The sequence below is a fragment of the Aquitalea sp. genome (assembly GCF_030150775.1).
Classification (GTDB): domain Bacteria; phylum Pseudomonadota; class Gammaproteobacteria; order Burkholderiales; family Chromobacteriaceae; genus Aquitalea; species Aquitalea denitrificans.
On sequence record NZ_JASLFG010000037.1, the window covers coordinates 55,870 to 111,545 of the forward strand.

Genomic DNA, 55,676 nt, shown 5'->3' on the forward strand with positions numbered 1-55,676 from the left:
CGTAGACGGTTTCGGTAGGTAGTGCCACCAGTTGACCATTGCCCAGCAGGCTGGCAGCGCGGTGGATGTCCGCGGCATGCGGATTGAGGTATTCCATATGTGCTTTCGGTGGTGCGGCTCAGGCGCCATGCGGTAATCCGGCTGCCAGCCAGTTGCCGTTGCGCCAGTATTTCATGCCGGTTTCGGCAAAACGGTACAGGTGTAGCCAGCGGCGCTTTACCAGCATGGCAACTTCCGGCTGCTGTTCCAGCGCCAGGCTGATCAGCCGGGCAGGGGCGTCGATGCAGGCAGCCAGCCGCAACGGTGCATGACGCCATTGGCTGCCGTCATGCACGGACTGTTTGGACAGGCCGATGCGCAAATCGCCGCTATTGCCTTCGAACACGCCAATGCGCCCGCCCACTACGTTGTGCAGCAGCTTGTTGCCACTGCCATAGCGTGTGGGGTCGGCAACGGCGGCGAAATACTGCATGTTGATCCAGTGGGCCACCACTAACGGGCCACCAAAAATGGCCGCCAGCTGGCTGGCTTGCGGGTCTTGCCGCCAGTCGTATTCCTGCAGGAAGGCCCGGCCATGCAAATTGAGCGCGGCGGTGCGGCTGCGCGGTGCGGCAATGAAACTGTGATTGCCGGCCAGTCCCCACTCGGGACGGGTTTCCGCCCAGTGATGGCCTTTTTGCCGGAGCAGGGACAATAGCTTGCCCGTATGGATATCTGCGGGAATGCCGTCCTGGCCGGCCCGCCGGCTGCGCGCCAGGCTGGCCGCCTCATCCAGCAGCGGCTGTACTTGCAGGCCGCGCTGTTGCAGGGCCGGGGATTGACCATCGGCTTGCAAGACCTGTAATTCGTCACTATGGGTCAGGTGCAGTACCGGTAAAAACAGGGTGGCTGTCGGTATGGCCCAGCCACGAGCAGCCAGCCCGGCGCGTACGGCCGGGCGCTGCAGCCAGTCACTGAGCAGCAGTACGTGCAGATGGCCGCCATGGCCGCCGCAGGCTCCGCATTGCAAGGCTGATGCCTGTGGATTGTTGCTGCTGTGGCTGGCATGGCCCACCAGCAATACCGTGCGGGGAAAGCGCTGTCCCAGCCCCATGGCAGGCAGCAGGTGCTCCAGGCTTGCCACGATGTCATCGGTATTGAGCTGGCGGCCAGCGGAGACCATGCTCTTGTCCTTGTCGTTCAGCCAGGGGTCCAGCTCGGCCAGTGTCGCCCTGCGCTTGCCGGGAAAGGCTTTGCGCAGCAGTTTGCCCGCTTTGCCCAGTCCGGCGCTTTCCACCAGGGTGAAGGACGATAGCGGGGCGCGCTGGAAGGATCCCCATTCCTGCAGGCCCTTTTCCAGCGACGGCATGATGGCTTCCCAGCTAGGGGCCAGCAGACCGGGCAGGCGTGGCTGGCTGCGGTCTTCGCCGGCAAAGCGGATAGCCAGCGGCAGGCCGAAAAAGCCGGCAAATCCGGCGGTCGTGGCCGCGGGCAAAACCTGCTCCAGGGCGCGGCGCATCGGTTCCGAGCGCACATCAATGCAGAAGACGGCATGGATGTCGGCTCCGGCAAGTTCTGTGGCGGCGGGCTGGACGCTCAGGCGGGACAGCAGTGGGGCGTGGCTGGCCAGCTCGGCGGCACGTTGCCAGATCAGGCCGCGCGCGTTGACAGGCGGTATTGTTGATTGGGCATCCCATGCTGCATGCCAGTGTTGCCAGTGGCTGTCCGGTGTGCGGTCGCCATCGTCCAGCAGGCACTCCCAAGCCAGCTGCATGGCCAGTAATTCTGCCGGCAGGCTGCTGGCGGTGCCGGCCAGTTCGGCTTGCCATTGCTGGTAACGGCACCATGCTGCCCAGCCGCTATTGCGTTGCAGCAGCACGTAAAACCAGTCGCTCAGCCAGCCTGGCTTGGCTTGCAAGCGCTCCTGCGCGTGGCGGAACAGGGCATGGTGATCCTGAGGCAGCGCGGCAATGGCACCGCGCAGGTGTTCGCGCGCGGCGGCATCCGGGCTGGGTGGCGGTTGCAGCGCCATTTCGGCCAGCCAGTTCTGATAGAGCCGGCCATGACGATCAGGCTGCCATTCTGCCTGGTCGTGATCGAACCATGCTGCGCAGCATTGACTGATTTGCTGGGTAATCACCTGTTGCCAGTTTTGCAGGCCGGCGTGGCCGGCAGCGTCCTGCCGCCAGTTGCTTTGCAGCAGTCTTGCTGGTGCAGTGTGGCGTTCGGCCTGTCCCTGTTGCAGCCACTGCACGGCAGATTGCTTGATACCGGCTTCTTGCAGCGCGGCACTCAGGTCGGCATTGCTGATCTGGCCCGCGGCGTACTGCTGCCGGTAGTCGGCTTCATCCAGGTGCAGGCGGCTGTCTGCCAGGCTTTGCAAGGTATGGTGGGCCTGTTCGAACGATTGGTTGCGCAAGCCCCAGTAAGGCGAGCTGGCCAGCAGGCTGTCCAGTGGCCAGCTGGGTGCAATGCGGCTGGCCGCGGCCTGGGCGGCACTTTGCCAGAGCGTGTCAGCGGATGTCATGGGCAGTGGCTCCGTTGCGGGTGAGGGGTGAGCGTCGCCCCAACCGGTGCAGGCGGGTGCGCATGGTGGTGCGCAGCCACCATTCGTCCAGATAGAGGCCGCCAAAGGCGCGCGCGTACAGGCGCTGGCTCAGGTGGTGGCCGGGGTGTCTATCTATCCAGCCTTGCAGCAGGAACAGCCCGCCAAAGAACAGCGCCAGCAGCAATTGGCAGGCAAGCGGGGCCGTGGCATGGTCAGCCTGCATCCTGGCAAACAGGGTGTGTAGCAGCAGGTAGGTCTGGCACAGCAGCAGCGCCAGTCCATAGCCGCGTATGCTGTGCTGGCACAGCGGTGCCAGGCCAAGGCCGATGATCACAATCAGCAGCGGCGGCGGTTGCAGGGTATGGCCCAGTGCCAGTTGCCAGCCTTGCAGGCTGGCCAGCAGCAAGGCAATGCCGGCCACGCCGCTGGCCAGATGCCAGCCCTTGCCGCTAGCCGGAGCGCTGCTTGACTGACGGATGGTGGCTCGCACCTGGTTGCCCGAGCTGAGAAAGGCATGTGCCTTGTAGATGGAATGGGTGATCAGATGCAGCAGGGCCAGCGAATATTGCCCCAGCCCGCACTCCATCAGCATGAAGCCCATCTGGGCGCAGGTAGACCAGGCCAGGCGCAACTTGATGCTGATGCGGGTCTGCATCACCCAGCAGGCCAGACCAGCGGTAACGCCACCCCATACCACTAACAGCCAGGCCGTCAGCGGCACCACTGCCCACAGTGCAGCCAGTTTGATCAACACCATGCCGCCCAGATTCACTACCCCGGCATGCAGCAGGGCCGAAATCGGGGTCGGGGCTTCCATGACCTGGGTCAGCCAGCCGTGAAACGGCAATTGTGCTGTTTTCAGCAGTACACAGCACACCAGCAGTAGCGCTCCGGTATTGCGTGCCAGTTGTGCGATGGGCGATGCCAACGGACGTGCGATATCGGCAAAGGCAGGCGAGGCCACCGCCCAGGCTATCAGCCCTGCACCCAGCAACAGGCATAGTTCGGCCAGACGGCTGGCCACGGCCTCGCGCCGGGCGGCAATGCGCGCTTGTGGCCGCTCGGGATAAAAGGTCAGCAGGCTTTGCAGCGCCGGGCTGGTCAGCAGCCAGCCGGCCAGCAGGGTGGGCCAATCCTGGCTGGCTACCACCAGGGTAGCGCCGGCCAGCAGCCAGCCCACCGCACGCAGAAAGCGGGCCTGCCCCGCTTCGCCGCTGAAATAGCGTGCCGAGAAGCGCAGGATCACCCAGGCCAGCAGCTGGATAAGCAACTGAAATAGCAAGGTCGGCTGCAGGCCTTGTAACAGCATCAGCAGCAAGGCTGCCACTGCGCCAGCGGCGGCGCTGGCCTGGGCCAGTTGCCAGTGACGGGGCTGGCTGGTGCGCACCAGTGCCGGCAGCACCCAGAGCAGGGCCAGCAAGGTATGAAGAGACAAATCCATAAGGTGGATGGCGTATGAGTGAAAACACCGGCACTATGCCCGCCATCACTTGTTCGGTAAAATACATTAATATTGACAAATCAATCTATTAAACAGAATGATAAATCGCCTCAACTATCACCACCTGTATTATTTCTGGCGCGTGGCGGCAGAAGGCCATCTGACGCGCACCGCCGAGCGGCTGCATATATCGCAATCGGCGCTGTCGGCGCAGATCCGCCAGCTGGAAGAACAACTAGGCATGCCGCTGTTTCTGCGTGAAGGCAAAAAACTGCTGCTGACTGAAATGGGCGCATCGGTGCTGCGCTATGCCGAGGCCATTTTTGCGCTGGGTAACGAGCTGCTGGCCACCACCACCAGCCAGGATGCCGGCCAGGGCGGCCAGCTACGCATTGGTAGCGTCTCCACCCTGTCACGCAATTTTCTGGAAGGCTTTCTGCACCCGGTGCTGGGGCGGCAGTCGGTAAAACTCAATCTGGAGGCCGGAGGGCTGGATGAGTTGCTTGGCCGGCTGGCAGCTTTTGAGCTGGATGTGGTGCTGAGCAATCGCCCGGTGATTGCCGATGACAAGCACCCGTGGCGTTGCCGCACGCTGGCGCGGCAGGAGGTGTGCCTGATCGGCCCGCCCGGCCTGGTGCAAGGGCCGTTCGATTTGCCGCAGATATTGCGCCAGCAACTACTGATGGTGCCCAGTGCCAAGAGCGAAATCCGCGTGCGCTTTGACCTCTTGTGCGAAAAACTGGGTATAGAACCGCGTATCCGTGCAGAAGTGGACGATATGGCCACCTTGCGTCTGCTGGCGCGCGATGCCGGTGCGGTGGCGCTGATTCCGGCCATTGTGGTCAAGGATGAACTGGGCAAGGGATTGCTGGAAAAGTACGGCTCGGTGCAGGGTGTGGAGGAAACCTTCTATGCCATCACCGTACGCCGCCGTTTTGAAGCACCACACTTGAAGGAGCTGTTCCAGCTGTTTGCCATGCCAAGCTGAATCAGCCATTGGCACCGCTCGGTGCCGTGCATTTCCATTCTCTTGGAAATGGCAGGCGGCTATATGGCGGATGCAATCGGCATCAATACCGTCAATGTGCTGCCTGAATTTTGCAGGACGGGGCTAAGCGGGGTGTGGTTATTGGTAATGTAAGATTGGGTAAATAAAGTTATTGATGTTTAAATTTGCCATTACATTATTAATGAATTTCCATGCAGGCAGTGCAGGTTAACTGCCTGTAAACATCTTGAGTCAAACCCGCTTTTCAGTTGCCCATCCTCATGCGTCATTTGAAGACCGCACGCCTGCTTATTTGTTGTATTGCCATGAATTATGGCCTGGCCGCCACAGTGCGGGCGCAGGCTGCGCCACTGTACTGGCAATGCAGCGACCAGTGCGAACAAAATGCCGAAATGGAAAACAAGCCGGTACACAAGGAAAAAAACGGCAATCTTTCCGTCTGGTGGAGTGTCAACTTTGCCCTTGGAGGTAGTGCGGTGCACAGTGCGGAAGTGATGACCGAACTGGATTGCCTGGCTGGCTTGGGACGGGACCGTGCGATTGTGTATTTTGAACAGCCCAGGCTGGCGGGCGGGGTCAAGGGCTTCAGCATTGACAATGGCTGGTACACCTTGAATACACAGCGTTTCAATGACTTCCTGCTCAAGGTTTGCAGTGCGCACACTGCGTTGGCTGATTGAACGCGCGACGCGTTGTTGCACTCAGTCCGGCCCGCGATAGCGCAAGGCGTTCAGCACCAGTGCAAAAGCAGGCGAGGGCTGATGCCGGTGCGGGTAGTACAGGTGGTAACCGGAGAACAGCGGCCAGTAATCCTGCAACACAGCACACAATGCACCGCTTGCCAGGTCAGCCTGAACCATGTCTTCAGGCAGGTAGGCCAGGCCGTGGCCATCCCGCGCCGCTGTCAGCATCTGGCCGGTGGTATTGAATACCAGCTGGCCTTCCACTCTGGTTTCCACTGTTCTGCCATCCTGCACGAACTCCCAGGCATACAGCCCGCCGTGCGTTGGCAGCCGCAGATTGATGCAGCGATGCGCGGCCAGATCCTGCGGTAGCTTTGGCAGACTGCGCCCGGCCAGATAAGCGGGGGATCCCACCACGGCCATGCGGTAGTCCGGGCCGATGCGGGCGGCAATCATGTCGCCATTCACCTGGCCGCCGCTACGCACACCGGCATCGAAGCGTTCGGTCACGATATCCACCAGCGCGTAGTCGATGCTGATTTCCAAGTGTATGTCCGGATAGTCATGCAACAACTGGCGCAGGCGCGGCCACAACACACTGTCGGCTGCATGGTCGTGGGTGGTAATGCGCACTGTGCCTGCCGGTTTTTCCTTCAGTTCACTCAGGGTGGCCAGTGCGGATTCGATATTGTCGTAGCTGTCGGCAATGCGCGCCAGCAGATGCTCGCCAGCCTCGCTGGGGCTGACACCGCGCGTGCTACGGGTGAGCAGACGCACACCCAGCCTCTCCTCCAGTACTCGTATGGAATGGCTGAGCGCGGACTGCGATACGCCAAGCTGCGATGCCGCCCGGGTAAAACTGCGCTCGCGCGCGACCAGCAGAAAGGTTTGCAGGCTGTTGTAATCGGTGCGGGCCATTAATGAAAACACCTCATGCAGATGGGCGGTTTTTGCAAAATATCACAAAGACTGATGAGCTGTATTCATAAGGGTATGCCATGCAAGAGACCTACCGCCAGCAGGCGGGCGGGCCTAGAGTGATACTGCCGCTGTCAATATCGTTGCCAGCCGGCATTGTTTGAACTTGCCAAGGAGCAGAACCATGGATTTGCATATCAGCCACGCGGGCAGTCAGCCCGCCATGCATGGGCCGGCGGAATGGTTTACCGGCCAGGTCAGGGTGGACATGTTGTTCCAGCCGCAGGAGCCGGCGCGGGCATCCGGTGCCAGCGTTACGTTCGAGCCGGGTGCTCGTACCGCCTGGCATACCCACCCGCGGGGGCAGACCTTGCTGGTCACTGCCGGCTGTGGCCTGATTTGCCGCTGGGGTGGAGAAACCCAGGTCATCCGTCCCGGCGATGTGGTATGGATACCCGCTGGCCTCAAGCACTGGCATGGTGCCACGACCAGTACGGCCATGACACATATTGCGATTCAGGAGCAGGAAAACGGCGTTGCCGCTCACTGGGCGGAACCGGTCAGTGACAGCCAGTATCAACAAGAGCAGCCAGCGGCGCTGCAGTAAATATCATTACGCTTTGCTGGGTGAGCGCAATGTCACGCTGGCCTGCTTACTCTGGCAACGCGTCTTTTGCCGTTTGCTGCCGGTAATGGTGCTGGTGCTGATGGCAAAAGCCCCACATCCGATACGGCCAGAAGGCTTCGTGGCTGATGATGTGGCTGCGCAGTGCCTCTGGGCTGTAGCCGGTTAGTGCCTTGACCTGACGGCACAGGTGGGACTGGTCGGCATAGCCGCTTTTGCTGGCGATGTCCGACCAGTTGGTGTTTTCTTCCAGGCTGGAAATGGCCAGTTCAAACAGAACCTGCTCGGCCCGGCCTATGCCGCGTAGTTCGCGCAGCGGGCGGCCGGTCCAGCTTTTTATGCGCCGCTCCACCTGACGCACGCTTTTGCCCAGGCTGGAGGTGGCGGCGTGGGTGGTCAGGTATTGCACCCAGTCTTTCAGAATCCAGTTTTCGTTCTTGTTGCGCTGTTTGTGGTGTTGCCAGCGCGGCTGCAAAAAGCGCAGCACCAGCTCGATGCGCGTCTTGTCATCAGGAGCCTGTTGCACTGCCTGGCACCAGCTCATCCACTCTGCGTCCAGCAAGCCTTCCAGCGGTACAACCCGGTTCAGGTAATCCAGTGGCGTAATGCCGGTGAGTGCAGCAAAGGCATCCGGCAACAACACCAGGGCAAATGAATGGCAGGCTGCCGGATTCCATGCGCTGTGCGGGCGGGTGGAGGGGGCCCACAGCGATAGGGCCGGGACGACGGTCCGTGTCCGGGAGCGGTCTTCCTGCTCACCGGGTGCCAGCAACTGGAACTCACCGCGGACAGTCCACAGCAAAATGCAGCCTGGGTTGACCGGGAAACGGTTGAACCGCTGCTCCTTACTGAGCGGCACACCGCTGGTGTCGCGCATCATGATGGCGCGAATGCAGGATGCCATGGCTGGCGGCGGCAGCCAGAGTTCGTTTCTGGCATTGCTGATCGGGGCGTGAACCACCATGTCGGGCCTTGTTGTCATTGGGGCATGTATTTTTGATTTCTCTGGCTGGTCGGCATCTTACCCGTAGTAAGCGTTGTTTTTACATTGAAATCCGCTTTTTCCTGCTGCAGTCCGGCGGTATGCGCTTGTTGGCCACGGCGTGGCAGGATGTCGTTTTCGTTCAATACCGATGACCGATAGCTGATTAGCATGCCCGGCAAGCCCTGATGGGCAGTCGGGTGGCAATGGTTGCTGCCTGGTGAGCGGGGATGTGGATGGTATTGAAAGCAGGAACGGGCGGCAGTCGGGCGCAATGGGACTTTCCGGCAGGGCTGATGGCGTGCCACGGGAATGGTGCAGACTGCTTGCCCGCAATGAGCCTGCCAGGCAGGACAGAAAAAAACATGGCCTATCCGGATTTCAAGGCCGGTCTGGCTGCCGAACTGGCCATGGCGCACCGTGGGCTGCTGGCGGTCAAATGCCTGTTTGATCGGCTGAGGGCGGATGCGGGCAGGAAATCATCGGTATCTCTGCATGATATCCGCGGTGTGGTGGGCTGCCTGTATGCGTCCTTGCTGCGCAATCAGGATGCTTTGCTGCTGCTGTTGTTCTGTCGTGAAGTGGAAAAAGACTACTACAGCCACTCTGCTGCGGTATCTGTGCTGCTGATGCTGTATCGCATGCAGGGTGGTGCCAGCGCCATGGCGGTGACTGATGCTGGCATCGGAGGTTTGATGCATGACGCCGGCAAGCTGTTTGTGCCGACAGCCATCCTCAACAAGCCAGGCACACAGCCCGCCGACGCGTATGCCGCGGCGCGGCATCATGTGGTGTGCGGCGTGGATTTTTTGCAAAACGTGCTGGGTTTGCAGGGGGATCAACTGCTACCGGCACAAGAACATCACGAGCGCTTTGATGGCTCTGCCTATCCGGTGGCCCGGTCTGGTCATGCCATTTCTGAGCTTGGCCAGATGACGGCAATTGTCGATGTCTACGATGCGCTGGCGGTAGAACGCTGCCACCACCAGCGCACGCCGGTGCGCCATGTGCTGTCTTATTTGCTGGCACGCAAGGGCAGCGACTTCAATCCACGGCTGGTGGATGTCTTCATCGGCATCGTCGGCCACTTTCCCATCGGCTCGCTGGTGCAGCTGGAAAACGGCCATTGCGGCGTGGTGGTGGGGCGCAGTCGACAGGCGCGGGCCTTGCCGTATGTCATCGGATACAACCCGTCCGCCTGCTTGTGCACCCCGCCAAGCTTCAGCCCGCACCAGATCCGCCATCCAAGCCGGGTGCGGCATCTGCTGAGCGAGCGCAGGGCAGGACTGGACACCCGTGCACTGGTGTCGCGCTGGCTGCAGGCGGATTTTTCCATGTTGTCACTAGCCGGTGATGGTGTCTGACAAAGATGCCCGCGACCATGCTGTCAGAGGCGAGCCGTCCAAGGCCGCCCATGTGGCTGTTCAAACAGGATGGCCGTAATCGGGCGCACTGTCTGGATGCAACCTGAGCGTCAGATTCAGGCCGGGCTATCAGGCAGCTTGTCGTCAGCCGGCGGCTGGGCCGGAATGATTTTCCAGCCATTGGCGCAGGCCTGTACGTGCGGGTAGAACATTTTGCTCTGCGCGCAGTAATACCAGAAGGCCGGCTTGGGTTTGGGAGACACCATTTGCTGCTCTTCCGCTGCCGGGCTGCATTGCTGTTGTGCTTGCATGCCGCGGCTACCGGGTTTGCCACCCTGGTCCGGGCCGGGCATGTCTCCCATGCCCTGGGCCTGACAGTAGCCGGCCAGCAAGGTGAGTGCCGGGATTAAACGTGAAATCTGCATCGTGTTCTCGCCTGGTTGAGTGCAGCACATCGTAATCAGATGCTGCAGGCGGCAACAGCGCAGGAAAGGTAATTTATTGTCAGGCGGTGCTAAGGATGCGGCGCATCGGGCTGAGGCTTTGTTGCACAAATCAGCCGCAGGTCGAACTACCCCAATCCCCAGACGGATTTATCCCATGCGGACCGTTTGCGGCGTGCCCAGTGCTGTGAAGCGATTCAGAATCGCTGCACAGATTTGAAGCTCCGCCACCTGCCGGTCAAAGTCCCGTGACTTAACCCGGTCTGCCAGCAATTTGAAACAGTACATCTTCGTTTCGACCAGACTGCGGCGATGGTAGCCGCTCCACTTTGTCCAGAGCGTGCGCCCCAGATACTTCACTGAGCGTAGCGACTCATTGCGAGCCTGATTGCCCTGTGAACTCCCTTTCCAGAATTGACCGTTTCGACGCGGGGGAATGATGGCCGCCGCCCCACGCTCTGCAATCGCTGCGTGACATAGGCGTGTGTCGTACGCCCCATCAGTGGTCACCGTCACCAGTCCCGCTGTCACCGGAATTTGCGATAGCAGCTCTGGCAGCATCGTGGCATCACCGGTGCGATTGTCGGTCACTTCCATTGCCCGGATTTCCAGCGTTTGCGCATCAATTCCCAGATGCAGTTTGCGCCATTGGCGGCGGTAGTCAGCGCCATGCTTTTTCACCCTCCACTCACCTTCACCCATCATCTTGATGCCGGTGCTATCCACCAAGAGATGCAGACAACCCTGCTTTTTCTGTACCGGAATGCGGACCTGCTGGTCTTTCTGGCGGCGGGAAAGCGTACTGAAGTCGGGAACGGCCCAGTCAAGTCCAGCCAGGCGCAACATGCTTTTTACCATACCTGTGGCTTGACGTAGCGCCAGACCAAAGAGGCATTTGATGGTGAGACAGAACTGGATGGCAGCATCGGAAAAAGTTGGCTGCCGTCCCCGCCTGCCGGTAGCCGGTGCCAATCAGTTCATGTCTTTGTCGAGCCAGAGAAGGAGCTGCCCTCGTTGCTTGAGGGACTGGTTGTAGGACTGCCAGTTGATGGTTTGGTACTTGGGAGGAAGGGGCTTGCTCATGCGGTCATTCTACCGGACAGGCGCAAGCCCTGATTTGTGCAACAAAGCCCTGACCATGCAAGCGAGCCGGCCCGTGATGACTGATGCAAAGCTGCTTACCCCCAGAGAAAAAGCCGTCATCGCACTGATGGCCGAATCCCGCTCCAACAAGCAAATCGCCCGGACGCTGGAGATTGGCGTCTCCACGGTAAAAAGCTATGTTTCGTCCATTTTGCTGAAACTGGCGCTGAAAAGCCGGCTGCAAGTAGGGCTGTATGCACTGCGGCACGGTCTGGTGACCGTGGATGCCGCGTTCTACCAGCGGGTGCTGGGCTGCGATCCCCTGCCAGAGGACGGCGTGCGGCTGACTGCGCGCCAGCGCGATATCATCCGGCTGGCGGCTGCCGGCCTGTGCCTGAAGGAGATGGCGATACAACTGCAGATCAGCCTGTATACGGTGAAGGTGCATCTGCACCATGTACTGCTGCGGCTGCAAGTGGGAGACCGCTACAGCGCCATCATCATGGCCATGCGGCTGGGGTGGCTGGAGCTGCCCGCCATGGCCGACTGAGACGGCAGGCACGAATATTGCACGGTTACTGGCAACCACTTCCAGATGCTGCCATGACTGCCTCCTCTCCATTACGACTGTTGCTGGTCAACGATACCGACCGCCCGATGGCCGAGCTGCATGCCGCGCTGACGGCGGCCGGTTATCTGGTGATTGCACAGGCCCAGGGCGCAGCCGAGCTGCTGCAGCTGGTGGACAGCCAGACGCCCGACATCATCATCATCGATACCGAATCCCCCTCACGTGACACGCTGGAACAACTGGCGCTGATGGGTCATGCCGCACCACGGCCAGTGGTGATGTTTGCCGAGCAGGGCGGGCTTTCCGCCATTCAGGCCGCTGTCAGCGCCGGGGTTACCGCTTATGTGGTGGACCAGGTGGCAGCCAGCAAGCTCGCCCCCATCATCGACATGGCACGGGTGAAGTTTGAAGAAGACGCGCGGCTGAAAAAACGCCTGGCCGAGGTGGAAGAACAGCTGGCCGACCGCAAGCTGATCGAACGCGCCAAGGGCATCCTGATGGAGCGCCGCCAGTTGAGCGAGGCCGAAGCCTATGCGCTGCTGCGCAGCCAGGCCATGCAAAGCGGCCTGCGCCTGGCCGAGCTGTCCCGACAACTGATCAATTCCAGCAAGCTGCTGGGCTGAAAGCCTTTCATGACTGCTCCTGCATCCCTACACCAACTCAAACTGGGTTTTGTTGCCCTGACTGACTGCGCTGCACTGGTGGCCGCCCACAAGCTGGGGCTGGACCGGGAGCTGGGTCTGCAGTTCTGCCTGCAGCGCCAGCCTTCCTGGTCTGCCGTGCGCGACAAGCTGATGAACGGGCAGCTGGATGCCGCCCATGCCTTGTACGGCCTGGTGTACGGCATGCAGCTGGGCATGGGCAGCCCGCAATGCGACATGGCCATTTTGATGACGCTGAACCAGAACGGGCAGGGCATCAGCCTGGCTCCGGCGCTGGCGGATCAATACCGGCAGGGCATCAGCCTGGCTGAGATCAGCCGGGATCTGGGGCGGCCACTGGTGCTGGCACATACCTTTCCCACCGGCACCCATGCCATGTGGCTGTATTACTGGCTGGCGGCCCAAGGCGTGCACCCGCTGCGCGATGCCCGCTGCGTGGTGATTCCACCGGCGCAAATGGGCGCTGCGATGCAGGACGGCATGCTGGACGGATTTTGTGCCGGTCAGCCCTGGCATGCGCAGGCACAGCAGCTTGGCGTGGCCAGCCGGGTGGCCGACAGCGCCGCCATCTGGCCGGAGCACCCGGAAAAGGTGCTGGCCTGCCGCCGCGAGCTGGTACAGCAGCAGCCCGAGCTGGCCGGCCGCCTGGTACAGACCCTGTTACTGGCCAGCCACTGGCTGGATCAGCCGGAAAACCATGCGCAGGCGGCCGCCTGGTTGGCTGAAGACGCCTATCTGGCGATGCCGGCGGAGCTGATTCTGCAGCATTGGGAAAGTGCCGATGCCGGCCAGCTGCGCTTTTGCACCGATGGTCGGGTCAATTACCCCTATCTGTCGGACGGGCTGTGGTTCCTGCAGCAATACCGGCGCTGGGGCATGTGGCAGGGCGAGGCCGGGCAAAGCGTGGTGGCCGCAGTCAACCAGACAGCGCTGTACGAGCAGGCTGCCAGATGCTGCGGTCTGCCGCTGCCGGCTCCGGCAGATCGCCATAGCGTGCTGATGGATGGCTGCCACTGGCCGGAGCGCGCCGATGCCGCGCCCAGTGTCGGTGCGATGCTGAATTTTACGCACTGATGCGGTGCAGCATGGGGCCGAAAACAGCGTAAACCGGCCTCCAGCAGGTATTTTGCAGCTGGCACGCTATTTGCAATGATTACCACGCAGCGGCGCAATGGCGTGCCGCCTGCACCAGACATCACGGCAGCGGCCAACGGCGGCCACTGCCGATACGGACAACGGCGTCCTCACCTGATTCCAACATCAGGGAGGACGCCGTTTTTGTTTTGGCCATTTGGCGGGAAGCACGCTTCCCCGACAGGAGCAACACATGGACCGCACTTTCTGGCAAGCCGGACACAAGCCGACCCTGTTTTCAGCCTTTCTGTATTTCGACCTCAGTTTCATGGTGTGGTATCTGCTGGGGCCCTTGCAGGTGCCCATTGCCACCGCACTGCATCTTTCCACCCAGCAACGCGGCCTGATGGTGGCCACGCCGATTCTGGCCGGAGCCATCCTGCGCCTGCTGATGGGCGTGCTGGTGGATCGCATCGGTGCCCGCGGTGCCGGCATCATCGGCCAACTGATCGTGATTGCCGCCTTGCTGGCAGCCTGGCAGATCGGCATTGCCAGCCTGGGTGGCGCGCTGCTGCTTGGCTTGTTCCTGGGCGTGGCCGGAGCCTCGTTTGCGGTATCGCTGCCGCTGGCTTCGCGCTGGTATCCGCCGCAGCACCAGGGCACGGCCATGGGTATTGCCGGGGCAGGTAATTCCGGCACCGTGCTGGCCGCGCTGTTTGCCCCGGCGCTGGCGCTGGTTTTTGGCTGGCAGAACGTATTTGGCCTGGCCTGCATTCCGCTGCTTGCTGCGCTCATCATCTTTGCTGTCTGTGCCAAGGATGCGCCCAATGCACCGCCGGCCAAGAAGCTGGCCGACTATCTGGCCGTGCTGAAGGAAAAGGACGCCTGGTGGTTCATGTTCTTCTACTCGATGACCTTTGGCGGCTTCTCCGGTTTTGCCAGCGCATTGCCGGGCTACTTCCACGACCAGTTTGCCTTTGATGCCAAAACAGCCGGCATGTACACCGCCGCCTGTGTGTTTGCCGGCTCGGTCATGCGTCCGCTGGGCGGCATGCTGGCCGACCGTCTGGGCGGCACCCGTTCGTTGCTGGCGGTGTATCTGTGCTGCGCGCTGCTGATTGGCGCTGCCGGCTTCAATGTCGGCGGCCCTTCGGTGGCACTGCTGCTGTTCATTCTGGCCATGCTGTGCCTGGGAGCCGGTAACGGCGCGGTGTTCCAGCTGGTGCCGCAGCGCTTTGGCAAGGAAATCGGCGTGATGACCGGCCTGGTGGGCATGGCGGGCGGGGTGGGTGGTTTTGCCCTGGCTGCCAGCCTGGGGGCCATCAAGCAGGCTACCGGTGGCTATGCAGCTGGCCTGTGGCTGTTTGCCTGCCTGTGCTGCCTGGCCTGGCTGAGCCTGGCCGGAGTGAAACAACGCTGGCGCAGTGGCTGGACCGTAGCCGCAGCCCGGGTATAAGAAGCGAAGGAGAGCAAGATGGATATGGCAGAACTGCAGGGCAAGACCCGGCAAAAGCTGGTGGTGGTGGGTAATGGCATGGCCGGCATCCGCACCGTGGAAGAGTTGCTGGGCCTGGCGCCTGAGATGTACGACATCACCGTATTCGGTGCCGAGCCACACCCCAACTACAACCGCATCCTGCTGTCGCCAGTACTGGCCGGGGAGCAGGCTTTCAAGGACATCATTCTCAACAGTGTGGAGTGGTATGCCGAACAGGGCATCACCCTGCATATGGGCAAGAATGTGGCCACCATCGACCGGGTACGCCGCAAGGTCATTGCCGAGGATGGCACCGAGGCCGCTTACGACCGCCTGCTGCTGGCTACCGGCTCCACGCCCTTCATCCTGCCGGTACCGGGCAAGGAGCTGGATGGCGTCATCAGCTACCGCGACATCCGCGATACCGAGCTGATGATGGAAGCCGCCAAGACCAAGCGTCAGGCAGTGGTGATTGGCGGTGGCCTGCTGGGGCTGGAGGCTGCCAATGGCCTGAAATTGCGCGGCATGGATGTCACCGTGGTGCATCTGGGCGACTGGCTGCTGGACCGCCAGCTGGACGACGTGGCCGGTGACTTGCTGCGCCGGGCGCTGGAAGAACGCGGCATCGGCTTTTTGCTGGGTAAGCAGACCGCCGCCATTCTGGATGACGGGCAGGGCGGCGTGGCCGGGGTGCGCTTTAGCGATGGCCAGCAGGTGGACGCGCAACTGGTGGTGATGGCGGTGGGTATCCGACCCAATACCGCGCTGGCCGAATCCTGCGGCCTGCATTGCGAGCGCGGCATTGTGGTGAGTGATGCGCTGCAAACCTACGACCCGCGTGTATACGCGGTGGGCGAGTGCGTCAGCCATCGCGGCGTGGCCTATGGCCTGGTCGCGCCCTTGTTCGAACAGGCCAAGGTGTGCGCCAACCATCTGGCCCAGTTGGGCATTGGCCGCTATCAGGGCTCGGTGCTGTCGACCAAGCTGAAAGTCACCGGGATTGATCTGTTCTCCGCTGGCGACTTCATGGGGGGCGAGGGCATGGAGGACATCGTGCTGTCCGACCCGGCTGGTGGCGTGTACAAAAAACTGGTGATCAAGGACGACAAGCTGGCCGGGGTCTGCCTGTACGGCGATACCGCCGACGGTGCCTGGTATTTCAAGCTGCTGCGCGAAGGGCGTTCGGTGGCGGATTTGCGCGATACGCTGATGTTTGGCGAATCCACCATCGGTGACGCCGGCGTGCAGGGCCAGAGCAAGGCCGCCTGCATGAAAGACAGCGACGAAGTGTGCGGCTGCAACGGCGTGTGCAAGGGAACCATCGTCAAGACCATCAAGGACAAGGGCCTGTTCACGCTGGACGAGGTGAAAAAGCACACCAAGGCGGCCAGCTCCTGCGGTTCCTGCTCCGGCCTGGTGGAGCAGATATTGATGAGCGTGGTGGGTACGGATTTCCAGGAAACGCCCAAGACCAAAGCAGTGTGTGGCTGTACCGAACGCAGCCATGGTGAAGTGCGCAAGGCCATCCGCGAACAGCATTTGCTGACCCATGCCGAGGTGTTTCACTTTCTGGAGTGGCGCACCCCCAATGGCTGTGCCACCTGCCGCCCGGCCATCAACTACTACCTGCTGTCCAGCTGGCCGCATGAGGCGGTGGACGATCCGCAAAGCCGCTTCGTCAACGAACGGGTGCACGCCAATATCCAGAAGGACGGCACTTTCTCGGTGATTCCGCAGATGAAGGGCGGCGTCACCACCGCCAGCGAGCTGCGCCGCATTGCCGACGTAGCCGACAAATACCAGGTGCCGATGGTGAAAGTCACCGGCGGTCAGCGTATCGACCTGCTGGGGGTGAAGAAGGAGGACCTGGTCAATGTCTGGCAGGACCTGGGCATGCAGTCCGGCCACGCCTACGGCAAATCCATCCGCACGGTGAAAACCTGCGTCGGCAGCGAATTCTGCCGCTTTGGCACCCAGAACAGCACCCAGATGGGCATTGATCTGGAAACCATGCTGGCCAATATGTGGTCGCCGCACAAGGTAAAGCTGGCGGTGTCCGGCTGCCCGCGCAACTGTGCCGAAGCCGGCATCAAGGACGTGGGGGTGATTGCGGTGGATTCCGGCTGGGAGTTGTATGTCGGCGGCAACGGCGGCATCAAGACCGAAGTGGCGCAGTTTCTGTGCAAGGTGAAAACCGTCGAGGAAGTAAAGGAATACAGCGGTGCGTTTTTGCAGCTGTACCGCGAGGAAGCCTATTACCTGGACCGCACCGTGCACTACATCGCCCGCGTCGGTCTGGATGTCATCAAGGCCAAGGTGGTGACCGATGCTGCCAGCCGTCAGGCCTTGTACCAGCGGCTGCTGTTCTCGCTGCAAGGCCTGCCCGACCCATGGGCGGCGCGCATTGCCGGTACGCAGAAAAACGAATTCATTCCGATCAAGCTGCACGCCTGAGGAGCATAGGTCATGACAGACAGCCAACACTGGGTACACATCTGCGCCCTTACCGACATTCCGCCGCAAGGCAGCCGGGTGGTGGAACGCGCCAGCGGCAATGTGGCGGTGTTTCGCACCCACGACGACCGGGTGTTTGCCCTGCTGGACCGTTGCCCGCACAAGGGCGGGCCGCTTAGTCAGGGCATTGTGCACGGCGAATCGGTGACTTGCCCGCTGCACAGCTGGAATATCGACCTGGCCACAGGTGAGGCTCGCGCGCCGGATGAAGGCTGTGCCCGCCATTTTCCGGTGAAGCTGGAACAGGGCATGGTGCTGCTGGGATTGTGAACAAGACCGATTGCAACGGGACCTTGTCATCAGAAAAGGATGGGCAAAATGGGCAAGACTGAAACCCGCTCCACCTGCTGCTATTGCGGCACCGGCTGTGGCGTGCTGATTGCCAGCGAAGATGGACGCATTACCGGTGTGCGCGGCGACCCCGAGCATCCGGCCAATTTTGGCCGGCTGTGCAGCAAGGGGCTGAACCTGGCGGCCAGCGCCGCCAGCGACAGTGGCCGCGCACTGTACCCGGAAATGCGGCTTACCCGCGATGCGCCGCGCCAGCGCGTTGACTGGGCAAGCGCGCTGGACAGCGTGGCGGAAAGCTTTGCCCGCATCATCCGCCAGCACGGGCCGGACGCGGTGGCTTTTTACGTGTCTGGCCAGTTGCTGACCGAGGACTACTATCTGTTCAACAAGCTGGCCAAGGGCGTGGTGGGAAGCAACAATATCGACACCAACTCCCGCCTGTGCATGTCCAGCGCCGTTACTGCCTATAAAAAAGCCTTTGGTGCCGATGGCCCGCCAACCTGTTATGCCGATCTGGAACAGGCCGACTGCGTGCTGTTTGCCGGCAGCAATCTGGCCTACGCCCACCCGGTGCTGCTGCGTCGGCTGGAAGAAGCCCGCGCGGCGAGGCCGGACACGCGCTGGATTGTCATCGACCCGCGCCGCACCGACACCGCCGCCATGGCCGACCTGCATTTGCAGATTCAGCCCGGCACCGATGTCGCCCTGTTCAACGGCATGCTGCACCACCTGATCTGGGAAGGGCTGGTGGCGGAGGATTACATCAGCGCCCATACCGCAGGCTTTGCCGAACTCAAGCAGATGGTGCGCAACACCACGCCGAAAATGGCGGCGGAAATCTGCGGCATCCGCGAGGAAGACCTGATCCAGGCCGCCGAGTGGTTTGGCCACAGCCCGGCCAGCCTGTCGCTGTACTGCATGGGCTTGAACCAGTCCAGCCACGGCACCGACAAGAACCTGGCGCTGATCAACCTGCATCTGGCCACCGGCCAGATCGGCAAGCCCGGAGCCGGCCCGTTCTCGCTTACCGGCCAGCCCAATGCCATGGGCGGGCGCGAAGTAGGCGGCATGGCCACCATGCTGGCGGCGCATCGTGATATCGACAATGCCGAACACCGTGCCGAAGTGGCCGCTCACTGGGGCGTGCCAACCGAGCGGCTGTCCGCCACGCCCGGCCTGCCCGCCATCGCCATGTTCGACGCGTTGCAGCAGGGCCGTATCAAGGCCATCTGGATTGCCTGCAGCAACCCGGCGCACTCGCTGCCCAATCTGCCACAGGTACGCGCCGCACTGGCGCAGGCCGAGCTGGTGGTGGTGCAGGACGCCTTTGCCCATACCGACACCACCGCGCTGGCCGACATCCTGCTGCCTGCCGCCACCTGGGGTGAGAAAGAAGGCACAGTCACCAATTCCGAGCGCCGCATCAGCCGGGTGCGTGCCGCCGTGCCGCCGCCGGGCGAGGCACAAAGCGATGGCTGGATTGTCAGCCAGATTGCCCGCCGTCTGGAGGCACTGCTTTATCCCGGCGCAGCCAGCCTGTTTGGCAATACTGATGTCGCCAGCGTATTCGACGAGCATCGCGCACTGACCACCGGGCGTGATCTGGACATCAGCGGGCTGAGCCATGCCGTGCTGGACAGCGCCGGGTCGCAGCAATGGCCGTTGCCCGCTGGCGCGGTACAGGGCCAGGCACGGCGCTATGTCGATGGCGTGTTTGCCACCGCCGATGGCCGCGCCCGTTTTCATGCTGTGCGCTACCAGCCACCGGCAGAGAATGTGTCGGCGCACTATCCCTTCCGCCTGCTGACTGGCAGGTTGCGTGACCAGTGGCATGGCATGAGCCGCACCGGCCGTCTGCCACAGCTGTTTGCCCATCGCCCGGAACCGGCACTGGAAATGCATCCGGACGATGCCGAACGCCGTGGCCTGCAGGCGGGCGATCTGCTGCGCATCAGCAGCAAGCGCGGCCAGCTGGTATTGCCGCTGGCCCTTAGCCGCGAGCTGCCCGGCGGCACGGTGTTTGCCGCCATGCACTGGAATGGCCAGTTCCTCAATAGTGGCGGTATCAATGAAGCCAGCCAACCACAGGTGGACGGTCAGTCTTTCCAGCCGGAACTCAAGCATGCGGCGGTGAAAGTGGAAAAAATCAGCCTGCCGTGGCGAGTCACGGCTGCGCTGCGCTGTGATGATTTGCCGGCCATGCAGGCGCGGCTGGCACCGCTTCTTTGCCAGTGCAGCTATGCCGCCATTGCGCTGCACTGCCCGGATGTCTTATTGTTGCGCGCCGCGCACCAGCAGGCGCTGGATGACTGGCTGCAACAGCTGCTGGATGTGCTGGGCCTGCAGCCGGGGCCGGAGGTGCTGGAATACCGTGATGACCGCCGCGGCGTGGTCAAGCGCGTGGCCTGGGCCGATGGAGCGCTGGCGGGCTTTGTGTTTGCCAGCAGCAGCGCGACAGATGGGCCGGCAGCGGACAGCCTGCTGCTGCAACTGCAGGCAGGCGAACCATGGCAGGGTTCGCGGCTGACGGTGTTTGCCCCGGCCGGACAGCGTGCCGTGGTGCGGGAAAAAGTCATCTGCCAGTGCAAGCAGGTGGGCGAAAACGTCATCCGCCAGTGTCTGGAGCGGGGCGATAGTGTGGAACACATCAAGGGCACACTGGGTTGCGGCAGCGTCTGCGGCTCCTGTGTGCCGGAAATCAAACGCATGGCCGCCAGCGTGGCGCAGCCTGCCTGACAACAGGAGTGGAATCATGAAACGCGCAACAGGCAAGGTAGTGCTGCTGGGGGCCGGGCCCGGCGATCTGGAACTGCTCACCCTCAAGGCGGTGCGCCAGTTGCAGGCGGCCGAAGTGTTGCTGCTGGACGAGCTGGTGAACCCGGACATCGTCAGCCTGGCCCCGCAGGCACAGGTGGTGCGGGTGGGCAAGCGCGGTGGCTGCAAGTCCACGCCGCAGGATTTCATCCAGCGCCTGATGCGCCGTTATGCCATACAGGGCCGGCAGGTGGTGCGGGTGAAGGGCGGCGAGGTACTGTTGTTTGGCCGTGCCGGTGAGGAAATCAGCTATCTGCAACAGCACGGCATTGCGGTGGAAGTGGTGAACGGCATCAGCGCGGCGCTGGCAGCAGCCGCCAGCCTGAGTGTGTCGCTCACCCATCGCCAGCATTGCCGTGGCGTGACACTGGTAACCGCCCATGCGCAGGACCACAGCGAGCCGGACTGGCAGGCATTGGCCGCTACCGGCACCACTTTGGCCATCTATATGGGCATGAGCCGCATCGCCAGCCTGAACCAGGCGCTGTTGCAGTACCTGCCCGCCAGCACCCCGGTGGCGGTGGTGCAGTGGGCCAGCACCCCGCAGGAGCAGCGCCTGCTGAGTACGCTGGCCACGCTGGAGGCCGACGCCCTGGCCGCAGGCATGGGCAGCCCGGCCATCATTCTGGTGGGCGAAGCCATGGCCGAAGCCAGCCTGCCCGCCATGCCCGTGGCCATGCCAGCGCAAAACCGGGCCTGATTCTCAGGCCTGCGTATCGTCTAGCCCCACCGGCTGGCACAGCACCGTTGATGTCACGGAATTGGCGATAAAGCAGTTGAGGTGGGCCTGATGGTGTAGCTGGGCATGCTGGGCCGCGCTGGGCGGGTTGGCACTACCAAATTGCACATCCGGTCGCAGCGTGACGCGGGTAATGGCCAGCTGGCCGGCGGCATTCTTGCCCATTTCGCCGCTGGCCCGGTCCAGATAACGCTCCACGGTGAAACCGGCACGGGCGGCCAGGTCCAGAAACCACAGCATGTGGCAGCTGGACAGTGCCGCCACAAAGGCTTCTTCCGGGTCTACTGCGCTGGCGTCCGACATCGGCAGTGGCACCACGGCGGGGGAGGACGAACCCGCCACCTCGGCTCCGCCATCAAAACGCAGCACATGCTTGCGGCTGTAACGTCGCTGCAGAAAATCCTGCCCATCGCTCTGCCATTCCACTTCCACCACGAATTGCGCCATTGTGTTCTCCCGTTCAGGCTGTCTGATGCAGAAAGATGGTAAGGCTGTCCTTGGGCGGGCGGATATCCGCCTCGGCCAGCATGCGTCCCACCATGCCGCGATGATAGCTGCCGTGGGTGATCAGGTGCAGCAGCATCTGGCTGCGTTGCATATTGCCTGGCTTGCCATCGACAAAGCGGAAGTCCACCGCCTGTGTCAGTGCGGTGCCATCCAGTGTTTCCAGATAGACGCGATACCAGTCATCGCTGGCCTGCTGACGTGCCTGTAGCTCGGCCAGCGTTGGCGTATCCGGCGTGTTCAGGGCGTCAAAGCCGTGCGGCAGCTGTTGCAGATTGGCCTGGAATATCTGCTCCACCAGCCACACATGGTTCAGCATGCGCAGCGCGGTGGTCCGGGTGTCTGCGGATAGTCTGTCGAGTTCTTGTTCCAGCAGGGCAAACAATTGCCGGTTAGCCCAGGCCTTGGCCTGAAACAGGGTGTGCAGTTGGGTATGCATCAGGTGTCCTCCGTGAAAAACCTAGCTTATTACGCATGACGGGTTTTAGAATCTGCCAGTCAGGAAATTCATTACTGAAGCAGATTCAGCAATATGATAGAAACGCAAACCACCGAATTGCTGGCCGTACTGTATCTGAGCGAAAGCGCCAGTTTTACCCGGGCGGCAGAACGGCTGGGGCTGACCGCGTCGGCCTTGTCCAAGGCGATAGACCGGCTGGAAAAGCGCCTGGGCTGTCGGCTGTTTGCCCGCAGTACCCGCCGGGTGGTGGCCACCGCGGAGGGCGAGCGTTTCATCGCCCATGCTCGGCGCATCGTGGACGACCTAGCCAGCGCCGAGGCCGAGCTGCGCCATGGCCGCAATATTGCGCAAGGCACGCTGCGCATTACCGTGGGTACCGCCTTTGGCAACCAGCAATTGCTACCGGCACTGCCACGCTTCATGGCCATGTATCCGCAGGTGCGGCTGGCGCTGTCGGTAAGCGACCATCTGGTGGATATTGCCGCCGACGGTTTCGACCTGGGCTTGCGGCTGGGGCCGCTGGGCCCGGTGGACAATCTGGTGGCGCGCCCCATTGCCAGCCTGCCGCGCAAGGTGTGTGCGGCACCGGCCTATCTGCGCCAGTTTGGCAGCCCGCAACACCCGGACCAGCTTGCACAGCACCAGTGCCTGGTGGTGGCCGATGTGGAGCAGGCTGACCAGTGGCCCTTCATGGTGGATGGCGCATTGCGCCGGGTGGATGTCAGCGCCCGGCTGAGCGTGGACAGTGCCGAATCCCTGCTCAGCCTGGCCTTGGCCGGGGCTGGCATCATCCGCCAGTCGGCCTTCTTGCTGGAGCCGGCATTGCAGGACGGGCGGCTGGTGGAAATCCTGCAGCCGTGGCGGGTGGATGACAGCATGCCGCTTACCGCACTGTATCCGCCTGGCCGTCAGCATCAGGCCAAGCTCACCGCCATGCTGGATTTCCTGCAGGCCACTTTTGGTCAGCCAGCCTAGTTGCAGCTGGCCAGCTGTAACAGGCCGTGTTCGCCCTGCAACTGCATGCTCAGCTGGGCAGGCCCGCCCACGGCCTCCAGCAGCAAGGTTTCACCGCCGGCCTTGCCCGGCGTCCAGCTGCTGCCGCGCCCCAGAATCACATCCTGGCCGCAGTAGCTGATCCATATCCGCCCCTGCAGTACCTGCAGTGATTGCGGCAGCTGGCCGTTCAGGCTCATCAGTTCGCCATTACCCAGTATCAGTGTGGTCATGTTGCGTGCTCCCGTGCTGTTGATGTCTCACAGCTTAGAGAGCCTGCTTGCCGCCCGGTAGCCACACAGTTGTCGATAATCAGCCATGACAGTTGCTGTTTTTTGGTAACTGTACTGCCTGTTTTTGTGCACAACTGTGCGTGGTGGTGGGTGGGCAATCCCTTATCATGGTGGCATGGATACCCAGCCTCTTTACCTGCAACTGGCGGATGACATTGCCGCCCAGATCAGCGCCCGCGTGCTGCGCGCCGGCGAACGTCTGCCTTCGCTGCGCGAAATGAAACTGCGGCGCGGGCTTAGCCTGAGTACGGTGCAACAGGCCTTCCGCCGTCTGGAAGACCTGGGCCTGGTGGAAGCCAGGCCACAGTCCGGCTACTTTGTGCGTTACCGCAGCGAGGCCGGGCATGCACTGCGGCTGGCCGCGCCCACCGAAGTGGCGGTGGACCCGCTGCTGTGGAGCTATGTGGAAGACCAGTCGGAACAACGCACCGAACGCATGCAGGGCTTTCGCAGTGCAGTGGCCCCGCATGCGCTGCTACCTACCGCCCAGTTGCAGCGCATGACACTGGACTGCATGCGCCGCCATCCGGATTTGCTGTCCGACTATGGCCGCCCCAGCGGCTATCTGGATTTCAAACGCCAGATTGCGCGGCTGGCCATGGAGTGGGGCGGCCAGCTGCACCCGGAACAACTGATCGTCACCCAGGGCACCATCGAGGCGCTTAACCTGGCCTTGCGCGCGCTTACCCGGCCCGGCGATGTGGTGGCGGTGGAGTCCCCGGCCTATTTTTCCCTGCTGTACACGCTGAAGGCGCTGGGGCTGCGGGTGGTGGAAATCCCCACTGATCCGGTCAGCGGCATTTCGGTGGACGCGCTGGAGCTGGCCACCCGTGATGCCGCCATCAAGGCGGTGATCCTGGTGCCCAATTTCTCCAACCCGCTGGGCGCGCTGATGCCGGATGCTGCCAAGGAAAAGGTGGCCGAACTGCTGGCCGCACGCGGTATTCCGCTGATCGAGGATGATGTCTACGGCGAGTTCTACTATGGCCGGCAGCGGCCACGCCCCATCAAGGCTTTCGATCGCAGCGGCAATGTACTGTACTGCGCCTCGCTCACCAAGGATGTGGCACCGGGCCTGCGCATAGGCTGGATAGACCCGGGCCGTTACCGCAGCCAGGTGGAAGTGCAGAAATACCTGAGCACGCATTCCACGCCCACGCTCAACCAGGCGGTACTGGCGCGCTTTCTGGAAAGCGGTGCCTACCCGCGCCACATGCGACGTCTGCGCCGGGCCATTGCCAGCCAGATGCAGGGCTTGCTGGACGGGCTGCAACAATATTTCCCGGCCGATGTGCGGTATACGCGCCCGCAAGGCGGCTTTGTCTTGTGGCTGGAATTCCCCCAGGAGTTCGACAGTCTGGTGCTGCACCGGCAAGCGCGGCAGGAAGGCATAGGGCTGGCCCCCGGCCCGCTGTTTTCCCCGCGCGGCGACTATCGCAACTGTGTGCGGCTGTCCTGCGCCGAGCCGTGGACCGAGGCCCAGCAGGCCAGGCTGGCGCGGCTGGGCCAACTGGTGCACCAGCAATATGCTGGCTGAGCCCGGCGGATTGCCGCTTTCGCACGGCAGATGACAAAACGCCCAGGCACCACCACGGTAAGCCTGGGCGTTTTGCTGCTGGCAGGCTGCCTGCACGCAAGGTGCAGCCAGCCCGTCATCAGGCCTTAGCGGGCCTTGGGTGCAGTACCTTCGGCGTGAGCCACCACGGCATCGATCTGGATCAGCGCATCCTGTGGCAGCGCGGCCACGCCAACGGTACGGCGTGCCGGGGTGCCGGTGGGGAAGAAGCTGCTGTACACGCGGTCAACGGCGGCGATGTCGTCGATGTTCTTCAGGAAGATGTTCACCTTCACCACATCGGCCAGCGAATGGTTGATGCTTTCCACGATGGTCTGGATGTGCTGCAGGCACAGCTTGGCCTGCTGGCTGATATCGCCGGCCACCAGTTTGCCGCTGCCTGCTTCCAGCGGCAGTTGGGCCGAAATGTGGTTGTAGTGCGAGAAGGCCACGGTCTGGGTGGCAATGCGGCTGCGCGGCGCATCACTGGTGTTGGCTGCCTGGATGACGATGCCGTGACGGTCTTCCACCGCTTGCGGCGGGGTACCGTCACCATGCGATACCACGGCTTCGATCTGTACCAGCGCATCCAGCGGCAGGCCGGCAGCGGCAATGGTGGTGCGTGCCGGGAAATAGGCAGCGGCGCGGGCAATGGCGGAATCCGGGAAGAAAGTGGTGTATACCGCGTCCACGGCAGCGGTATCGGCCAGGTCTTTCAGGAAGACATTGATTTTCACGATGTCGTCGAACGGGACATCAATGCTGGTCAGAATGGACTTGATGTTCTTCAGGCATTGCGCAGTCTGTTCTTTTACGCCGCCGGCCACCAACGCGCCGGTTTGCGGGTCGATCGGCAACTGGGCCGAAATATTGTTGTAGTGGGAAAAGGCCACGGTCTGGGTGGACAGCACGCTGCAGGGCGCTTGTTTGCTATTGCGTGACAGCTTGATCAGGTCACCGGCCTGCGGTGCATTCGGGATGGTGCCTTCGCCATTGGACAGCAGCGCTTCCACCTGTACCAGTGCCTGCAGGGGCAGGGCATCCACAGCAACGGTGGTCAGCGCCGGAACGTGGCCGGTGAAGAAGGAAGCATAAACCTGATTCACCACCTCGATGTCTCGGATATCTTTCAGGAAGATGGAGATGCGTACCACGTCGTTCAGATCATGGCCGATGCTGTCGATCACGGCCTTGATGTTGGCAAAGCACTGCTGAGCCTGTGCCTGAATGCCACCTGCCACCAGCTTGCCGGTAGCCGGGTCCAGCGGCAGTTGTGCCGACAGATTGTTGTAGTGGGAAAAGGCCACGGTTTGGGAGTAGGGGCCGATTGCCTGCGGGGCTTTGTCGGTATTGTGTGCCAGGACTGCGTTGAAGTTGCTCATAGTGATACTCACCTTGTGCTGAATGTGGATTGCGACGGTTCTGCCTGGCAGTTTTCCTTGCCGCATGGCAGGGGCTGACGGGCCGGGCGGTACGTCCTGATTGATCAGCCGTGAATATAAGCGTGTGCTTATTTTTTGTAAATTAGCAAACGTTGATATAAGTCAACAATGTCATCAGATGGCAAAAATCAGCCAGCAAGCAGCTGATTTCATTCAATGACAGCAAAATATCAAGCTTGCTCACAGCAAGTGATGTCAGCCGGGGCAAGGGTCTGCTTGATATTCAAATCAGATTTTCTTGGTTCGTCGTGGCAGCGTCATGCCATATCGTGGTGCTTCATCCGCACGCCAGACGTGCTGTTTACGGAGTCACCATGACTAGCCCCCAATCCTTGCCCGTCATCGATTTCAGCCTGCTCGATGGCAGCAACGAACAACGCCAGCAACTGCTGCAACAACTGCGCGGCGCGGCATGCGACCACGGTTTCTTTTATCTGGTCGGCCATGGCATTGCCGCTGACAAGGTGACGGCGCTGCGTCAGGCCGCACGGGCATTCTTTGCCCTGCCAGAGGCCGACAAGCTGGCCATCGACATGGAAAACTCGCCGCATTTTCGCGGCTATACCCGTGTCGGTGAAGAACGCACCCGTGGCGCTGCCGACTGGCGCGAACAACTGGATATCGGTGCCGAGCGCCCCCCGCGGCCCGACCTGGCAGCGCAGGGCCCGTGGTGGCGTCTGCAAGGCCCCAATCAATGGCCGACGGCCTTGCCGCAACTCAAGCCGGTGCTGCTGGACTGGCAGCAGGAAACCACCCGCCTTTCCATCCGCCTGTTGCGTGCCTTTGCCGAAGCCCTGCAGCAACCGGTCGACATTTTCGACGATGCCTTTGTCGAAGCTCCGGTTGAGCATCTGAAAATCATCCGTTATCCGGGCAGCCAGCAAGGCGCAGCCGGGCAGGGCGTGGGGCCGCACAAGGACGGTGGCTTCCTCACCCTGTTGCTGCAAGACGATAGCCAGGACGGCCTGCAAGTGGAAGCCGAGCAGGGCTGGCTTGATGCGCCCTCACTGCCGGGCAGTTTCATCGTCAATATCGGTGAATCGCTGGAAATGGCATCTGATGGCTATCTGCGGGCCAATGTGCATCGGGTGCTGAGCCCGCCAGAGGGCAAGGACCGCTTGTCGGTGGCCTTTTTCCTCGGACCACGGCTGGATGCCACCATTCCGCTGCTGCAATTGCCGGCACCGCTGGCCGCCGAAGCACGCGGCCCGGAGGCCGACCCGGACAACCCGCTGTTTTACCGTATTGGTGACAATTATCTCAAAGGACGGCTGCGCTCCCATCCCAAGGTAGCCGTCCGGCACCATGCCGACCTGCTTTCCCCGCAAGCATTGCAGGCAGCTTCCCTTCCCACCTCCGCAGGAGAATATGCATGAAACGCGCAACCCTCTGGCTGGCATTGTTCGGCCTGGCCACCAGCCTTACCGCCCACGCTGAAGTGCTGACCATCGGTGCCGAAGCCGTACCGCACGCCGAGATCCTGGAACACGTCAAACCGGCGCTGGCCAAGCAGGGCATCGAGTTGAAAGTGAAGGTGTTCAGCAATGGCCTGCAGGAAAACCTGGCGGTGGCCGGCAAGGAAATCGACGCCAACTACTTCCAGCACCAGCCTTTCCTGGATAGCTTCAACAAGTCCAAGGGCACCCGGCTGGTAAGCGTGGCGGCCATCCATGTGGAGCCTTTCGGTGCCTACTCGCACAAGTACCACAAGACCAGCGAGCTGCCGGACGGCGCCACCATCGCCATTCCCAACGATCCGTCCAATGCTGGCCGTGCACTGCTGTTACTGCAAAAACAGGGCCTGATCAGCCTGAAGGACCCGGCCAATATCCTGGCCGGCGCGCGTGACATCAGCAGCAACCCGCACCATTTCAAGATCAAGGAACTGGAAGCAGCCACCCTGCCACGCGTGCTGGACCAGGTGGACATTGCGCTGATCAATACCAACTACGCGCTGCAAGGCGGGCTGAAACCCAAGCGTGATGCGCTGTTCAGCGAGGGCAGCCAGTCGCCTTACGCCAACATCATCGTATCGCGCGAGGATAACCGCAGCAGCCCGGCGCTGAAAAAACTGGTGGCGGCGCTGTCCACCGACGATGTGCGCCAGTTCATCGACCAGCGTTATCAGGGCGCGGTGGTGCCGGTGTTTTGAGCCCGCTTCTTGCCGGTATCGCCTGTGTCTAGCGTTGCCAGTTTTGCGGCACACCTTGTTCTGATCGGCCAGATTGCGCTGCGGGACGATCTGGCCAGCAAAGGTGGGGGAAGTCAGCTACCATGACAACGCCATTGATGGCGGCGTGAGCCGGTGAAAGGAGTAAGCATGGGTGTGCCCCGCAAGATGCTGTGGATGTGCTGGCTGCTGGTCTCCCTGATGGTCACCAATACCCAGGCTGGCCAGCCTCGTAGCGAAGGCGACCTGCGCCGTTTCATGCATGGAGTGGCCGCGGTGCAGGCTGAAGAGCCCGGCAGCTTCAATGTATTTTTCAGCAGTTCCGGCCTGCCACCACGCGGGCCGGACCGGCAAGGCAACTGGACGCATGATGTCTATGTGTTGCAGTGGCGGGCAGATAGCGGTGTCACCCGTTTGCCTCGGGTATTCATTGCCAGACCGGAAGCGCAGGAACCGGTATCGGCTGCGCGCAACAGCAGCGGCCAGGTGATGCTGACTTTCGAGGATGGCTGGCGGGCGACTGAGGAAGTTACCCAGCGCTACGGAATTTACGACGCGGCGCTGCGCCCGGTAAAACCGTATCCGCAAACGGTAGAAGCCGGCACGCACTCCGGCCATGTGGCTGCTGTGGGGGCGCGCTTTGTGTTGTTTTATTCCGATGGCTGGGTGGATGGCGGCGGGGTGGATGATCTGGGCAGCGGTAATGGCGTCTATGCCAAAGTCTATGACGCTGGCGGCCGACGGCTGTTCAGCATGGATATTGCCGATGAGCAGCGCGAATGGTGGCCCATGCTGGCTGGTGGCGATCGGGTTGCCCTGCTGCTGTGGCAGCAGTTTGTGCCGGGGCGGCAGGATGCGCGGCTGAAAATGGCGGTGCTGGACCCGTGGGCGGGTACGGTCAGCAGCCCGCGTGTGTTGTGGGAGCATCTGCAGTATTACAGCTACAGCCTGGTCTGGCTGCCGGGACCGGCTCGTTTTCTGCTGGCGGGTAATGCCGATGGTCACGGCTTTGCCATGCTGCTGGATAGTAGCGGGATAAGTCAGGCCAGGATTGACTGCCTGCCTGCCGTGGTGCGTGAGGCTGGCATGGCCGTCAGTGGCAAGATGGTTTATTTGCCTGCTGCTGATGGCAGGCTGATGCAGTTGGAGGTGGGCTCTGCGTCGTTGCAGCTAGCTGGCCTGTTGCCAGCCAGCAATGGCCGCCGGGTAAGCTGGCGGCCACTGGGTAGTGTGGGGCTGCAACGCAGCAATGGCCTGCAGGACTGGTTGTCGCTGACGGAAAACGGCCCGCAGTGGCTGCAGTTTGATCCGGCAATGGCAACGCCGCCTGGCGCTGCCGATGACTGCCGCCGGTAAAGTGCCAGTCTGCCCGGGCTGGCTGGGCGCAAGTCGACTTAGCCTGCGTCTGGCAACCTGGCTGGCTTGTGCGGGGCTGGCGGCTGGTGATGTCGCTTGTGTTTGCCATGATGCATGGCATGGCGGTCGGCGGCACGCGCCTTGCCCTTGTCACGATCAAGTGCATTTGGCCCGTTGCTGTTAAGGTCGCTGCTTGCGCTGGCATGGCTGGCGGATTTGCCACCGCTGTTGCCGTGATTGCCGGACTGGCCGGCCGCCATGGCGCTGCTGCTGATGGCCAGCAACAGGGCGGACATCAGGATGGCTGGAGTGTGTCTGGTCATTGTTACTTCTCCTGGTACGGGCTTGTCAGTGTGACAAGGCCCGGCTGGCTATGCTGTTGTGGCAAGCGCCGCAACAGCCACTACCCCGATTCCTGGATTAACTGCCTGATTTTTTATGATTTTTTGTCTGCACTTCTGTTGTGGAAGCATAGGCCACGTGGACCCTGATGGCGACAGCCTAGCATTTCAAACCTGACGGTTTGTAAATAGTTGTGAATAATTATTACATAATACCCTGCTGTTTCATTGGGATTGAGTGCCGGTTGGTAACTGCTTGAGCGGAATCAATTTCCCGGCAGCGCCTGAGGGCTAAGGTCGTGAGCGTACGGCAGCCGCATCGCCAGGACTCCAGCTGGAGACCGGATGCTGCAATGCCTGGAGGTGTCATGGGGTCGTTCAGTCTGTTGCATTGGGTGATTGTGCTGCTTGTTGTCATTCTGATTTTTGGTACTCGCAAACTGAAGAATGTGGGCGAGGATCTGGGTGGTGCCGTGCGCGGTTTCCGTCAGGGTTTACATGGTAGTGCCGGTGAGCAGCTGCCTGCCCGACAACCGCATGGCGATGATGCGGCGTGAGCGGGCCAGAGTGCCTGTGTTCTGCCTGATGGTCTGATTTTCCTGTCTGCTGATGTCGGTAGCCTGCGCTGCCGACCATCTTCCCGTTTTGTTCTGCTTTTCCTGTCTTGTGGTCCCGGATATGGGTATGGGTTTGCATTGCTGTGTCGCAATGTACTTGGCCGGTGCTGGCATACAAGGTTTTACCTCGACATTTTATCCAGCAGTCATTGCAGCTCGGTTTGATTGATTCGTATCAATTCCAGCAAAAATGCCCAGGACGTAGGATGCACCCGCTGCGACAAATTGTCGCACCTTGCCGCTTGTACTGATAGGAAACCCCCACCCCCGACAGGCGGAAAGCGGCAAGACACATCGGACTTTCAACGCGAGAGAGCGCACCATGACTACTCCGAACAACAAGCAGGAAGCTGAAAGTACGCCGGATCTGTCCCGGCGCAAGTTCCTGGGTACCACAGCAGTCGCCGGCCTGGCCGGTGCCGGCCTGTCGATGGGTCTTAGCGCCTGCAACAAGGGGGCGGGCGGCAGCGATGCAGGTGCGGCAAGCGCCGGTGCTGCCGACAAGGCGGCAGTAGCCATCGATTATGAAAAGTACGAAGTGCATCCGGGCAAGCTGGATACCTACTACGCCTTTTCCAGCGGCGGTCATTCCGGCGAAGTGCGCGTGCTGGGCATTCCGTCTGGCCGCGAGATCAAACGCATTCCGGTGTTCAATTACGATTGCATGGTCGGCTGGGGCATTACCAACGAATCCAAGGCCATCATCGGCACCAAGCCGGACGGTTCGCTCAAGTACACCACCGGTGACACCCACCATGTGCACATGAGCTATACCAACGGCACCTATGACGGCAAGCACATCTTCGTCAACGACAAGATCAATGCCCGTCTGGCGCGTATCCGCCTGGATACCATGGAATGCGACAAGATTCTGGAATTGCCCAATGTGCAGGGCTTCCACGGCGTGTTCCCGGACAAGTGCGACCCGGTAGATCCCAAGATCAACCACACCACCCGCGTCTTCTGCGGTAACGAATTCCACATTCCGCAGCCCAATGATGGCCGCGATCTGGAGGCGCACGAGAAGTACTTCTGCCTGTTCACCTGCGTGGATTCGGAAACCATGGAGCCGCGCTGGCAGTGCAAGGTGGACGGCAATATGGACCTGGTTGCCACCTCCTACGACGGCAAGATTGCCTGCTCCAACCAGTACAACACCGAAAACGGCGTGCATTACGAAGACATGATGGCCGCCGAGCGCGATGCCTGCGTGTTCTTCCACATCGAACGCATCGAAGCGGCGGTGAAGGCCGGCAAGACCTTCACCATCGGCAAGTCCGGCGTACCCATTGTCGACGGCACCAAGGACGCCAACAAGGATCCGAAAACCGCGCTTACCTGCTATGTGCCGGTGCCGAAGAACCCGCATGGCGTCAACACCTCGCCGGATGGCAAGTACTACGTCTGCGCCGGCAAGCTGTCGCCGACTGCCACCGTGATCCAGCACGACCTCATCCTCAAGTGGTTCGAGGGTGGCCTGAAAGAGCCGCGCGACACCGTGGTGGCAGAGCCGGAAATCGGCCTGGGCCCCTTGCATACCGGTTTTGACGGCAAGGGCAGCGCCTATACCACGCTGTTCCTGGACAGCCAGATCGTGAAGTGGAGCCTGGATGCGGCCATCAAGGCTTTCAAGGGCGACAAGAGTGCCAAGGTGGTGCAGGACCGTATCGACGTGCACTACCAGCCGGGTCATGGCTTTACCTCCATGGGCGAAACCAAGGAACCGGATGGCAAGTTCTTCCTGTCCGACAACAAGTTCTCCAAGGACCGCTACCTGCCGGTAGGCCCGTACCATCCGGAAAATGCGCAGCTGATCGACATATCCGGTGACAAGATGCAGCTGATTCACGATGCTCCGGCCTATCCGGAGCCGCATGACTCCATCATGGTGCGTCGCGACATCATCAAGACCCGTCAGATTTACAACCTGGACGAATTCCCGCTGGCCGTCAAAAACATGAAAGACAGCCGCGTGGAGCGCAAGGGCAAGAAAGTTACGGTTTACCTGGCATCCCAGGCACCGACTTTCGGTCTGCGCGAATGGAAGGTGAAGAAGGGCGATGAGGTCACCATCATCGTGACCAACCTGGACAAGGTGGAAGACCTGACGCACGGGTTTGCCATTCCCAAGTACAACATCAACTTCGTCATCCATCCGCAGGACACCAAGTCGGTGACCTTCATCGCCGACAAACCGGGCGTGTTCTGGTGCTACTGCACCAACTTCTGCCATGCACTGCACCTGGAGATGCGTTCACGCATGCTGGTAGAAGCCTGATCATTACTTGCAACGAGACGAGCAATGAATTCCGGGGGAGTTCGCTCCCCCACTTTTTTTCCGAGGCTTGCGTGGTAAACATCCGCACCGTTTTCCCTTTGTGGCTGCTACTGCTGGTGCTGCAGCCGGCACTGGCTGCCACCCTGCAGGTTGCTGCAGGCCAGGGTGCCATTGCCGCGGCGCTGCATCAGGCACGTCCGGGCGATACCCTGCTCTTGGCACCGGGGCGTTACCGGGAAAACCTGCTGCTAGACAAGGCCATCATCCTGCAGGCGGCCAATCCGCAGCAGCGGCCAGTGGTGGACGGATCAGGGCAGGGCGATGTAATCCGCATTACCGCCCCTGGCGTGGTCTTGCGCCAACTTATCATTACCGACAGCGGCAGCGACCTCACCGCCCAGAATGCCGGCGTTTACGTACAACCCGGCGCACATAGGGCAAGGATAGAAGGCTGCGATATCGCCTACAGCCTGTTTGGTCTGTGGATTGAAAAATCCAACGACGTCACCGTCAGCCATAACCTCATCACCGGCAAGCGCGATCTGCAATCCTCGCAGCGCGGCAACGGTATCGAGCTGTACAACACCACGGGGGCGCACATAGAAGGCAATCACATCAGCTATGCCCGCGACGGCATCTATGTGGACGTTTCCCACCATGCCCGCTTTGTCGGCAACCGCATCCACAATGTGCGCTACGGCACGCATTACATGAATTCCTATTACAACGTCTGGGAAAACAACGAGGCCTACCACAACCGCAGCGGTCTTGCGCTGATGGAAACCCGCAACCAGATCGTGCGTGGCAACCGCGCCTGGGGCAATAGCGATCACGGCATCATGCTGCGCACCATCCAGGACTCGGTGATCGAAAACAATATCGTCGCCGGCAACCAGCGCGGCTTTTTCATCTACGACGCCGAATACAACGTGCTGCGCAACAACCTGGTGGTGGACAACGTCGTGGGCGCCCATTTGTGGGCCGGCTCCTACCGCAATCAGGTGTCGGGCAATGACTTCATCCATAACCGGGAGCAGATCCGCTACGTCGCCAGCCGCGACGTGCCGTGGTCCGGCAACTTCTGGAGCAACTACGCCGGCTGGGACCGCAAGGGCAAGGGCATAGGAGAAGTACCTTATGCCGCCAACGACGTGGTGGACCGGCTGATGTGGCGTTTGCCCGCCATCCGCATGCTGATGGGCAGTCCGGCCATCCAGACGCTGCGGCTTATCGCCCAACAGTTTCCGCTGCTGCGCGCCCCCAGCGTGGTGGATGACCAGCCGCACATGCACCCGCTGCATCAGGGCTGGGAACAGTGGTTAGGAAAAAGCAATGATTGAAATCGACAAGGTCAGCAAACGTTACGGCCCGCATCTGGCGGTGGATGGTGTCAGCCTGCAAGTGGCGGCTGGCGAGCTGTTCGGCCTGATCGGCCATAACGGAGCCGGCAAGAGCACGCTGTTTCGCATGATGCTGGGTTTGATTCCGGTCAGCCAGGGTGATATCCGCCTGTGCGGCCAATCCACCCGTAGCGGCGCATTTCGCGAAGTGCGCCGCCAGTTGGGCTATCTGCCGGAAAATGTGGTGCTGTACGACAACCTGACCGGATTGGAAACCCTGCATTACTTTGCCCGCCTCAAGGGCGCGCCGCGGCAGGAATGCAGCGTGCTGCTGGAACGCATGGGACTGACGGCGGCTGCCGGTGCCCGGGTGCGCTCTTACTCCAAGGGCATGCGCCAGCGGCTGGGCTTTGCCCAAGCCCTGCTGGGCAATCCGCAACTGCTGTTTCTGGATGAGCCCACCAACGGGCTGGACCCGGAAGGCGTGCGCGAGTTTTACCAGATCCTGCGCGAACAGCAGGACCGGGGCGTCACCATTGTCATCACCTCGCACCTGCTGTCGGAAATCCAGGAGCGGGTAAGCCGCCTGGCCATATTGCGCGCTGGCCGCCTGCAGGCGGTGGGCAGTCTGGAAAAACTGCGCGAAGGCTGCAGCCTGCCGCTGACCTTTGACATCCGGCTCAGTCATCCGGCCAGTGACGCTGTGCGCAGCACCCTGCAGGCCCTGCAGGTGGATAGGCTGGAAATCAGCGGCGATCGCGCGCGGCTGGCCTGCCAGCGCGGTGCCAAGATGACGGTGCTTGGTGCGCTGTCCTCGCTGGGGGCGCAAGTCAGCGATCTGCAGATTCGCGAACCCTCGCTGGAGGATGTGTTCCTGGGCTACAGCGGAGAAGGCCGGTGAGCACCGACAACAGCATGTGCATGACGCACTGGTGCAACTGCACAACAAGGATGATGAAATGAACAGCCCAGTCTTTACCATCGCCGGCAAGGAATTTCGCGACCGGCTGCGCAACCGCTGGGTGGTGGCGGTTACGCTGGTATTTGCCGCTTTTGCCTTCACCATCAGCTATTTTGGTGCGGCCACGCAGGGCAGTGTGGGGGTGCAGGGTACCGAAGCCACAATCCAGAGCCTGGTCAGCCTGGTGATCTACCTGGTGCCGCTGATTGCGCTGATCCTGGGTTTTGATGCCGTGGTGGGCGAGCGCGAACGCGGTTCGCTGGATCTGCTGCTGGCCTTGCCGGTCAGCCGCATGGAACTGCTGCTGGGCAAGTACCTGGGGCTGGCCACCACCCTGGCCGTGGCCACCATGCTGGGTTTTGGTGCCGCCGGGGTGATGATTCTCACCCAGCTGCCCGCCAGCGCCTGGTTTCACTACGCCGGCTTCATGCTCAGCACCTTGCTGCTGGGGCTGGTGTTTCTCAGCGTGGCAGTGGCTATTTCGGTCATGGCGCAAGACCGCGCCCAGGCCAGCGGCATGGCCATTTTCGTATGGTTCCTGTTTGTGCTGGTGTACGACCTCTTGCTGCTGGGTTTGCTGGTGATGAGTGGTGGTGACATCGCCGGCCCGGCTTTTCCCTATCTGATGCTGCTGAACCCGGCAGACGTTTTCCGCATTCTCAACATCTTTGGCCCGGACGATCTGCGGCTGATGTTCGGTCTTACCAGCCTGTTTCCGCCGGCACTGGCCAGTCCCTGGGTGCTGGGTACGGTGATGCTGGGCTGGATGACCGCGCCGCTTTTGCTGGCCATCTGGAGGTTCCGCCGATGAAACCCATCACCCGCCGCTGCTGCCTGGGCATGTTGCTGGCCACACCGCTGCTGGCTGCCTGCAGTCACGAAACGCCGCCAAGCGCCAAGGCCGCGCTGGAGCCGAAGCGCGACACCGCCTGCAGTCTGGATGGCATGAGCTTGGCCGATTACCCCGGCCCCAAGGGGCAGCTGCAATACGCGCAGGGTGCGCCGGATTTTTTCTGCGACACCATCGAACTGTTTGCCGTGTACCTGAAGCCTGAGCAGCAGCGCATGGTGGCGGCGGTGTATGTGCAGGACATGAGCAAGGCCGACTGGGAGCACCCGGTGGGTAACTGGATTGATGCCCGCAAGGCATTCTACGTGGTGGGTTCGCGGCTGAAAGGCTCGATGGGACCCACCTTTGCCAGCTACGGCAGCGAGGCCGCTGCCCGTGCCGTTTCCGCCCGCGAAGGCGGCAAGGTTTATCGTTTCAACGACATCACGCCGGCCATGGCCGAGCTGGATGGCGGTGTGCTCAAAGACAAATCCATGTAAGGGAGTCGCAAATGACCCAATTTTACGACCAGCTCCCGCTGGACACGGCGCAGCAGATCGAGCCGCTCAGCTGGCTGTCCTACCAACTGCGGGAAAACCGCAAGGCCCTGCTGGCCCATTACGGTGTGAACAACGCGCAGGAATTGCTGGCCCGCATCGAAAGCGGCGCGCTGGATGAGCACCCGGCTTACGAACACTATCTGTCGCTCTTCATCCTGGAGCAGCAAAGGGACGCCACGCGCGAGCAACTGCGGCTGGTACTGGCCGGTAACGAGGAGCAAACACATGCTGCATCTGCATCTTAAGGAAGTGATAGAGGATGATCTGTTCGACATCCTGCGCGAGGAAGTGACCATCCACCAGGATGCGCTGATCGTGGCGCTGAAGAACGGCGTGGATATCGAACTGCGTTTCCGTGACGATCATGCCTATTCCATCAACTGGCGCTGGGGCGATGCCAGCTGTCGCATCGATACCGCACCCCTGCACCGGGATCTGGCCACCTTTCCCAATCATTTGCACGACGATGAGGGACGCTTGCGTGCCGATCCCGTTACCCGCCCTGGCGACAGTGCCTGGAGCAATGTACAGCGCTTGCTGCAAAAACTGACGCAGGACCCCTTGCTGCAAGCTGTCTGACTTGCACCTGCGGGTTTGCACCCGGCATTTTCATCTGCACATCCGCGTGGCTGCCGCCTGGCTTGCCGCGCTTTTCATTTGTCATGAAAACGTGAAACAAGCCATTTCATGGCATCTTTTTTTGATTGATTGGTATCAATTTAGAGTGACAAGGCCGAGTGCTAAGCTGCAAATCATCAAATCCTGATGCACAGAGGTTCTCATGCTTAAACAATTCGTACTCCTTGGAAGTTGTGTATTGATGCTGGCCGCCTGCGGCAAGAGTGAAACCGCCGCTCCGGCCGAACAACCTGCTTCGGCACCGGCTGCAGCAGCTGCCGCGTCGGCACCGGTGGTGCAGGCCGCTAGCGAAGTCAGCAATCCGGTCGGTGAAAAAACCTTCAAGTCGGTATGTTCCATGTGCCACCAGAGCGGTGCCGCCGGTGCGCCCATCGTGGGCAACAAGGATGACTGGTCGCCACGCATTGCCCAAGGCAAGGACACGCTGTACAAGCATGCGCTGGAAGGCTTCTCCGGCCAGAAAGGTGCCATGCCGGCCAAGGGCGGCAACCCGTCGCTGTCTGATGCCGACGTGAAGGCAGCAGTCGATTTCATGGTGGCCAAGGCCAGCTAAAGGGAAAGCACATGGCCGCGCGCCTGATGCAGGCCCTGTTGCTGCCTGCCGTGCTGGGCCTGCTGTCCATGACAGCGCCCATGCAGCCTTTGCAAGCCCTGCCGGTGTTCTCTCCGGATACCGGCAGGGTGCTGCTGTCGATGCCGCCCGGGGCGCAGGCATTGGCGGCAGCGGAGCAGTCGTCTGACCAGGACGGGCTGCACCAGATCGTGATGGCGGCGCCGCCATTTGCTCACCTGCGTGATGGTTACTGGCAGGTGGCGCTTGAGCGGCCTGCCGCCACACTGAAATTGCAGTCCAATCAGCGCCTGCTGTATGCCTGGCGCTCACCCCGCATCATCATTCCCCGTCCGCCTGCTTCACAGGCGGTTGCCATCATCCTGGATAAGACCCTGCCGTCTGCCGGCCTGGGTCGGCTATTGCTGGACGCTGGCCACATGGGCGCATTCCAGGCCGGTGTCATGCATGGCATCAGCCGCATCCTGCTGCTGGACGGCGAGGGCGGCAGCTGGGTTACACCGCGCATGCTGCCTGCCGTGCACTGGCAGGGCGGTGCAGCATCTTTTCAGATCCTGCAACGGGTTTGCCAGATGGGGCAGACGAAGACTGGACTGTAACGCTAGCCGGCAAAAGCGCTGCCGGGACAACAAGACAAGGAAATCAAGGTGCTATCCGCATGTATTAGCAGACTGTCCGCCAGTCACGGTTTGTGGCGTCGTTGTGCCACATTGTTGCGCATTGTCTGGCTGGGCTTGCTGTGCTGTCTGGCGCACAGTCCGGCTGCGCAGGCTTCCAGCTATGAACGGGAGCTGCCCAAGGCGCTGTCTACCGACCCGGACATGTGCCGCTGGGTGGACTGTGCGGCGGTATTGCCCGGCGCAACTTCCTTTTCCTTGCGCAAGGGTGCACCACCTTATGTGGAAGGCTATGGCGCGGACAAAAAGCTGAAGGGCTATGTATTTTTGTCTACCGACATCGTGGATACCCAGGGTTATTCCGGCAAACCCATTGTCACCCTCATCGGTATGGATGGCAGCGGTCACATCAGTGGCGTACGGGTACTCAAGCACAGCGAGCCCATCCTGCTGGTGGGGATTCCGGAAAACAAGCTCACTGATTTTCTCAACCAGTATCTGGGCCGTTTTGCCGGTTCGCGCATGGAAATCGGCGGCAGCGGCAAGGAGAGGCTGGATGCCATCTCCGGTGCCACGGTCACCGTGATTGCGGAAAACCAGCTGATTTCGCGCTGTGCGCAGGCCGTAGCCTACCAGGCTGGCATCATGAAACAGGCGGTACGCCCGCCGGCACGCTTTATTGACAGCAAGCAGCCCGCCAGCTGGCAGGCATTGCTGACGGACGGTAGCGTGCAACATCTGACAGTAACGCCCGCCGATATCGGCACGAGTGGTAGCGAGGCGTATCTGGACCTGTACTACGGCTATCTGAATGCCCCCGGTATTGGCCGCAGCGTGTTGGGTGACGAGGACTATGCCAAGTTAATGAAAACGCTGAAACCGGGCGAGCATGCGCTGTTCATCGTCAACAATGGCAGCGGTTCGTTCAAGGGTTCCGGCTTTGTACGTGGTGGCTTGTACGACCGTATCCAGGTGCGGCAGGATCTGTCGGCCTACACTTTCCGTGATACCGATTACCTCAACCTGTATGCCTTGCGCGCAGCCGGTGCGCCGGAATTCCGCGAAAGCGGCATCTTCATCCTGCGTGATCCGCATTTTGCCGCTGCCTGGCCGTGGCGCTTTGCTTTTCTGGCCAATAAGGAAGACCAGCAAACCGGTGCCAAGCAATTCACCTCTTTCGAAAGCAATTACTGGCTGCCGGACAATCAGCTGCAAGGTGGCCGGCCTGCAGTAGAGCTGCCGCAGGCTGCCTGGAAAAAGGCCTGGCAGGACAAGCAGCTGGAAATCATGCTGTTTGGTGGCTGGATGGCGGCGGTGCTGGTTTTCTTCATCAGCCGCGACCGCTGGGTGCGCCGTTCGCGCCGTGGCAGCAAGCGCTGGGTGTCCTGGCCCAAGACCATCAGCTGGCTGATTGCCATCGCATTTGCCGGTGGCCTGGAAATGGCCCAGCCATCCATCACCCAGGTGCTGACGGTATTTCATGCGCTGTCTGATGGCTGGAACTGGTCACTGTTTTTGAGTGACCCCTTCATCTTCATGTTCTGGCTGCTGATTGTACCCACCACGCTGATCTGGGGCCGTGGCCTGTTCTGCGGCTGGATGTGCCCCTTTGGCTCGCTGTCGGAATTGCTGTACAAGATAGGCCGCTTGCTGCATCTGCCGGCGGGCAAGCTGCCCATGGCCTGGCATAACCGTCTCAAGTGGCTGAAGTACGCCATTTTCTTCCTGCTGCTGGCGGTGTCCTTCTTCTCCATGCCATTGGCGGAAAAACTGGCCGAGGTAGAACCCTTCAAGACCACCTTTCTGGTCGGTGTGCTCAATCGCAGCTGGCCGTTTGCGCTGTTCCTGGCGGTGCTGCTGGGGCTGTCGCTGTTTGTCGAGCGTCCCTTCTGCAAATACCTGTGCCCGCTGGGTGCATCGCTGGGGCTGCCATCGCGTTTTAATTGGCTGAAACTGCGCCGCAAGGACGGCTGCACCAGCTGCAAGGCCTGTGCGGTGGGTTGTGGTTCTCTGTCCATCGATGCCAAAGGCCGTATTGATTCACGCGAATGCCTGATGTGTCTGGACTGCATGGTGATGTATTACGACGGCCACAGCTGTCCGCCACTGGCGCAGGAGCGCAAGCGCCGGGAAAAGGCCGGTCAGCCGCTGACGCCGATAGGCCGTGACGGGCTGTATATCCCGATCAAGCCGGTAGCAACGCCGGCCAAGGATACGCTCCGTGCCAAAGGCTGAGGTGCTGGCGGCCACTGCAGTCGGCAGGCCGACGCTAAGGCGACGCCTGCTGCTGTGGCTGTTGCCGCCACTACTGCTGATTGCGGTGCTGGGCCTGGCCCTGCGCCAGCCGGAACTGCATTCGCAGGGCAGCTATGTGTTTGGCACCCGGGTGCAGCTGTCCATCTCCGGGGTGTCGGCGGAGGAGGCGCGTCAGGCTGAAAATGCCGTGTTCAGCCTGTTTGAAGACATGCACCGCAGCCTGCATGCCTGGCAGCCATCGGAGCTGATGCGCATGAATGCGGCGTTGGCCGAGGGCAAGCCATTCACGGCTTCGCCACGGCTGGTGGAAATTCTGCGTGCGGCCCAGGCGCTATCGCGGGAAAGTCAGGGCCTGTTTGATCCGGGCATTGGCCGGCTGATCCAGCTATGGGGTTTTCAGGACGATCAGTTCAATGACAGTCACTTTCCCACCGATGCCGCCGTGCAGGCGCTGATGGTGCAGCATCCCAGTATTGCCGATCTGCAGATTGCAGCCGACGGTACGGTCAGCAGCCGCAAGCGGGTGGTGGCGGTGGATCTGGGAGGCTATGCCAAGGGCTGGGCGCTGGATCTGGCGGCAGCACGGTTGCGCCAGCTGGGGGTGAGCAATGCGCTGATCGACGTGGGTGGCAATCTGCTGGCGCTGGGCAGCAAGGGCGGGGAGCCGTGGCAGGTGGGCATCCAGCATCCGCGTACATCCGGCCTGCTGGCCACGCTGCAATTACAGGATGGCGAGGCCATTGGCACCAGCGGTGACTACTACCGCTATTTCAGTCATGGCGGCATCCGTTACTGCCATATTCTCGATCCGCGCAGCGGTTACCCAGCCCGACAAAGCCAGACCGTGACCGTACTGGCCGATCCCGGCCCGCATGCGGGAGCCATGTCCGATGGTGCCAGCAAGGCACCGTTCATTGGCGGGCCAGGCCATGCACTCACCCTGTCGCGTGCTACCGGTGTCAACAAGGTACTGATGGTAGATGCAGCCGGGCAGGTATGGCTGACGCATGCCATGGCTGCCCGGCTGCACTGGCCCGGACCACGGCCAGTCATTCACTGGCTGGACGGAGGCTGATATGGACGCAGTAAGCATTACCGGTGTGTATCAGCGCCGTGGACGGCAGCAGGTGCTGGTGGATGCCAATCTGCAAATCGCCGCCGGTGGACTGTGCGCGCTGGTGGGGGCCAATGGTGCGGGCAAAAGTACTTTGCTGGCCTTGCTGGCCACCATGCTGCAGCCCGACCGGGGCAGCATCCACCTATTGGGGCTGGATGTGCGCCGTCAGGCGGCGCAGATTCGCCGCCAGTTGGGGGTGGTGTTTCAGGACAGTGCCTTGGAGCCGCGGCTGTCGGTATGGGACAACCTGTTGCTGATTGCCTGTTGCTACGGTTATTCCGGCGCGGCGGCCCGCAGCCGCTGCACAGCACAGCTGGCGGCAGCCGGCTGGGAAAGCCGGGCCGGGCAGGCGGTGGAAACCCTGTCCGGTGGTCAGCGCCGGCAACTGGAGCTGATGCGGGCCAGCCTGGCTGCGCCGCGTCTGCTGCTGCTGGATGAGCCGACACAGGGCCTGGATGAGGCCGCCAGCGCAGCGTTCTGGCGACAGATCGCCATACAGCGCCAGCAAGGGGTTACCGTACTGTTCAGTACCCACCGGCAGGAAGAAGCGGAGGCTGCTGAGCAGTGCGTACGGCTGCTGGAGGGCAGGTTGCTACCGGTGCAGGCTGCTGGGCGCGGGGTGGCGGCATGATGCTGCGGGTGCTGTTGCCGCTGGTTTGGCTGGAGTTAAAGCGTTACTGGCTGAATCCGCTACGCATTGTACTGAGCCTGGCGCAGCCGCTGATGTATCTGTTCATTCTGGGTGCTGGGCTGGCGGGTGGTACGTATGCGCTGGACAGCAGTTACCAGGCCTATATTTATCCCGGCATCGTGGCGATGGCGCTGATGTTTGCCGCCGCATCAGCCGCGGTGGGCGTGGTGCACGACCGTCAGGTAGGAGTGTTCAAGGCACTGCTGGTTTCGCCTTTGCCGCGTAGCACGCTGGCGCTGGCGCGGATTCTGTCCGGTGCCGTGCTGGCGCTGGTGCAATCGGTATTGCTGCTGCCATTTGCGCCGTTGCTGGGGCTGGCATTCACGCCGCTGTCCTTGCTGTGTTTTCTGCTGGCCATGAGCTTGTGCGCCCTGGTGTTTTCCGCACTAGGGCTGGTGATGGCGCTACCATTCCGTTCGGTGATGGTGTTCCCCGTGGTATCCAATACCCTGACCCTGCCCATGTTCCTGCTATCCGGTGCCTTGTATCCGCTGGAACTGGCCCCGCGCTGGTTGCAGTTGCTGGCCCGGATCAATCCGGCTGCCTATGCGGTGGATCTGCTGCGCGGTGTGCAGAGTGGTCATTTTCAGTATGGTCTGACAACGGCGGTGGGTGTGTTGCTACTGATCGGCCTGCTGGTTATCGGCTGGGTGGTGCGCTCGCTGCATGGCCGGGGCGGGCGCGTGTAATTCAGTCACTGGCAGTGCTCAGAATTTGCCGTGACAGACGCTGTCGCTTTGGCGTGGCAGAAGGCAACTCGCCAGGAGGAGGCCAGGCAATGGCCAGGCGTAGCAGGGGACGGAAAGCCGTGTTTTTTGATTGTGCTGAAACACGGCGTGCCGACGCAGCTGTTGAGTAGTGAAGATATTCATGATTTAAATCAAGCGGTTGAATTCAAATAGCCATTGGCATGGATATTGCGCTCTGGGTAAACAATATGCACTGATACCCATGAGAACATTATGAAAATCACTAACCGCATCATCCTGACCCTATCGGTCGGCTTGCTGGCCATGCTAAGTGTTGGTTGCTACGGGCTTTGGCAATTGCATCAGGCGCAGCAGCGCTTCCAGTCGGTGGCATTCGATACGGCAGCCAGCATTGCCGCCATCACCGAAGCACAACACAGCACTGCAGAAATGCGGCTGGCAACCTTGAAGTTTCTGGTGGCACCGGATGCAACGATACGCCAGTCAGCCCTGCAGGCCATGGCCGACAGTGACCGCCAGCTGGATGCCTTCCTCACCGATTACCGGGCACACCATGCCGGGGATGAGGCTGATCTGCACATGCTGGCAGCCGATCAGCAGGCATTGGAGCGCTACCGGGCCGTGCGCGACCAGGTTATCCGTCAGAGCGCCACTGACCGCGAAGGCGCGTTCCGTACGCTGGTGGTGAATGCACGGGCAATGAGCAGTGCGCTGGGGATGCGCTTCAAGGAGCATGTGGCCTATATCTTCCAGCAGGTACGCAGCCTGGATAAGCAGAACCAGGATAGCTATAAGGCCTCAATGCAAATGGCCATCGGCCTGATGGCCCTGTCATTCGTGGTTTCCGGACTGCTGGGGGCGCAATTGTTCCGCACCATACGCAGCGGGCTGGCAGGTATCCAGGGCAGCATGCTGGAGGTAAGCCGCAGCCTGGACTTTACCCAGCGGGCAAGCGTGTTGCAGCAGGATGAAATCGGCAGCACTGCGGCCGCGTTCAATCACTTGCTGAACGTACTGCAGGCAAATCTGAGCAGCATTCTGCAAGGAGCGCAGCAGGTAGCACAGGCTTCGTCGCTGATGTCCGACACCGCTGGTCAAGTATCGTGCGCATCGTCCGAGCAAAGCCAGGCAGCCGCCAGCATGGCCGCCACCATCGAGGAAATGACCGTTAGCATCAATCACATTGCCAGCCGTGCACGCGAGGCCAATGCGCTTTCCGGAGACGCCGGACAGCTGCTTGGACAGTGCTCGGACATCGTCGGGCAGACCATCACGGATATCCGCGAGATCGCCAGCATGGTGGAAACGGCATCGGGCAGCATACGGGCACTGGAAGACGATAGTGGCAAAGTCAGCATGGTGGTCATGGTGATACGGGACATCGCCGATCAGACCAATCTGCTGGCATTGAATGCAGCCATTGAAGCCGCCCGTGCCGGCGAGCAGGGACGCGGCTTTGCCGTGGTGGCCGATGAGGTTCGCAAGCTGGCCGAGCGTACCGCGCGTTCAACACAGGAAATTGCGGCAACCATCGCCACCATGATTGCCCGTGCGCAGCAAGCCTTTGAACAGATGCAGTCGGCAGAACAACTGGTAGGCAGCGGCGTTGCCCGGGCGGATCTGGCAGATCATGCCATCAAGCAAATCGGCACGGCCTCGGCCAATGCCGGCAATCTGGTGGATGAAATCAGTGCGGCAATCAGCCAGCAAGGCGTGGCCAGCGACAATATTGCCGGAGAAGTGGAGCGAACCGCACAGATGGCAGAACAAGCCAATGCTGCCGCGCAGACAACCGCAAGTACCGCAAGCCATCTGGCAGGGCTGGCAGAAAAGCAAATCACCACCCTGCAAGCCTACACGCTGTAAACCACGCAGGCTGCCGCAGTATCTGGCAGTCATGCGTGTAGCACCCACAGGTAACAATGCATGAAAAAAGCCATTGAGAACCAGTAAATACTGATCATCAATGGCTTTTAGAGGTTCTGGTGGAGGCGGCGGGAATCGAACCCGCGTCCGAAAGTCCTCTACAGTGAGTTCTACATACTTAGTCGTGTCATTTGGATTTAACCTCCACTACGCCGACGGACAGGCTGAGCTTTGGCGAGTTACCTAAAGTTTCGCACCAGACCAAGTAACCCGGGATGGCACTAGCAGATGTAGAGTGACACTACAGGGTTTTGACGCCCCCGGCCCATCTGCGAACCGTTGTAGTGTCTAGCCGGCCGTTAGGCTGCTAGAGCGTAAGTTTCGTCGTTTGCGACTAAAAAAATTCAGTGTTTTACGGGGTGACTGAAATCCCGGTATGCCCCCATCTGCTTCGCAACCCCCGTCGAAACCAGGTCGCCCCCAGATAAGACTACCAATTATATAGACAAACACCTGCCAGCGCCAGCGTGGTGGCACTGGCAGCACCCCTTATTTGCTGGCGATCTGTACGCCCTGGGCGTCCTTGTCGGTATTGATGCGCAGGCTGATGTGCTTGGCCGGTACGCCGGATGCCACCAGGAACTGCTTCACGGCCACGGCGCGGGCATGGGCCATGGCGCGCGCATTGCTGCTGCTGCCACGGTGGCAGTAACCGCGCACGATCAGCTTTTTGTCGGCCTGGTAGCTGGCCAGCTGGCGCTGGATCTGGCCTTTGCCAACTTCATCCAGCTCGTGGCTGGCGGCAGCAAAAGGAACAAAATCCGGGTTGGCGGCGATATTGGCGTCAATCTTCTTGTCGAGTGCAGCCTTGGCCAGTGCTGCGCTGTCTACCACCGGCTTGGCGGCAAGCGGGGCGGCAGCTACCGGCGCGCTGGCCGGGGCCTGCGGCACCTTGCTGCTGGAACAGGCAGACAAGGCAAGGGTAGCAAGACAGCAAAGCAGAATGCGTTTCATGGTAAAGGTATCCAGTAAGGGAAAAGTAAAGTGCGCCAGGGCTGGCCTTGGCGCACCAACGCTCGACCAGATGGCCGGGCTCCCTTTTTTTAACGCAGCAGTGGCCGATGGGATGACAAGGGCCGGCGTGGCGGCCCTTTAACGGCCCTGATCGTGACGGAATAGCGTCCACTCTTCCAGCAACTGGCCATCGGGCAGGCGGCACAGGCCATACTCATTGCCAGCCGGGTCCTGGCGCGTCTCAAGCTTGCCACTGCGCTGCAGGCAATGCTGTGATGCCGGATTGGCCAGGCCGACGGCCAAGGGGGATGTGGTGACAGGTGGCAGGGTGCAGGCTGACAGTCCACAGGCAGTGGCCAGGGCAAGTAGCAGGATGGAGGTGGAAAGTGGCACGAGTGGTGACAATGTCATGAAAGATGATGCAGTATAAATGCTTCCTTCCGGCAATGCCGGTCGCAAAAGGTGCAGGAACCGCCGCCTGCGCACAGCCGGCCAGGAACGCCGGATGTTAGTGTTGTTTAATCCTTCCTGGTACAGGTTTTGTCATGACCAACACCGTTACCCCACAGCCGCAAGCGGTTGGCCCGCAGTTTTCCCTAAGCAAGATGCTGCATGCCCGCGACCGCACCTTTGCCGCCATCGACCGCATTGCGGAACAGATACACCCCGGCATGACCGAACAGCAGGCCAAGGCCCTGGCCAAGACCACGCTGGACGCCATGGGCATGGATCGCATCTGGCACGGCATCATCATCCGCTTTGGCAGTAGCACCCTGAAAACCTTCCGCCAGAAAAACGACCCGGAAAACGTGCTGAGGGAAGACGACATTTTTTTCATCGACCTGGGCGTGGTGTGGGACGGCCACGAAGGCGATAGCGGTGCCAGCTTTGTGGTGGGGGATGATGCGCAAATGCAGGCTTGTGCCCATGCGGCACAGGCATTGTGGCAACAGGTAAGCGACTGGTGGCAGCAAACCGGCTGCGCTGGCACCGCCCTGTACGACTACGCCGCCGAACAGGCTGCCGCCATGGGCTGGCAGTTGAATCTGGATGTCAAAGGCCATCGCGTGTCCGATTTTCCGCATGCCATCTACCAGGCCGGGGATCTGGGAGATTTTGCCGCCTGCCCGGACACCGGGCTATGGATTCTGGAAATCCAGATCCGCCATCCCACCCTGCCATACGGAGCCTTCTACGAGGACCTGCTGGTGCGTCAAACCCAAGGCTAAACCATGAACAGCAAACAAGAAGTCGCCGACCAATATCTGTTTTCCTACGGCACCCTGCAGTTGCCACAGGTGCAATTGGCCACCTTTGGCCGTCTGCTGGACGGCGTGGCAGACCGCTTGCCCGGCTTCAGCCTGTCCATGCTGAAAATTACCGACCCGCAAGTGATTGCCACCAGTGGCAAAACCCATCATCCCATCATCGCCTACAGTGGTGTGGCTGCCGATGGCGTGGACGGCATGGCCTTGCTGTTGACGCCGCAAGAACTGGAGCAGGCCGACCGTTACGAAGTGGCGGACTATCAGCGCCAGACCGTGTCGCTGGCATCAGGCCGCCAGGCGTGGGTGTATGTTGCGGCAGGCCAGGCCGGGCAGTGCCAGGACAGGAAAGTCCAGTAGGACAGGATGGCATGTAAAACGCCGGCAGTTGCCGGCGTGTGGAAATTACTGCAAGCGGGATTGTGTTTTCCCGCGGGCGGGATCAGGGCTTGCCGGCGCAATGCCCGCTCTTGGCCATGTCCAGCTTCAGCACATCGGCCTTGCCTTCCTCTTCCGTCATCTGCTCCAGCCCGGCACCACCTACAAACACACCCACCTTGATGTACTGACGCACAAAGTAGTTTTTGCCGGCTTCGGTCATCAAATCAATGGAGTTGGCCGAAAATTCGGACTCGGTATCCAGCTTGTGCACCTTGCCACCAGCCACTTCGGTGCGGAAGAACACGTCCGGTCCGCTTTCGCCCACACATTGGCCATCCACGAAGATGTCTTTTTTCAAGGCCTTGCCTGCCAGGCTGTTGCGATAGATATACAAACCAGCATTGCCTGCAGTCGGTGTAGCAAAGGCTTTGGCCTTGGCGGAATCTTCTTTGGATGCCATGTCAACTTGAATCTGCAGCTGGTAAATACTAGAATTACTATTCATCTATCTATTCATTATTCAATTCAATCCATGTCACGTCACGCAGATTCCATCCGTCAGCAACTAGGTGGTGGGCCATGTACCGCCCGGCAACTTGTTGAAAAAACAGGCTTAAGCCAGCCAACGATATCGCGTGCGCTGTCTGGACTGGGGGATGAGGTGGTGCGGCTGGGTGCTGGCCCAGCTATTCACTACGTACTGCGTGATGCCAGCCGCAGCCAGTTGGACGTGCCGGTATACCGGGTGAGTGATGCCGGGCAGATTCGCGAACTGGGCCGCCTGCTGCCGGTGCGGCCAGAAGCTTATGTCATGCAGCAGGCCGATGGCGTCAGCCTGTTCAGCGCCGGGCTGCCGTGGTGGCTGTACGATATGCGGCCTCAGGGCTATCTGGGCCGCGCCTATGCCTCTGCTCATGCTGGCAGCCTGGGCCTGCCGGCCAACCCGGAGCACTGGGGCGATGCCGAAGTACTCCGGGCTTTGCAGGCGCATGGACATGATGTAATCGGCAATCTGCTGATTGGCGATGCCGCCCGCCAGCACTTTTTGTCCATGCCGCTGCCGCAGGCGGTAAACCGCACGCAGGACTACCCGCAACTGGCCAGCGCTGCCAGTGCCGGCCAACTGCCTGGTTCATCCGCAGGTGGCGAGCAGCCCAAGTTCTGTGCCTATGCTGACAACGGCCATGTGCTGGTGAAGTTTTCCGCCGTCGATGCCAACCCGGTCAGCCAGCGTTGGCGGGATCTGCTGCTGGCCGAGCATCTTGCCCTGGCGGTGCTGGGAGTGGCCACCACCGTGCTGGACTGTGGCCCGCAGCGCTTTCTGGAAGTGCCGCGCTTCGACCGCATAGGCGCACTGGGGCGGGTAGCGGTGTTTTCCTTGCGCGCGCTGGATGCCGAATTTGTCGGTGCTGCCCATGCGCCGTGGCCGGTGGTGGTGCAGCGGCTGGCGGCGGCGGGCCATGTCACGCCCCAGTCCCATGCCGGTGCCGCCTTGTTGTGGGCGTTTGGCACGCTGATAGGCAATACCGACATGCACAGCGGCAACCTGTCCTTCATCAGCCTGCATGGCCGCCCTTACCAACTGGCCCCGGCCTACGACATGCTGCCCATGGCCTTTGCCCCGCGCGGCGGCGGCGCGCTGGCGGACAGCCTGCCGCCCGCCCATCTTAGTGCCGAAGTGGACACGGACAGCTGGCAACAGGCGCTGCAGTTGGCGCAGGAGTTTTACACCCGGCTGCGCGGCCATGACGGTTTCTCTGCCAGCTTCACCCCCTGCATTACCGCGCTGGGACAGCATATCGACGACGCCGCCGGGCGCATTGCGCGGCTGGGCTGAGCGGCAGGTGCTTAGCAAAGCCATCAGCACGGGTGGCTGATAGCACGGGCAAGACGCGAAATGATTTGCCGGACGACTCGGCAGCTATTTGATCGTCAGCAAAACCGAACTGATGGTGACATCGATTTTTTTGTCCGGTCCAAGCCATTGGTTAAACACCTTACCCAGGCCCTGCTTGCGATACGTGAGGTCACAACTGGCACTGGTGCCTGTGGGGCCAAGACCATAGGTGCCGCCACCCTCTGCCTTGATCTGGCATTGATGCTGGCCGGTGAAGTCTTTAAATAGCCAACCTGGTTCGGCAGTGCCAAATGCTACGACAATACCTGGCTTGGCATTGCTCAAATACTTCGCCACATAGCTATACGAAGGCGCAATGCCACAAAAATGTTTATCCGACTGCGCACACGGAATATGCGTGAATGCAGTTTGATCGAACAAGATGTACTCCTTTGTGCTCATGGCCCGATACCAATACATGGCAGTCTGGGCATCGGCATCTACAGAAATATTTTTTCTGTTTGTCAGAATAATCTTATGTGGTGTTTTCACTGTCACCACCAACTGACCGCTTTTATACATGGACATGACTTTGCTGTTTTTCAGTCCATTTTTGGTAATCAGTTTTTCAATAGCAGTATCACTGGCCTGAGCCGTAGCCGCACTGACAGCGGCAGGCACCAGCATTAGATAATACAGAGCAGTATGTTTCATTGTTCTATCCATTTCACGGCAATAATAAAAGCCAGGCCCATATTCCGGCAACGCGTGACAGGGCCGGCGGATTTGGTATGTACGCTTTGATTCAGCAAGACAAAAAACAGCGGCTGATCATCAATTGGCTGATCCGGCAAGCCAACATGCTGCAATCAGCCGCTGTTGCAGGCTTATTCAGCCTGCTGCGCACCAGCTACTGGCCGGCTATTTCTTTGGCCTGCCTTGCTTATCCCAGCTGTTAATGCTGAGCGAGCCACCGTTTTGCTTGTACTTTTTCCACTCGCGTACACGCTCGTTGGTGGTTTGGTTTTCAACACCTTTCTGGTGTTTTTCACGCTTGGATGGGCTTTTCTCACTTTTATGAGCCATGATTCACCTCACTATCAGGGTATTTTTGATAAACAGAACAATGCTGTTAACGGCTATGCTGATCTACAGTGGCCAGTTAATATAATTTAGGGGTTTTCCCACTCCACGCCATAGCCAATCAGCGTGGTACCTTTTATCTTCACCTGCGCTTGGCCGCCCTTGAACTGGGCACCAGGGTTATCCCAGAACAAATCGCCGGTGACATTACGCGGTTTCCATACCAGGCCGGTATCGTGCTCCACGTGCAGGTGCAGCTGGGTGACGCCGTCATCCAGGGTGACGGTCCAGTTGGTGCCGGCAGTCATGGCTTCATGATCAATGGATTGCTGTTGAAAACCGGCATCCAGCCAGCTGGCTTTGCAGTGCGCAACAAAGCCGCCTTTATTGGTTACAGTCAAAACGGTAGGCATGATTAAGTGTCCTTTATCCAAAAATGTTTGTAGACAGAGATGATTGCCGTGGCAGCCATCAACCTTTCCAGTTGGTCAGCAAAGCCTTGTCATTAAATGACAGGGCACGGAAGGCAATATGTGCTTGCGGTGCCTGCTCATTACGCATGACGCATTTATTGGGAGAGGGGAAGATATACTTGACGATTGAATCGGTAGATTCCGTAAAGCTATAACCCGCCTTGACATCGCCGGCCAGGCCTTCAACCAGTGCAGAAGTGGCTTTGGCTTCACCGCCAATGCTGAACTTTTGATTGCTGCTTTCCGAGGCAACCATAAATCCGCCGGCGCTTTTCACTACGTCGGTCACCACCACAAAACCGGGCAAAATACCGCCGCTATTACTGCGCTTACCTGCGGTGCCAGCCGCTTGCAGCAAGGTTTTGAATACGTCAACCCGCAGCAGGTTCTGCACCGGCTTCAGGCTGTCCGAACGCACGGCGGTAAAGTTAACCAGCATGTCATTGCTTTGGGAGAAATTCCAGCTGAACTTGATACCGCCGCTGATGATGGTTTCAGTATCTGGTTCCAAAAACTCGCCAGATATTTTTTCTGTCACCGAATGCTTTTGCACGCCGCTGGTTTTGTAGAAAAAATCACCAGTGGATTTTGAGCCCGTGCTGAAAAAATCAGGATACAACTCGGCAATATTACCCAGCCGGGTAAATTCCGCAGTTTCCGGATTGATAACGCCGTAGTCGCCCAAATTAACCTGCGCCACCATCGACCAATTACCCCATAGCGTTCCGTCGTTTTGACGGATGAGGTTGGTCAGCTTTTTATTCCAATCAGTCATGGGATACCTTTCCTGAAAGATAATGTCGAATACGTAATTGTTTTCGACGGCCCCAATATGGCGGAATAAAAAAATACAGGCTGTTACCCGGGTAACAGCCTGTTGTGCACGTTTGTGCTAAACGCGGCCCTCATCATCAGCGGCTTAGTATTTGCCGCGTGCAATAGCCAGTAAGTGAGCCTTTTCAATCACCCGCACACAGCCATCAATCAGCAATATTGCCCCGCACAGGACAAAGCGTTGCAAATGCTGATTGACTTTGGAGCGGCTGCCATTCACCAGCAGCGCTAGCGTGCTCTGGTTAAAACGGTGCAAGCGCAGCTCTGCAATACGCGTTGACTGCGTATGCAGGCGCAGTAGAATCCGCGCCAGCCGGGCATCCAGCGAGTGCATGGCGAGATCTTCAATGCGCAGCAGCAGCGTAGCCGTGCATTCCTGCAGCAGATAATCAAAGCGCTTTACCAGATCCAGCGCCTCGACACCAAGCGCCAGCTTGGCCCAGGAAAACTTCATCACAATGGTAGGCCCGTGCGCGGTCAGCATGATGCTGGACGCCAGAAACGGGCAGGTGGCATCGCCTGCCAGAAACCCATTCAGCACCTCGCCGCGCGCAAGAATGGCCACGATGAACTCATTACCATCCGGTGAAATCATCGAAACCCTGATAGCCCCTTGCAGCACCACATAATGACTGCCGCTGGTACGCTCAGTCGTATGCCAGGGCTCTCCCTCCCCCAGTACGGCATAGCTGGCGGTATTGGCCAGCGCCTCCAGTTGGTGTGCGGCACAGCCGCCAAACAAGGGCAGGGCTTGAATCAGCCCCAGGTAATTGACATCAGCATTGGACATGGAAGAGCCGGCCATCTTGCTAGTGCCCTGTCTGGCGGTGGTGAAGGTACGTACAGCAAAACCGCCAAGACAGCCACGCTATAGGGAGGGCCGTGTGGGCTGGCAAAGCCGCATGTGTCAGCTGGCCAGCCCTTGCACTACGCTACCAAGCCAGGCACGCCAATGTCGCAGGCACTGTGCAGCGGCTGCATGATCTCCTTCACGGCGATCAGCCAGCAGGAGCCTTCCTCCGTGCCGGAACAAACCTGCTGGCGGAAGACGTGATTATGGAAAGGGTATGCAGTATCCCGGCCAGTTAATGCCAAACAAATAGTCCGATACGCTTACCTATAGTCCATTTGGATCAGCCTTGCCACGGGCTCAGCCGCCATCGCAGCCGCTCGGCTGTGCTGAGGCAACGCAGAACCGCCTCCGCCATGAGTGAGGCCAACGAGCGGTTTGCCGGCTGGTTGAACACCATCAAACGTCAATAAGCTGCTGGTTCTGGTTCCACGGCCAGCGGCGAGAAAATAGAAATCAAGCCCACCGTCGATGGCTGGGGCTGGGCTTGATGACCGCATGGTCGTTTTCTCTACGGATGCTGGTCATGGCCAGCAGCTATGCCTCAGTCAGCGGGTCTCCGCCTCTGCCTCCGCCCGCCACGCCTGTTTGTTCATCCGTCTGGCCAATAGCTGATGGCAAGCCTCTGCCAGCCGCAGTAATTCCGCATTGCTGCTGGGTAAACCATCCGGCGCGGCAATGTGTTGGGCCAATGCCTGCAAGGGCGTGGCCTGGCTGTTGAGCGCCACTAGTCGGCCATGTGCATGGCGGCTGGCGTGGTTGGGGGTGAAGCGCAGCGTCAGCAGCCAATGGCCATGCTGCCAGCCTTGTCCCTGTTCCAATACCGCACGTAATACCGCATGGCTGATCTGCTGCCCGGCCTCGGCGGCCATGGCCAGTGCCTGGTCGTGGCGTGGCGCGTCGCTTGGGCGTTGCTGCAGGGCGGGGAGGACTTGGCGGTTCAGCCAGTGGCGCAGCCGTTGTGCGGCGGGGCGATGGATTTGACGCAGCGCCTGTTGCAGGGTGTTTTCCGGCCAGTACGGTTGTAGGCTGTCGTGGTGTGGGTGCTGGCAGCCGGGGTGTTGTTGCAGGATGTGTTGCAGGCGATGGCGCAGGCGTGGGCCGAATAGTTGCAGGATGTCCTCGCCGTGCAGGCAGCAGGTGTGGGGGTGGAGGTGCAGGCGGATGGGTTTGCCGAGGTAGGACAGGGTAAGGGGAGGGGGATGCTTGCTTGTGTTTGATCCGGTATTCGCCATGACTAGGCCCTCTGGTGAGTAATGAAGGCTGCCATGCGCGTCGCCAAACGCGGGTGGCAGGCCGAAGCGGGGTTGGCGAACCGGCACCAGCACCGGCAGACCGATAAGGTCTCCCCACTCGGCCCGCCATTGAAGGATGCAGACGCAAGTGAGAAAAGCCGCTGAACGCGGCTTTTCTGTACTGGTGTAACTGGGTCGCCAAACCCGGATGCATGTTTGGAATGCAACCCGGAAAGGCTACGCAGTGAGACCAGCAGCGGCAAGGGTAGAGGGGTGCGGAAACACTGGCAAGAGGTGCAGGTAAGGGGCTTGTATCCGCTGCGCGGATGATGGATTTTCCTGCCGCTTCCGCGCGGCGGACGGGAAGGAGGGCTTGCGTGGCCAAGCCCTCCTTCACCTCCAAGGCCACCCCACAAGCATGGCCTGCGGCTACCCGCCAGGACCCGCCTGGAGCGAGGCGCGCCTGAACTCGCGATTTGCTAACGTCAAATCGCTCAGACATTGCAGGCGCTTAAAACCTCGCCCCGGCTACCCGTCGGCATGCTTGACGGGGCCAAGGGTGGCGTCGGTGCGGTGGTTTCCCGGCCACAAAATAGATTTATTCGGGAGCGTTGCGTGGTGGATCGCCCCTCTGGGGCATCCACCCTACGGGGGCGGCATGTAGGGCGGAAGCCCCTGCGTTACCGGGGCGTTCCGCCGTGAGATATGCCCGTTTCGCTATCTGCTAACGTCAAATTGCTCCAACATTGCAGGCGATTACTTACCTCGTCGGCCGCCTGTCGGCATGCTTGACGGGGCCAAGGGTGGCGACAGTGCGGTGGTGTTTGATAGTGATGGGCTAGCGACACTTTTGCTGATGACGTTATTTTCATCAATCAGTCAGTCATAAACTATTGCCAATATAGACTTTCTTTTCTTTATCCCAATGATAAGTTCTGTGCCATGTTCCATTTTTTTCGCGTAGCAGTATGTTTTTATAGCCATGTGTTTCTTTGTTTGAAATGATCAGATAGTTTTTGGCAGAGGTTTCTTCAATCATTTGTTTTGTATGCTTGCTGTTCCATTCGCCTTCAATCGATTTGAAATAACTCATCGGGGCCGAAAAGACGACTTTCAGTTTGTTATCAAACAGGGAAATCAAATACAGTGCAGATGAAGTGCTGCTACCACTGCCAGCAAAACTGTTTCGCCACTCGCCAGTAATGCCAAATGTTGGATTTTCTTTATTGATACGATAGGGCGTATTGTCAATATATGTCCACACTTGAGGAAATGAACTGCCTTTGTTGCATGCCTTGAAGTTACTCAGGCAGTCTGCATC

At 60.5% G+C, this 55,676-nt stretch carries 56 protein-coding genes, 1 other RNA gene and 2 pseudogenes (2 of these 59 only partly in view); 36 read left to right on the forward strand and 23 right to left on the reverse strand.

Features of this window, described 5'->3' with window-relative positions; all coding sequences use genetic code 11:
• The 3 genes in view from QVF59_RS13285 to QVF59_RS13295 are tightly spaced (at most 21 nt apart) and all read right to left on the reverse strand, a layout consistent with a single transcriptional unit that may run on beyond the window.
• Window positions 1-97, reverse strand: partial view of an L-threonylcarbamoyladenylate synthase gene (locus tag QVF59_RS13285; RefSeq protein ID WP_159876956.1) — the 5' portion only. The gene continues 878 nt to the left of window position 1, outside the view; 97 of the gene's 975 nt are visible here — the first part of the coding sequence; it begins with the start codon at window positions 95-97; its stop codon lies off the left edge, out of view.
• Between the two features lie 21 nt (window positions 98-118).
• Complete coding sequence (locus QVF59_RS13290; RefSeq protein WP_287880544.1) at window positions 119-2,506, reverse strand: YbcC family protein; 2,388 nt, start codon at window positions 2,504-2,506, stop codon at window positions 119-121.
• Entirely contained in the window at window positions 2,493-3,968 is a 1,476-nt protein-coding gene (locus tag QVF59_RS13295) for an NADH-quinone oxidoreductase subunit L (RefSeq protein ID WP_287880546.1), read from the reverse strand. Before QVF59_RS13295 ends, QVF59_RS13290 begins: the two co-directional genes overlap by 14 nt.
• Before the next feature lie 97 nt (window positions 3,969-4,065).
• Here QVF59_RS13295 and QVF59_RS13300 point away from each other — a divergent pair, with 97 nt between their 5' ends.
• Window positions 4,066-4,956 carry a LysR family transcriptional regulator gene (locus tag QVF59_RS13300; protein ID WP_159876950.1) on the forward strand — a complete coding sequence of 297 codons (891 nt, stop codon included), beginning with the start codon at window positions 4,066-4,068 and terminating at the stop codon, window positions 4,954-4,956.
• Window positions 4,957-5,282: 326 nt separating this feature from the next.
• On the forward strand, window positions 5,283-5,657 hold the full coding sequence (locus QVF59_RS13305; protein WP_159876948.1) for a hypothetical protein: 375 nt from the start codon (window positions 5,283-5,285) through the stop codon (window positions 5,655-5,657).
• A 21-nt stretch (window positions 5,658-5,678) separates the two neighbouring features.
• Here the strand turns inward: QVF59_RS13305 and QVF59_RS13310 are convergent, their stop codons facing one another.
• Complete coding sequence (locus tag QVF59_RS13310; protein ID WP_159876946.1) at window positions 5,679-6,578, reverse strand: LysR family transcriptional regulator; 900 nt, start codon at window positions 6,576-6,578, stop codon at window positions 5,679-5,681.
• A 184-nt stretch (window positions 6,579-6,762) separates the two neighbouring features.
• Between QVF59_RS13310 and QVF59_RS13315 the strand changes: the two genes are divergently transcribed.
• Complete coding sequence (locus tag QVF59_RS13315) at window positions 6,763-7,185, forward strand: (R)-mandelonitrile lyase (RefSeq protein ID WP_287880549.1); 423 nt, start codon at window positions 6,763-6,765, stop codon at window positions 7,183-7,185.
• Window positions 7,186-7,231: 46 nt separating this feature from the next.
• On the opposite strand, the gene QVF59_RS13320 is transcribed toward QVF59_RS13315, so the two are convergent.
• Both QVF59_RS13320 and QVF59_RS13325 read right to left on the reverse strand, forming a co-directional pair.
• Window positions 7,232-8,167 carry a helix-turn-helix domain-containing protein gene (locus tag QVF59_RS13320; protein WP_287880552.1) on the reverse strand — a complete coding sequence of 312 codons (936 nt, stop codon included), beginning with the start codon at window positions 8,165-8,167 and terminating at the stop codon, window positions 7,232-7,234.
• Window positions 8,168-8,181: 14 nt separating this feature from the next.
• Window positions 8,182-8,331 (reverse strand): hypothetical protein, encoded by a 150-nt coding sequence (locus tag QVF59_RS13325; RefSeq protein ID WP_287880553.1) that lies wholly within the window; start codon window positions 8,329-8,331, stop codon window positions 8,182-8,184.
• A gap of 219 nt (window positions 8,332-8,550) precedes the next feature.
• Between QVF59_RS13325 and QVF59_RS13330 the strand changes: the two genes are divergently transcribed.
• Window positions 8,551-9,549 (forward strand): HD-GYP domain-containing protein, encoded by a 999-nt coding sequence (locus tag QVF59_RS13330; RefSeq protein ID WP_287880556.1) that lies wholly within the window; start codon window positions 8,551-8,553, stop codon window positions 9,547-9,549.
• Between the two features lie 116 nt (window positions 9,550-9,665).
• On the opposite strand, the gene QVF59_RS13335 is transcribed toward QVF59_RS13330, so the two are convergent.
• Both QVF59_RS13335 and QVF59_RS13340 read right to left on the reverse strand, forming a co-directional pair.
• On the reverse strand, window positions 9,666-9,974 hold the full coding sequence (locus QVF59_RS13335; protein ID WP_287880558.1) for a hypothetical protein: 309 nt from the start codon (window positions 9,972-9,974) through the stop codon (window positions 9,666-9,668).
• 168 nt (window positions 9,975-10,142) lie between these two features.
• A pseudogene (locus QVF59_RS13340) lies at window positions 10,143-11,075 on the reverse strand (IS5 family transposase).
• A 76-nt stretch (window positions 11,076-11,151) separates the two neighbouring features.
• Between QVF59_RS13340 and QVF59_RS13345 the strand changes: the two are divergent.
• The 8 genes and pseudogenes from QVF59_RS13345 (at window position 11,152) to cobA (ending at window position 21,178) form a co-directional block, all read left to right on the forward strand.
• Window positions 11,152-11,625, forward strand: a complete 474-nt coding sequence (locus QVF59_RS13345; protein ID WP_159876924.1) for a response regulator transcription factor — start codon at window positions 11,152-11,154, stop codon at window positions 11,623-11,625.
• Between the two features lie 53 nt (window positions 11,626-11,678).
• Window positions 11,679-12,269, forward strand: coding sequence for an ANTAR domain-containing response regulator (locus QVF59_RS13350; RefSeq protein ID WP_159876922.1), 591 nt, complete (start codon window positions 11,679-11,681; stop codon window positions 12,267-12,269).
• A gap of 9 nt (window positions 12,270-12,278) precedes the next feature.
• Complete coding sequence (locus QVF59_RS13355) at window positions 12,279-13,382, forward strand: CmpA/NrtA family ABC transporter substrate-binding protein (protein WP_287880562.1); 1,104 nt, start codon at window positions 12,279-12,281, stop codon at window positions 13,380-13,382.
• A 253-nt stretch (window positions 13,383-13,635) separates the two neighbouring features.
• Window positions 13,636-14,838 carry a nitrate/nitrite transporter gene (locus tag QVF59_RS13360; protein ID WP_287880565.1) on the forward strand — a complete coding sequence of 401 codons (1,203 nt, stop codon included), beginning with the start codon at window positions 13,636-13,638 and terminating at the stop codon, window positions 14,836-14,838.
• A 24-nt stretch (window positions 14,839-14,862) separates the two neighbouring features.
• A pseudogene (gene nirB, locus QVF59_RS13365) lies at window positions 14,863-17,244 on the forward strand (nitrite reductase large subunit NirB); the annotation flags it as partial.
• 81 nt (window positions 17,245-17,325) lie between these two features.
• Window positions 17,326-17,643: a nitrite reductase small subunit NirD gene (nirD, locus tag QVF59_RS13370; protein WP_287880568.1), complete on the forward strand. Its 318-nt coding sequence runs from the start codon at window positions 17,326-17,328 to the stop codon at window positions 17,641-17,643.
• Between the two features lie 48 nt (window positions 17,644-17,691).
• The gene (locus QVF59_RS13375) at window positions 17,692-20,400 is read left to right on the forward strand and encodes a nitrate reductase (RefSeq protein ID WP_287880570.1); all 2,709 of its coding nucleotides are present in this window, start codon (window positions 17,692-17,694) and stop codon (window positions 20,398-20,400) included.
• 16 nt (window positions 20,401-20,416) lie between these two features.
• The gene (cobA, locus tag QVF59_RS13380; protein ID WP_287880572.1) at window positions 20,417-21,178 is read left to right on the forward strand and encodes a uroporphyrinogen-III C-methyltransferase; all 762 of its coding nucleotides are present in this window, start codon (window positions 20,417-20,419) and stop codon (window positions 21,176-21,178) included.
• 3 nt (window positions 21,179-21,181) lie between these two features.
• Here the strand turns inward: cobA and QVF59_RS13385 are convergent, their stop codons facing one another.
• Both QVF59_RS13385 and QVF59_RS13390 read right to left on the reverse strand, forming a co-directional pair.
• Window positions 21,182-21,664 carry an OsmC family protein gene (locus tag QVF59_RS13385; RefSeq protein ID WP_287880574.1) on the reverse strand — a complete coding sequence of 161 codons (483 nt, stop codon included), beginning with the start codon at window positions 21,662-21,664 and terminating at the stop codon, window positions 21,182-21,184.
• Between the two features lie 13 nt (window positions 21,665-21,677).
• Window positions 21,678-22,160, reverse strand: a complete 483-nt coding sequence (locus QVF59_RS13390) for a DinB family protein (protein WP_287880575.1) — start codon at window positions 22,158-22,160, stop codon at window positions 21,678-21,680.
• 93 nt (window positions 22,161-22,253) lie between these two features.
• Here QVF59_RS13390 and QVF59_RS13395 point away from each other — a divergent pair, with 93 nt between their 5' ends.
• Complete coding sequence (locus QVF59_RS13395; protein ID WP_287880577.1) at window positions 22,254-23,156, forward strand: LysR family transcriptional regulator; 903 nt, start codon at window positions 22,254-22,256, stop codon at window positions 23,154-23,156.
• Here QVF59_RS13395 and QVF59_RS13400 read toward each other — a convergent pair.
• The gene (locus tag QVF59_RS13400) at window positions 23,153-23,407 is read right to left on the reverse strand and encodes a hypothetical protein (protein WP_287880579.1); all 255 of its coding nucleotides are present in this window, start codon (window positions 23,405-23,407) and stop codon (window positions 23,153-23,155) included. The genes QVF59_RS13395 and QVF59_RS13400 overlap by 4 nt on opposite strands.
• 175 nt (window positions 23,408-23,582) lie before the next feature.
• On the opposite strand from QVF59_RS13400, the gene QVF59_RS13405 reads away from it, so the two are divergent.
• On the forward strand, window positions 23,583-25,004 hold the full coding sequence (locus QVF59_RS13405; protein WP_287880581.1) for an aminotransferase-like domain-containing protein: 1,422 nt from the start codon (window positions 23,583-23,585) through the stop codon (window positions 25,002-25,004).
• A 125-nt stretch (window positions 25,005-25,129) separates the two neighbouring features.
• Here QVF59_RS13405 and QVF59_RS13410 read toward each other — a convergent pair whose 3' ends face one another.
• Window positions 25,130-26,404, reverse strand: a complete 1,275-nt coding sequence (locus tag QVF59_RS13410) for a RidA family protein (protein ID WP_287880583.1) — start codon at window positions 26,402-26,404, stop codon at window positions 25,130-25,132.
• A gap of 374 nt (window positions 26,405-26,778) precedes the next feature.
• Here QVF59_RS13410 and QVF59_RS13415 point away from each other — a divergent pair, with 374 nt between their 5' ends.
• The 3 genes from QVF59_RS13415 to QVF59_RS13425 all read left to right on the forward strand — a co-directional run bounded on the left by QVF59_RS13415 (window position 26,779) and on the right by QVF59_RS13425 (window position 29,990).
• Window positions 26,779-27,840: an isopenicillin N synthase family dioxygenase gene (locus tag QVF59_RS13415; protein ID WP_287880585.1), complete on the forward strand. Its 1,062-nt coding sequence runs from the start codon at window positions 26,779-26,781 to the stop codon at window positions 27,838-27,840.
• Entirely contained in the window at window positions 27,837-28,616 is a 780-nt protein-coding gene (locus QVF59_RS13420; protein ID WP_287880587.1) for a MetQ/NlpA family ABC transporter substrate-binding protein, read from the forward strand. Before QVF59_RS13415 ends, QVF59_RS13420 begins: the two co-directional genes overlap by 4 nt.
• A gap of 168 nt (window positions 28,617-28,784) precedes the next feature.
• Window positions 28,785-29,990 (forward strand): hypothetical protein, encoded by a 1,206-nt coding sequence (locus QVF59_RS13425; protein WP_205677537.1) that lies wholly within the window; start codon window positions 28,785-28,787, stop codon window positions 29,988-29,990.
• A 38-nt stretch (window positions 29,991-30,028) separates the two neighbouring features.
• Here QVF59_RS13425 and QVF59_RS13430 read toward each other — a convergent pair whose 3' ends face one another.
• A complete protein-coding gene (locus QVF59_RS13430) occupies window positions 30,029-30,313 on the reverse strand; it encodes a hypothetical protein (protein ID WP_159876892.1) in 285 nt (94 codons plus the stop codon).
• Window positions 30,314-30,699: 386 nt separating this feature from the next.
• Here QVF59_RS13430 and tatA point away from each other — a divergent pair, with 386 nt between their 5' ends.
• From tatA to QVF59_RS13505, 15 genes are all read left to right on the forward strand, one after another.
• Complete coding sequence (gene tatA, locus QVF59_RS13435) at window positions 30,700-30,888, forward strand: Sec-independent protein translocase subunit TatA (RefSeq protein WP_159876890.1); 189 nt, start codon at window positions 30,700-30,702, stop codon at window positions 30,886-30,888.
• A gap of 382 nt (window positions 30,889-31,270) precedes the next feature.
• Complete coding sequence (gene nosZ / locus QVF59_RS13440) at window positions 31,271-33,226, forward strand: TAT-dependent nitrous-oxide reductase (protein WP_287880589.1); 1,956 nt, start codon at window positions 31,271-31,273, stop codon at window positions 33,224-33,226.
• A gap of 71 nt (window positions 33,227-33,297) precedes the next feature.
• Complete coding sequence (locus QVF59_RS13445; protein ID WP_287880590.1) at window positions 33,298-34,566, forward strand: nitrous oxide reductase family maturation protein NosD; 1,269 nt, start codon at window positions 33,298-33,300, stop codon at window positions 34,564-34,566.
• Window positions 34,559-35,467 carry an ABC transporter ATP-binding protein gene (locus QVF59_RS13450; protein ID WP_287880591.1) on the forward strand — a complete coding sequence of 303 codons (909 nt, stop codon included), beginning with the start codon at window positions 34,559-34,561 and terminating at the stop codon, window positions 35,465-35,467. Before QVF59_RS13445 ends, QVF59_RS13450 begins: the two co-directional genes overlap by 8 nt.
• 58 nt (window positions 35,468-35,525) lie before the next feature.
• Window positions 35,526-36,338, forward strand: coding sequence for an ABC transporter permease (locus QVF59_RS13455; RefSeq protein ID WP_159876885.1), 813 nt, complete (start codon window positions 35,526-35,528; stop codon window positions 36,336-36,338).
• Window positions 36,335-36,856, forward strand: a complete 522-nt coding sequence (locus QVF59_RS13460) for a nitrous oxide reductase accessory protein NosL (protein WP_159876883.1) — start codon at window positions 36,335-36,337, stop codon at window positions 36,854-36,856. Before QVF59_RS13455 ends, QVF59_RS13460 begins: the two co-directional genes overlap by 4 nt.
• 11 nt (window positions 36,857-36,867) lie before the next feature.
• Window positions 36,868-37,161: an MJ0235 family protein gene (locus QVF59_RS13465; RefSeq protein ID WP_159876881.1), complete on the forward strand. Its 294-nt coding sequence runs from the start codon at window positions 36,868-36,870 to the stop codon at window positions 37,159-37,161.
• Window positions 37,142-37,495: a toxin-antitoxin system TumE family protein gene (locus QVF59_RS13470; protein ID WP_159876879.1), complete on the forward strand. Its 354-nt coding sequence runs from the start codon at window positions 37,142-37,144 to the stop codon at window positions 37,493-37,495. The genes QVF59_RS13465 and QVF59_RS13470 overlap by 20 nt, the downstream gene beginning before the upstream one ends.
• 202 nt (window positions 37,496-37,697) lie before the next feature.
• On the forward strand, window positions 37,698-38,108 hold the full coding sequence (locus tag QVF59_RS13475; protein WP_287880593.1) for a c-type cytochrome: 411 nt from the start codon (window positions 37,698-37,700) through the stop codon (window positions 38,106-38,108).
• Window positions 38,109-38,119: 11 nt separating this feature from the next.
• Entirely contained in the window at window positions 38,120-38,725 is a 606-nt protein-coding gene (locus tag QVF59_RS13480) for a hypothetical protein (RefSeq protein ID WP_287880594.1), read from the forward strand.
• 48 nt (window positions 38,726-38,773) lie between these two features.
• Entirely contained in the window at window positions 38,774-40,978 is a 2,205-nt protein-coding gene (locus QVF59_RS13485) for a NosR/NirI family protein (RefSeq protein ID WP_287880596.1), read from the forward strand.
• The gene (locus tag QVF59_RS13490; protein ID WP_287880598.1) at window positions 40,965-42,074 is read left to right on the forward strand and encodes an FAD:protein FMN transferase; all 1,110 of its coding nucleotides are present in this window, start codon (window positions 40,965-40,967) and stop codon (window positions 42,072-42,074) included. The genes QVF59_RS13485 and QVF59_RS13490 overlap by 14 nt, the downstream gene beginning before the upstream one ends.
• A gap of 1 nt (window position 42,075) precedes the next feature.
• Window positions 42,076-42,747: an ATP-binding cassette domain-containing protein gene (locus tag QVF59_RS13495; RefSeq protein ID WP_287880599.1), complete on the forward strand. Its 672-nt coding sequence runs from the start codon at window positions 42,076-42,078 to the stop codon at window positions 42,745-42,747.
• Window positions 42,681-43,496: an ABC transporter permease gene (locus QVF59_RS13500; RefSeq protein ID WP_287880601.1), complete on the forward strand. Its 816-nt coding sequence runs from the start codon at window positions 42,681-42,683 to the stop codon at window positions 43,494-43,496. Before QVF59_RS13495 ends, QVF59_RS13500 begins: the two co-directional genes overlap by 67 nt.
• Before the next feature lie 273 nt (window positions 43,497-43,769).
• Complete coding sequence (locus tag QVF59_RS13505) at window positions 43,770-45,383, forward strand: methyl-accepting chemotaxis protein (RefSeq protein ID WP_159876871.1); 1,614 nt, start codon at window positions 43,770-43,772, stop codon at window positions 45,381-45,383.
• A gap of 117 nt (window positions 45,384-45,500) precedes the next feature.
• Here the strand turns inward: QVF59_RS13505 and ssrA are convergent.
• The 3 genes from ssrA to QVF59_RS13520 form a co-directional block, all read right to left on the reverse strand.
• Window positions 45,501-45,865: a transfer-messenger RNA gene (ssrA, locus tag QVF59_RS13510) on the reverse strand.
• Between the two features lie 67 nt (window positions 45,866-45,932).
• A complete protein-coding gene (locus QVF59_RS13515; RefSeq protein WP_287880603.1) occupies window positions 45,933-46,397 on the reverse strand; it encodes an OmpA family protein in 465 nt (154 codons plus the stop codon).
• A 138-nt stretch (window positions 46,398-46,535) separates the two neighbouring features.
• Entirely contained in the window at window positions 46,536-46,808 is a 273-nt protein-coding gene (locus QVF59_RS13520; protein WP_287880605.1) for a putative hemolysin, read from the reverse strand.
• 134 nt (window positions 46,809-46,942) lie between these two features.
• Between QVF59_RS13520 and QVF59_RS13525 the strand changes: the two genes are divergently transcribed.
• Window positions 46,943-47,626 (forward strand): M24 family metallopeptidase, encoded by a 684-nt coding sequence (locus tag QVF59_RS13525; RefSeq protein ID WP_287880607.1) that lies wholly within the window; start codon window positions 46,943-46,945, stop codon window positions 47,624-47,626.
• Between the two features lie 3 nt (window positions 47,627-47,629).
• Window positions 47,630-48,022: a gamma-glutamylcyclotransferase family protein gene (locus tag QVF59_RS13530; protein WP_287880608.1), complete on the forward strand. Its 393-nt coding sequence runs from the start codon at window positions 47,630-47,632 to the stop codon at window positions 48,020-48,022.
• Between the two features lie 82 nt (window positions 48,023-48,104).
• On the opposite strand, the gene QVF59_RS13535 is transcribed toward QVF59_RS13530, so the two are convergent.
• Complete coding sequence (locus QVF59_RS13535) at window positions 48,105-48,503, reverse strand: DUF2846 domain-containing protein (protein WP_287880609.1); 399 nt, start codon at window positions 48,501-48,503, stop codon at window positions 48,105-48,107.
• 72 nt (window positions 48,504-48,575) lie between these two features.
• Here QVF59_RS13535 and yjjJ point away from each other — a divergent pair, with 72 nt between their 5' ends.
• Complete coding sequence (yjjJ, locus tag QVF59_RS13540; protein ID WP_287880611.1) at window positions 48,576-49,880, forward strand: type II toxin-antitoxin system HipA family toxin YjjJ; 1,305 nt, start codon at window positions 48,576-48,578, stop codon at window positions 49,878-49,880.
• Between the two features lie 84 nt (window positions 49,881-49,964).
• On the opposite strand, the gene QVF59_RS13545 is transcribed toward yjjJ, so the two are convergent.
• Window positions 49,965-50,594, reverse strand: a complete 630-nt coding sequence (locus QVF59_RS13545; protein WP_287880612.1) for a hypothetical protein — start codon at window positions 50,592-50,594, stop codon at window positions 49,965-49,967.
• Here QVF59_RS13545 and QVF59_RS13550 point away from each other — a divergent pair.
• A complete protein-coding gene (locus QVF59_RS13550; protein ID WP_287880614.1) occupies window positions 50,594-50,839 on the forward strand; it encodes a hypothetical protein in 246 nt (81 codons plus the stop codon). The genes QVF59_RS13545 and QVF59_RS13550 overlap by 1 nt on opposite strands.
• A gap of 213 nt (window positions 50,840-51,052) precedes the next feature.
• Here QVF59_RS13550 and QVF59_RS13555 read toward each other — a convergent pair whose 3' ends face one another.
• The 5 genes from QVF59_RS13555 to QVF59_RS13575 form a co-directional block, all read right to left on the reverse strand.
• Window positions 51,053-51,376 carry a thiol-activated cytolysin C-terminal domain-containing protein gene (locus QVF59_RS13555; RefSeq protein WP_159876825.1) on the reverse strand — a complete coding sequence of 108 codons (324 nt, stop codon included), beginning with the start codon at window positions 51,374-51,376 and terminating at the stop codon, window positions 51,053-51,055.
• Between the two features lie 58 nt (window positions 51,377-51,434).
• On the reverse strand, window positions 51,435-52,211 hold the full coding sequence (locus QVF59_RS13560; protein WP_287880616.1) for a hypothetical protein: 777 nt from the start codon (window positions 52,209-52,211) through the stop codon (window positions 51,435-51,437).
• Between the two features lie 144 nt (window positions 52,212-52,355).
• Window positions 52,356-53,060, reverse strand: a complete 705-nt coding sequence (locus tag QVF59_RS13565; RefSeq protein WP_159876821.1) for a Crp/Fnr family transcriptional regulator — start codon at window positions 53,058-53,060, stop codon at window positions 52,356-52,358.
• Window positions 53,061-53,668: 608 nt separating this feature from the next.
• Window positions 53,669-54,355 carry a hypothetical protein gene (locus QVF59_RS13570; RefSeq protein ID WP_287880618.1) on the reverse strand — a complete coding sequence of 229 codons (687 nt, stop codon included), beginning with the start codon at window positions 54,353-54,355 and terminating at the stop codon, window positions 53,669-53,671.
• 883 nt (window positions 54,356-55,238) lie between these two features.
• On the reverse strand, window positions 55,239-55,676 hold the end of the coding sequence (locus tag QVF59_RS13575; RefSeq protein WP_159876817.1) for a hypothetical protein. Its footprint extends 447 nt past the window's final position; only the last 438 of its 885 coding nucleotides appear in the window; its start codon lies beyond the right edge, outside the window; the stop codon is at window positions 55,239-55,241.

Bases quoted from the DNA above. Each gene is read 5' to 3' on its own strand.
- QVF59_RS13515 (WP_287880603.1), bottom strand. From the start codon at position 46,397: ATGAAACGCATTCTGCTTTGCTGTCTTGCTACCCTTGCCTTGTCTGCC.
- QVF59_RS13455 (WP_159876885.1), top strand. From the start codon at position 35,526: ATGAACAGCCCAGTCTTTACCATCGCCGGCAAGGAATTTCGCGACCGG.
- QVF59_RS13555 (WP_159876825.1), bottom strand. From the start codon at position 51,376: ATGCCTACCGTTTTGACTGTAACCAATAAAGGCGGCTTTGTTGCGCAC.
- nosZ (WP_287880589.1), top strand. From the start codon at position 31,271: ATGACTACTCCGAACAACAAGCAGGAAGCTGAAAGTACGCCGGATCTG.
- QVF59_RS13535 (WP_287880609.1), bottom strand. From the start codon at position 48,503: ATGGCATCCAAAGAAGATTCCGCCAAGGCCAAAGCCTTTGCTACACCG.
- QVF59_RS13390 (WP_287880575.1), bottom strand. From the start codon at position 22,160: ATGCATACCCAACTGCACACCCTGTTTCAGGCCAAGGCCTGGGCTAAC.
- QVF59_RS13375 (WP_287880570.1), top strand. From the start codon at position 17,692: ATGGGCAAGACTGAAACCCGCTCCACCTGCTGCTATTGCGGCACCGGC.
- QVF59_RS13480 (WP_287880594.1), top strand. From the start codon at position 38,120: ATGGCCGCGCGCCTGATGCAGGCCCTGTTGCTGCCTGCCGTGCTGGGC.
- QVF59_RS13385 (WP_287880574.1), bottom strand. From the start codon at position 21,664: ATGGCGCAATTCGTGGTGGAAGTGGAATGGCAGAGCGATGGGCAGGAT.
- QVF59_RS13525 (WP_287880607.1), top strand. From the start codon at position 46,943: ATGACCAACACCGTTACCCCACAGCCGCAAGCGGTTGGCCCGCAGTTT.
- QVF59_RS13545 (WP_287880612.1), bottom strand. From the start codon at position 50,594: ATGAAACATACTGCTCTGTATTATCTAATGCTGGTGCCTGCCGCTGTC.
- QVF59_RS13505 (WP_159876871.1), top strand. From the start codon at position 43,770: ATGAAAATCACTAACCGCATCATCCTGACCCTATCGGTCGGCTTGCTG.
- QVF59_RS13465 (WP_159876881.1), top strand. From the start codon at position 36,868: ATGACCCAATTTTACGACCAGCTCCCGCTGGACACGGCGCAGCAGATC.
- QVF59_RS13450 (WP_287880591.1), top strand. From the start codon at position 34,559: ATGATTGAAATCGACAAGGTCAGCAAACGTTACGGCCCGCATCTGGCG.
- tatA (WP_159876890.1), top strand. From the start codon at position 30,700: ATGGGGTCGTTCAGTCTGTTGCATTGGGTGATTGTGCTGCTTGTTGTC.
- cobA (WP_287880572.1), top strand. From the start codon at position 20,417: ATGAAACGCGCAACAGGCAAGGTAGTGCTGCTGGGGGCCGGGCCCGGC.
- QVF59_RS13345 (WP_159876924.1), top strand. From the start codon at position 11,152: ATGACTGATGCAAAGCTGCTTACCCCCAGAGAAAAAGCCGTCATCGCA.
- QVF59_RS13305 (WP_159876948.1), top strand. From the start codon at position 5,283: ATGAATTATGGCCTGGCCGCCACAGTGCGGGCGCAGGCTGCGCCACTG.
- QVF59_RS13460 (WP_159876883.1), top strand. From the start codon at position 36,335: ATGAAACCCATCACCCGCCGCTGCTGCCTGGGCATGTTGCTGGCCACA.
- QVF59_RS13290 (WP_287880544.1), bottom strand. From the start codon at position 2,506: ATGACATCCGCTGACACGCTCTGGCAAAGTGCCGCCCAGGCCGCGGCC.
- QVF59_RS13310 (WP_159876946.1), bottom strand. From the start codon at position 6,578: ATGGCCCGCACCGATTACAACAGCCTGCAAACCTTTCTGCTGGTCGCG.
- QVF59_RS13360 (WP_287880565.1), top strand. From the start codon at position 13,636: ATGGACCGCACTTTCTGGCAAGCCGGACACAAGCCGACCCTGTTTTCA.
- QVF59_RS13350 (WP_159876922.1), top strand. From the start codon at position 11,679: ATGACTGCCTCCTCTCCATTACGACTGTTGCTGGTCAACGATACCGAC.
- QVF59_RS13565 (WP_159876821.1), bottom strand. From the start codon at position 53,060: ATGTCCAATGCTGATGTCAATTACCTGGGGCTGATTCAAGCCCTGCCC.
- QVF59_RS13300 (WP_159876950.1), top strand. From the start codon at position 4,066: ATGATAAATCGCCTCAACTATCACCACCTGTATTATTTCTGGCGCGTG.
- QVF59_RS13425 (WP_205677537.1), top strand. From the start codon at position 28,785: ATGGGTGTGCCCCGCAAGATGCTGTGGATGTGCTGGCTGCTGGTCTCC.
- QVF59_RS13295 (WP_287880546.1), bottom strand. From the start codon at position 3,968: ATGGATTTGTCTCTTCATACCTTGCTGGCCCTGCTCTGGGTGCTGCCG.
- QVF59_RS13520 (WP_287880605.1), bottom strand. From the start codon at position 46,808: ATGACATTGTCACCACTCGTGCCACTTTCCACCTCCATCCTGCTACTT.
- nirD (WP_287880568.1), top strand. From the start codon at position 17,326: ATGACAGACAGCCAACACTGGGTACACATCTGCGCCCTTACCGACATT.
- QVF59_RS13355 (WP_287880562.1), top strand. From the start codon at position 12,279: ATGACTGCTCCTGCATCCCTACACCAACTCAAACTGGGTTTTGTTGCC.
- QVF59_RS13420 (WP_287880587.1), top strand. From the start codon at position 27,837: ATGAAACGCGCAACCCTCTGGCTGGCATTGTTCGGCCTGGCCACCAGC.
- QVF59_RS13320 (WP_287880552.1), bottom strand. From the start codon at position 8,167: ATGGTGGTTCACGCCCCGATCAGCAATGCCAGAAACGAACTCTGGCTG.
- QVF59_RS13430 (WP_159876892.1), bottom strand. From the start codon at position 30,313: ATGACCAGACACACTCCAGCCATCCTGATGTCCGCCCTGTTGCTGGCC.
- QVF59_RS13470 (WP_159876879.1), top strand. From the start codon at position 37,142: ATGCTGCATCTGCATCTTAAGGAAGTGATAGAGGATGATCTGTTCGAC.
- QVF59_RS13410 (WP_287880583.1), bottom strand. From the start codon at position 26,404: ATGAGCAACTTCAACGCAGTCCTGGCACACAATACCGACAAAGCCCCG.
- QVF59_RS13405 (WP_287880581.1), top strand. From the start codon at position 23,583: ATGGATACCCAGCCTCTTTACCTGCAACTGGCGGATGACATTGCCGCC.
- QVF59_RS13395 (WP_287880577.1), top strand. From the start codon at position 22,254: ATGATAGAAACGCAAACCACCGAATTGCTGGCCGTACTGTATCTGAGC.
- QVF59_RS13495 (WP_287880599.1), top strand. From the start codon at position 42,076: ATGGACGCAGTAAGCATTACCGGTGTGTATCAGCGCCGTGGACGGCAG.
- QVF59_RS13475 (WP_287880593.1), top strand. From the start codon at position 37,698: ATGCTTAAACAATTCGTACTCCTTGGAAGTTGTGTATTGATGCTGGCC.
- QVF59_RS13560 (WP_287880616.1), bottom strand. From the start codon at position 52,211: ATGACTGATTGGAATAAAAAGCTGACCAACCTCATCCGTCAAAACGAC.
- QVF59_RS13570 (WP_287880618.1), bottom strand. From the start codon at position 54,355: ATGGCGAATACCGGATCAAACACAAGCAAGCATCCCCCTCCCCTTACC.
- QVF59_RS13330 (WP_287880556.1), top strand. From the start codon at position 8,551: ATGGCCTATCCGGATTTCAAGGCCGGTCTGGCTGCCGAACTGGCCATG.
- QVF59_RS13530 (WP_287880608.1), top strand. From the start codon at position 47,630: ATGAACAGCAAACAAGAAGTCGCCGACCAATATCTGTTTTCCTACGGC.
- QVF59_RS13315 (WP_287880549.1), top strand. From the start codon at position 6,763: ATGGATTTGCATATCAGCCACGCGGGCAGTCAGCCCGCCATGCATGGG.
- QVF59_RS13335 (WP_287880558.1), bottom strand. From the start codon at position 9,974: ATGCAGATTTCACGTTTAATCCCGGCACTCACCTTGCTGGCCGGCTAC.
- yjjJ (WP_287880611.1), top strand. From the start codon at position 48,576: ATGTCACGTCACGCAGATTCCATCCGTCAGCAACTAGGTGGTGGGCCA.
- QVF59_RS13400 (WP_287880579.1), bottom strand. From the start codon at position 23,407: ATGACCACACTGATACTGGGTAATGGCGAACTGATGAGCCTGAACGGC.
- QVF59_RS13415 (WP_287880585.1), top strand. From the start codon at position 26,779: ATGACTAGCCCCCAATCCTTGCCCGTCATCGATTTCAGCCTGCTCGAT.